52 protein-coding genes, 1 pseudogene and 1 riboswitch (1 of these 54 cut by a window edge) are annotated in these 56535 nt (G+C 73.0%); of the genes and pseudogenes, 26 read left to right on the forward strand and 27 right to left on the reverse strand.

Annotation, left to right across the window (positions count from 1 at the left end; all coding sequences use genetic code 11):
• Positions 1 to 3 precede the first annotated feature (3 nt).
• The 9 genes from cobI to VE614_RS01630 form a co-directional block, all read right to left on the reverse strand.
• Positions 4 to 735 (reverse strand): precorrin-2 C(20)-methyltransferase, encoded by a 732-nt coding sequence (cobI, locus tag VE614_RS01590; RefSeq protein WP_324930649.1) that lies wholly within the window; start codon positions 733 to 735, stop codon positions 4 to 6.
• Complete coding sequence (locus VE614_RS01595) at positions 732 to 2090, reverse strand: cobyrinate a,c-diamide synthase (RefSeq protein WP_414719474.1); 1359 nt, start codon at positions 2088 to 2090, stop codon at positions 732 to 734. The genes cobI and VE614_RS01595 overlap by 4 nt, the downstream gene beginning before the upstream one ends.
• On the reverse strand, positions 2084 to 2683 hold the full coding sequence (gene cobO / locus VE614_RS01600; RefSeq protein WP_324930652.1) for a cob(I)yrinic acid a,c-diamide adenosyltransferase: 600 nt from the start codon (positions 2681 to 2683) through the stop codon (positions 2084 to 2086). The genes VE614_RS01595 and cobO overlap by 7 nt, the downstream gene beginning before the upstream one ends.
• Complete coding sequence (locus VE614_RS01605; protein ID WP_324930655.1) at positions 2683 to 4683, reverse strand: putative cobaltochelatase; 2001 nt, start codon at positions 4681 to 4683, stop codon at positions 2683 to 2685. Before VE614_RS01605 ends, cobO begins: the two co-directional genes overlap by 1 nt.
• Positions 4680 to 8342, reverse strand: coding sequence for a cobaltochelatase subunit CobN (gene cobN / locus VE614_RS01610; protein ID WP_324930658.1), 3663 nt, complete (start codon positions 8340 to 8342; stop codon positions 4680 to 4682). Before cobN ends, VE614_RS01605 begins: the two co-directional genes overlap by 4 nt.
• Positions 8339 to 9847 (reverse strand): cobyric acid synthase, encoded by a 1509-nt coding sequence (locus VE614_RS01615; protein WP_324930661.1) that lies wholly within the window; start codon positions 9845 to 9847, stop codon positions 8339 to 8341. Before VE614_RS01615 ends, cobN begins: the two co-directional genes overlap by 4 nt.
• Positions 9844 to 10785: a cobalamin biosynthesis protein gene (locus tag VE614_RS01620; RefSeq protein ID WP_324930664.1), complete on the reverse strand. Its 942-nt coding sequence runs from the start codon at positions 10783 to 10785 to the stop codon at positions 9844 to 9846. Before VE614_RS01620 ends, VE614_RS01615 begins: the two co-directional genes overlap by 4 nt.
• A gap of 132 nt (positions 10786 to 10917) precedes the next feature.
• A riboswitch (cobalamin riboswitch) is annotated at positions 10918 to 11059 on the reverse strand.
• Positions 11060 to 11193: 134 nt separating this feature from the next.
• A complete protein-coding gene (locus tag VE614_RS01625; RefSeq protein ID WP_324930667.1) occupies positions 11194 to 11415 on the reverse strand; it encodes a hypothetical protein in 222 nt (73 codons plus the stop codon).
• A 31-nt stretch (positions 11416 to 11446) separates the two neighbouring features.
• On the reverse strand, positions 11447 to 12706 hold the full coding sequence (locus tag VE614_RS01630; protein ID WP_324930671.1) for an inorganic phosphate transporter: 1260 nt from the start codon (positions 12704 to 12706) through the stop codon (positions 11447 to 11449).
• 312 nt (positions 12707 to 13018) lie between these two features.
• Between VE614_RS01630 and VE614_RS01635 the strand changes: the two genes are divergently transcribed.
• The 3 genes from VE614_RS01635 to VE614_RS01645 all read left to right on the forward strand — a co-directional run bounded on the left by VE614_RS01635 (position 13019) and on the right by VE614_RS01645 (position 16853).
• Positions 13019 to 13753 carry a class II aldolase/adducin family protein gene (locus VE614_RS01635; protein ID WP_324930674.1) on the forward strand — a complete coding sequence of 245 codons (735 nt, stop codon included), beginning with the start codon at positions 13019 to 13021 and terminating at the stop codon, positions 13751 to 13753.
• 320 nt (positions 13754 to 14073) lie between these two features.
• Positions 14074 to 15201, forward strand: a complete 1128-nt coding sequence (locus VE614_RS01640; RefSeq protein ID WP_324930677.1) for an alpha/beta hydrolase family protein — start codon at positions 14074 to 14076, stop codon at positions 15199 to 15201.
• Between the two features lie 374 nt (positions 15202 to 15575).
• A complete protein-coding gene (locus tag VE614_RS01645) occupies positions 15576 to 16853 on the forward strand; it encodes a hypothetical protein (RefSeq protein ID WP_324930850.1) in 1278 nt (425 codons plus the stop codon).
• Between the two features lie 20 nt (positions 16854 to 16873).
• Here the strand turns inward: VE614_RS01645 and VE614_RS01650 are convergent, their stop codons facing one another.
• A complete protein-coding gene (locus VE614_RS01650; RefSeq protein WP_324930680.1) occupies positions 16874 to 17287 on the reverse strand; it encodes a VOC family protein in 414 nt (137 codons plus the stop codon).
• Between the two features lie 456 nt (positions 17288 to 17743).
• On the opposite strand from VE614_RS01650, the gene VE614_RS01655 reads away from it, so the two are divergent.
• The 4 genes from VE614_RS01655 to VE614_RS01670 all read left to right on the forward strand — a co-directional run bounded on the left by VE614_RS01655 (position 17744) and on the right by VE614_RS01670 (position 21588).
• Complete coding sequence (locus VE614_RS01655; protein ID WP_324930683.1) at positions 17744 to 18340, forward strand: hypothetical protein; 597 nt, start codon at positions 17744 to 17746, stop codon at positions 18338 to 18340.
• A gap of 91 nt (positions 18341 to 18431) precedes the next feature.
• A complete protein-coding gene (locus tag VE614_RS01660; RefSeq protein WP_324930686.1) occupies positions 18432 to 20030 on the forward strand; it encodes an ABC-F family ATP-binding cassette domain-containing protein in 1599 nt (532 codons plus the stop codon).
• A 395-nt stretch (positions 20031 to 20425) separates the two neighbouring features.
• Positions 20426 to 20647, forward strand: coding sequence for a helix-turn-helix domain-containing protein (locus tag VE614_RS01665; protein WP_043499642.1), 222 nt, complete (start codon positions 20426 to 20428; stop codon positions 20645 to 20647).
• Positions 20648 to 20784: 137 nt separating this feature from the next.
• Positions 20785 to 21588 (forward strand): enoyl-CoA hydratase/isomerase family protein, encoded by an 804-nt coding sequence (locus VE614_RS01670; protein WP_324930693.1) that lies wholly within the window; start codon positions 20785 to 20787, stop codon positions 21586 to 21588.
• A 34-nt stretch (positions 21589 to 21622) separates the two neighbouring features.
• Here the strand turns inward: VE614_RS01670 and VE614_RS01675 are convergent, their stop codons facing one another.
• On the reverse strand, positions 21623 to 22345 hold the full coding sequence (locus tag VE614_RS01675; RefSeq protein ID WP_324930696.1) for a nucleopolyhedrovirus P10 family protein: 723 nt from the start codon (positions 22343 to 22345) through the stop codon (positions 21623 to 21625).
• Positions 22346 to 22433: 88 nt separating this feature from the next.
• Between VE614_RS01675 and VE614_RS01680 the strand changes: the two genes are divergently transcribed.
• From VE614_RS01680 to amaP, 5 genes are read left to right on the forward strand one after another with little or no spacing between them, the layout of a single operon-like run.
• Positions 22434 to 22922 carry an Asp23/Gls24 family envelope stress response protein gene (locus VE614_RS01680; protein WP_324930699.1) on the forward strand — a complete coding sequence of 163 codons (489 nt, stop codon included), beginning with the start codon at positions 22434 to 22436 and terminating at the stop codon, positions 22920 to 22922.
• A 19-nt stretch (positions 22923 to 22941) separates the two neighbouring features.
• The gene (locus VE614_RS01685) at positions 22942 to 23127 is read left to right on the forward strand and encodes a hypothetical protein (protein ID WP_324930701.1); all 186 of its coding nucleotides are present in this window, start codon (positions 22942 to 22944) and stop codon (positions 23125 to 23127) included.
• Positions 23124 to 23507, forward strand: coding sequence for an Asp23/Gls24 family envelope stress response protein (locus VE614_RS01690; protein ID WP_414719476.1), 384 nt, complete (start codon positions 23124 to 23126; stop codon positions 23505 to 23507). Before VE614_RS01685 ends, VE614_RS01690 begins: the two co-directional genes overlap by 4 nt.
• The gene (locus tag VE614_RS01695; protein WP_324930707.1) at positions 23504 to 24181 is read left to right on the forward strand and encodes a DUF6286 domain-containing protein; all 678 of its coding nucleotides are present in this window, start codon (positions 23504 to 23506) and stop codon (positions 24179 to 24181) included. The genes VE614_RS01690 and VE614_RS01695 overlap by 4 nt, the downstream gene beginning before the upstream one ends.
• 5 nt (positions 24182 to 24186) lie before the next feature.
• Positions 24187 to 24765: an alkaline shock response membrane anchor protein AmaP gene (amaP, locus tag VE614_RS01700; RefSeq protein ID WP_414719477.1), complete on the forward strand. Its 579-nt coding sequence runs from the start codon at positions 24187 to 24189 to the stop codon at positions 24763 to 24765.
• A 209-nt stretch (positions 24766 to 24974) separates the two neighbouring features.
• Here amaP and VE614_RS01705 read toward each other — a convergent pair whose 3' ends face one another.
• From VE614_RS01705 to VE614_RS01725, 5 genes are all read right to left on the reverse strand, one after another.
• Positions 24975 to 25730, reverse strand: coding sequence for an SDR family oxidoreductase (locus tag VE614_RS01705; RefSeq protein ID WP_324930712.1), 756 nt, complete (start codon positions 25728 to 25730; stop codon positions 24975 to 24977).
• A 4-nt stretch (positions 25731 to 25734) separates the two neighbouring features.
• Complete coding sequence (locus tag VE614_RS01710) at positions 25735 to 27522, reverse strand: glycoside hydrolase family 15 protein (protein WP_324930715.1); 1788 nt, start codon at positions 27520 to 27522, stop codon at positions 25735 to 25737.
• A gap of 83 nt (positions 27523 to 27605) precedes the next feature.
• Positions 27606 to 28427, reverse strand: a complete 822-nt coding sequence (locus VE614_RS01715) for an SURF1 family protein (RefSeq protein ID WP_324930718.1) — start codon at positions 28425 to 28427, stop codon at positions 27606 to 27608.
• A 59-nt stretch (positions 28428 to 28486) separates the two neighbouring features.
• Positions 28487 to 28720: a hypothetical protein gene (locus tag VE614_RS01720; RefSeq protein WP_078957636.1), complete on the reverse strand. Its 234-nt coding sequence runs from the start codon at positions 28718 to 28720 to the stop codon at positions 28487 to 28489.
• Positions 28721 to 28799: 79 nt separating this feature from the next.
• Positions 28800 to 29813 carry a DEDDh family exonuclease gene (locus VE614_RS01725; RefSeq protein ID WP_324930724.1) on the reverse strand — a complete coding sequence of 338 codons (1014 nt, stop codon included), beginning with the start codon at positions 29811 to 29813 and terminating at the stop codon, positions 28800 to 28802.
• A 210-nt stretch (positions 29814 to 30023) separates the two neighbouring features.
• On the opposite strand from VE614_RS01725, the gene VE614_RS01730 reads away from it, so the two are divergent.
• Positions 30024 to 31031, forward strand: a complete 1008-nt coding sequence (locus VE614_RS01730; RefSeq protein ID WP_324930726.1) for a sterol desaturase family protein — start codon at positions 30024 to 30026, stop codon at positions 31029 to 31031.
• Entirely contained in the window at positions 31028 to 31690 is a 663-nt protein-coding gene (locus VE614_RS01735; RefSeq protein ID WP_324930729.1) for a lysoplasmalogenase, read from the forward strand. Before VE614_RS01730 ends, VE614_RS01735 begins: the two co-directional genes overlap by 4 nt.
• 27 nt (positions 31691 to 31717) lie before the next feature.
• Here the strand turns inward: VE614_RS01735 and VE614_RS01740 are convergent, their stop codons facing one another.
• From VE614_RS01740 to VE614_RS01750, 3 genes are all read right to left on the reverse strand, one after another.
• Positions 31718 to 32725: a CopD family protein gene (locus VE614_RS01740; RefSeq protein ID WP_324930732.1), complete on the reverse strand. Its 1008-nt coding sequence runs from the start codon at positions 32723 to 32725 to the stop codon at positions 31718 to 31720.
• 112 nt (positions 32726 to 32837) lie between these two features.
• Positions 32838 to 34211, reverse strand: coding sequence for a CoA transferase (locus VE614_RS01745; protein ID WP_324930735.1), 1374 nt, complete (start codon positions 34209 to 34211; stop codon positions 32838 to 32840).
• Between the two features lie 75 nt (positions 34212 to 34286).
• Positions 34287 to 35816 (reverse strand): S8 family peptidase, encoded by a 1530-nt coding sequence (locus VE614_RS01750; RefSeq protein WP_324930738.1) that lies wholly within the window; start codon positions 35814 to 35816, stop codon positions 34287 to 34289.
• Between the two features lie 307 nt (positions 35817 to 36123).
• On the opposite strand from VE614_RS01750, the gene VE614_RS01755 reads away from it, so the two are divergent.
• The 3 genes from VE614_RS01755 (at position 36124) to moaA (ending at position 39252) form a co-directional block, all read left to right on the forward strand.
• Positions 36124 to 36480: a DUF485 domain-containing protein gene (locus tag VE614_RS01755; RefSeq protein ID WP_324930741.1), complete on the forward strand. Its 357-nt coding sequence runs from the start codon at positions 36124 to 36126 to the stop codon at positions 36478 to 36480.
• The gene (locus VE614_RS01760; protein WP_324930744.1) at positions 36477 to 38099 is read left to right on the forward strand and encodes a cation acetate symporter; all 1623 of its coding nucleotides are present in this window, start codon (positions 36477 to 36479) and stop codon (positions 38097 to 38099) included. Before VE614_RS01755 ends, VE614_RS01760 begins: the two co-directional genes overlap by 4 nt.
• Before the next feature lie 163 nt (positions 38100 to 38262).
• A complete protein-coding gene (gene moaA, locus VE614_RS01765; protein ID WP_324930746.1) occupies positions 38263 to 39252 on the forward strand; it encodes a GTP 3',8-cyclase MoaA in 990 nt (329 codons plus the stop codon).
• Between the two features lie 17 nt (positions 39253 to 39269).
• Here the strand turns inward: moaA and VE614_RS01770 are convergent, their stop codons facing one another.
• Positions 39270 to 39488 carry a hypothetical protein gene (locus VE614_RS01770; RefSeq protein WP_324930749.1) on the reverse strand — a complete coding sequence of 73 codons (219 nt, stop codon included), beginning with the start codon at positions 39486 to 39488 and terminating at the stop codon, positions 39270 to 39272.
• Positions 39489 to 39693: 205 nt separating this feature from the next.
• A complete protein-coding gene (locus VE614_RS01775; protein WP_324930753.1) occupies positions 39694 to 40071 on the reverse strand; it encodes a DUF3099 domain-containing protein in 378 nt (125 codons plus the stop codon).
• A 250-nt stretch (positions 40072 to 40321) separates the two neighbouring features.
• Here VE614_RS01775 and VE614_RS01780 point away from each other — a divergent pair, with 250 nt between their 5' ends.
• Entirely contained in the window at positions 40322 to 40603 is a 282-nt protein-coding gene (locus VE614_RS01780) for a GlsB/YeaQ/YmgE family stress response membrane protein (RefSeq protein ID WP_324930756.1), read from the forward strand.
• 97 nt (positions 40604 to 40700) lie between these two features.
• Here VE614_RS01780 and tyrS read toward each other — a convergent pair whose 3' ends face one another.
• The 3 genes from tyrS to VE614_RS01795 all read right to left on the reverse strand — a co-directional run bounded on the left by tyrS (position 40701) and on the right by VE614_RS01795 (position 44963).
• Positions 40701 to 41969: a tyrosine--tRNA ligase gene (gene tyrS, locus VE614_RS01785; protein ID WP_324930759.1), complete on the reverse strand. Its 1269-nt coding sequence runs from the start codon at positions 41967 to 41969 to the stop codon at positions 40701 to 40703.
• A 79-nt stretch (positions 41970 to 42048) separates the two neighbouring features.
• Positions 42049 to 43443, reverse strand: a complete 1395-nt coding sequence (locus tag VE614_RS01790; protein WP_324930763.1) for a metallopeptidase TldD-related protein — start codon at positions 43441 to 43443, stop codon at positions 42049 to 42051.
• Positions 43440 to 44963 (reverse strand): TldD/PmbA family protein, encoded by a 1524-nt coding sequence (locus tag VE614_RS01795; RefSeq protein WP_324930766.1) that lies wholly within the window; start codon positions 44961 to 44963, stop codon positions 43440 to 43442. Before VE614_RS01795 ends, VE614_RS01790 begins: the two co-directional genes overlap by 4 nt.
• Before the next feature lie 254 nt (positions 44964 to 45217).
• Here VE614_RS01795 and fabG point away from each other — a divergent pair, with 254 nt between their 5' ends.
• The 3 genes from fabG to VE614_RS01810 all read left to right on the forward strand — a co-directional run bounded on the left by fabG (position 45218) and on the right by VE614_RS01810 (position 47224).
• Positions 45218 to 45922, forward strand: coding sequence for a 3-oxoacyl-[acyl-carrier-protein] reductase (fabG, locus tag VE614_RS01800; protein WP_043499599.1), 705 nt, complete (start codon positions 45218 to 45220; stop codon positions 45920 to 45922).
• A gap of 5 nt (positions 45923 to 45927) precedes the next feature.
• Positions 45928 to 46695, forward strand: coding sequence for an enoyl-ACP reductase FabI (fabI, locus tag VE614_RS01805; RefSeq protein ID WP_324930772.1), 768 nt, complete (start codon positions 45928 to 45930; stop codon positions 46693 to 46695).
• Between the two features lie 175 nt (positions 46696 to 46870).
• Entirely contained in the window at positions 46871 to 47224 is a 354-nt protein-coding gene (locus tag VE614_RS01810; RefSeq protein ID WP_324930776.1) for a hypothetical protein, read from the forward strand.
• Here VE614_RS01810 and VE614_RS01815 read toward each other — a convergent pair.
• A complete protein-coding gene (locus VE614_RS01815; protein WP_324930779.1) occupies positions 47199 to 47885 on the reverse strand; it encodes a FadR/GntR family transcriptional regulator in 687 nt (228 codons plus the stop codon). The two genes, VE614_RS01810 and VE614_RS01815, sit on opposite strands and share 26 nt — an antisense overlap.
• Positions 47886 to 47967: 82 nt before the next feature.
• Here VE614_RS01815 and VE614_RS01820 point away from each other — a divergent pair, with 82 nt between their 5' ends.
• The 4 genes from VE614_RS01820 (at position 47968) to VE614_RS01835 (ending at position 50401) form a co-directional block, all read left to right on the forward strand.
• The gene (locus VE614_RS01820; protein WP_414719478.1) at positions 47968 to 49272 is read left to right on the forward strand and encodes a CynX/NimT family MFS transporter; all 1305 of its coding nucleotides are present in this window, start codon (positions 47968 to 47970) and stop codon (positions 49270 to 49272) included.
• Between the two features lie 57 nt (positions 49273 to 49329).
• Positions 49330 to 49446 carry an SGM_5486 family transporter-associated protein gene (locus VE614_RS01825; protein WP_086169366.1) on the forward strand — a complete coding sequence of 39 codons (117 nt, stop codon included), beginning with the start codon at positions 49330 to 49332 and terminating at the stop codon, positions 49444 to 49446.
• Positions 49447 to 49621: 175 nt separating this feature from the next.
• Positions 49622 to 49828 (forward strand): hypothetical protein, encoded by a 207-nt coding sequence (locus VE614_RS01830; protein WP_324930788.1) that lies wholly within the window; start codon positions 49622 to 49624, stop codon positions 49826 to 49828.
• A gap of 54 nt (positions 49829 to 49882) precedes the next feature.
• On the forward strand, positions 49883 to 50401 hold the full coding sequence (locus VE614_RS01835) for a histidine phosphatase family protein (protein ID WP_324930791.1): 519 nt from the start codon (positions 49883 to 49885) through the stop codon (positions 50399 to 50401).
• Positions 50402 to 50542: 141 nt separating this feature from the next.
• Here the strand turns inward: VE614_RS01835 and serB are convergent, their stop codons facing one another.
• Both serB and VE614_RS01845 read right to left on the reverse strand, forming a co-directional pair.
• Positions 50543 to 51751 carry a phosphoserine phosphatase SerB gene (serB, locus tag VE614_RS01840; protein ID WP_324930795.1) on the reverse strand — a complete coding sequence of 403 codons (1209 nt, stop codon included), beginning with the start codon at positions 51749 to 51751 and terminating at the stop codon, positions 50543 to 50545.
• Positions 51752 to 51899: 148 nt separating this feature from the next.
• Positions 51900 to 53786 (reverse strand): annotated as a pseudogene (locus VE614_RS01845) (streptophobe family protein); the annotation flags it as partial.
• Between the two features lie 241 nt (positions 53787 to 54027).
• Between VE614_RS01845 and VE614_RS01850 the strand changes: the two are divergent.
• Positions 54028 to 56535 carry the 5' portion of an FHA domain-containing protein gene (locus VE614_RS01850; protein ID WP_324930798.1) on the forward strand. It continues 30 nt past the right edge of the window, so the window shows 2508 of its 2538 coding nt (coding positions 1-2508); the start codon lies at positions 54028 to 54030; the stop codon falls past the right edge of the window.

The following is a 56535-nucleotide window of genomic DNA, read 5'->3' on the forward strand; positions in this document are numbered from 1 at the left end:
CGGTCACAGCTTCCCGCCCCGCCCGCCGTCCCGGCGCGCGGGCGCGATCAGCGTCGACAGATACGGCAGCGCCGCGCCGTCCAGCTCGGCGGCCGGCCGGATCGACTCCTCCGGCAGCCCCAGCGCGGAGCCCCACACGGCACCGTCGATCCGCCCGCTGTCGCGCAGTGCCTCGGCGACCTCGGCGGCCTGCCGCCCGAACTTGTACGCCACGACCGTGCCCGGCCCGTTCAGCGCGTCCTTCAGCACGGCCGCGCCCGCCGTCACCGGCACCAGCGTCAGGGGCTCGGTGCCCTCCGTCAGCACGGCACCCGAGCGGGCCGCGAGATCCTGCATCGCGGTGATCCCGGGCACCGTCTCGACGACCGTGCCCGGCACCAGCTCGGCGACGGTCTGCGCGAGATAGGTGAACGTCGAGTACACGTTCGGGTCCCCGATGGTCGCGAACGCCACCGAGCCCCGCGCCCGCAGCAGCTCCGCGACCCGCTCGCCGGCCGCGTCCCAGGCCGCCTCGCGCCGCGCCCGGTCCGTCCGCTCGTTCAGCGCGAACACCACCCGGACGACCTTCTCCCCGGGCACGTAGTGCAGCACGGTCGCCTCCGCGCGCCCGCGCTCACCGGTGTCCATGACCGGCACCACGACGACCTCGGCGGCCCGCAGCGCGTTCACGCCCTTCACGGTCACCAGCTCCGGGTCGCCCGGACCGACCCCCACTCCGACCAGCCTGCTGCTCATGACGTCCGGCACCTCTCCACGAACCGACGGGCGACACCGGGCTCGGACGCCCAGTGCGTGTGCAGATAACTCGCGTGCACAGCGCGCTGTACGAAACCTTCGACGCGCCGCTCGGGCGCCCGCACCCCCCACGCCGGGGCCGCCCCCGCGCCGGGCTCGACGACGGTGCGGTGGAACTCGTGCCCCCGCATCCGCGTCCCGGCCGGCGCCAGCACACTGTCGCCCACGGCCACCGCGTCCCGGTAGCCGAGAGTCAGCCGCTCGCTCATCCGCGCGGAGGCGTCCAGCACCCCGCACATCGGCTGCCCGTCCAGCTCCCGGCACAGATACAGCAGCCCCGCGCACTCGGCGGCCACGGGGGCACCGGAGCGCGCCAGTTCGCCGACCGCCCCGCGCAGCGCCTCGTTGGCGGACAGCTCACCGGCGTACACCTCCGGGAAGCCGCCGCCGATCACCAGCCCCGCCGTGCCCTCGGGCAGCGCCTCGTCCCGCAGCGGATCGAAGGTCACCACCTCGGCACCGGCGGCGGTCAGCAGCTCGGTGTGCTCGGCGTAGGAGAACGTGAACGCCGCACCACCGGCCACGGCGACCACGGGGCGCGTCCCGCCGGAGACCACCGGCGGTTCCCACTCCTCGTCCGGCAGCGGGCCCGCGCTCCGCGCCAGCCCCGCCAGCGCCTCCAGATCGCACCCGGCCTCGACCTGCGCGGCCATCGCCGCCACGGCCTCCACCGCCGCGCTCCGCCGCTCGGCGACCGGCACCAGCCCCAGATGCCGCGACGGCGTGTCCACCTGCGGCGCCCGCCGCAGGACCCCGAGGACCGGCACCCCGGACGCGTCCAGCGCCTCCCGCAGCAACGCCTCGTGCCGGTCGGAGCCGACCTTGTTGAGGATCACGCCCCCGATCCGCACCCCGGGATCCCAGGACGCGAACCCGTGCACCAGCGCCGCCACCGACCGCGACTGCGACGAGGCGTCCACCACCAGCACCACCGGCGCCCGCAGCACCTTCGCCACCTGCGCGGTGGACGCCAGCTCGCCCTCCCCGGCCGCCCCGTCGTACAGCCCCATCACACCCTCGACGATCGCGAGGTCGCACCCGCGCGCCCCGTGCAGGAACAGCGGAGCGACCAGCTCCGGCCCGCACAGGTACGCGTCGAGGTTGCGGCCCACGCGCCCGGTCGCGAGCGCGTGGTAGCCGGGGTCGATGTAGTCCGGCCCGACCTTGTGCGGGGACACGGCGAGTCCCCGCGCGGCGAACGCGGCCATCAGCCCCGTGGCGACGGTGGTCTTGCCGCTCCCGGACGAGGGCGCGGCGACGACCAGCCGGGGGACGGACGAGGAGGGGTTCACCACTCGATGCCCCTCTGCCCCTTCTGCCCGACGTCCATGGGGTGCTTCACCTTGGACATGTCGGTCACGAGGTCGGCGAAGCCGACCAGTTTCTCCGGCGCGTTCCGCCCGGTGATGACGACGTGCTGGGTCCCCGGACGGTCCCGCAGCACCCGCACGACCTCGTCCGTGTCCACCCAGCCCCAGTGCATGGGGTACGCGAACTCGTCCAGCACGTACAGCCGGTACGTCTCGTTCGCCAGGTCCCGCTTGACCTGCTCCCAGCCCTCGCGGGCCTTCTCCTCGTTGTCCATCTGCGCGTCGCGCTGCACCCAGGACCAGCCCTCGCCCATCTTGTGCCAGGCGACGGTCCCGCCCTCACCGGAGTCCCCGAGCACCCGCAGCGCCCGCTCCTCGCCGACCTTCCACTTCGCCGACTTGACGAACTGGAACACCCCGATCGGCCACCCCTGGTTCCAGGCGCGCAGCGCCAGCCCGAAGGCGGCGGTCGACTTGCCCTTGCCGACACCGGTGTGCACGACGACGAGCGGCCGGTTACGCCGCTGACGCGTCGTCAGACCATCGTCCGGAACGACACTCGGCTGTCCCTGCGGCATTACGCGGCCCTCCTCTGTACGTCCTTCACCAGACCGGCGATCGCATCGGCCCGCAGCTCGTCCAGCGTCACGGCCGTACCGCCCAGCTCGGCGGCGAGCTGCCCCGCCAGGCCCAGCCGCACCGGCCCCGACTCGCAGTCCACGACCACCGACGCGACTCCCTCGGCCGCGAACAGCCGCGCGGCCCGCCCGGCCAGCGCCACCGGCTCGGGACCGCCCGTCGCCCGCCCGTCGGTCACCACCACGACCAGCGGCCGGCGCGCGGCGTCCCGCAGCCGCTCCACCCGCAGCACGTCGTGCGCCTTCAGCAGCCCCGCCGCGAGCGGCGTACGGCCGCCCGTCGGCAGCGACTCCAGCCGCGCGGCGGCGGCGTCCACGGACGACGTCGGCGGCAGCGCCACCTCGGCCGCCGCCCCCCGGAAAGTCACCAGGCCCACCTTGTCCCGCCGCTGGTAGGCGTCCAGCAGCAGCGACAGCACGGCACCCTTCACCGCGCTCATCCGCTGCCGCGCGGCCATCGAACCCGAGGCGTCGACCACGAACAGCACGAGGTTGCCCTCGCGCCCCTCCCGGGTCGCCTGCCGCAGATCGTCCCGGCGGACCACGAGCCCCGGCCCGGACCGGCCGCGCGCCCGCTGATGCGGGGCCGCGGCCTGCACGGTCGCGGCCAGGTGCAGCTTGGTCAGCGTGCCCCGGGGCCGCCGGGCCCCCGTCGTCCGCCCGTGCTCCGTCCGCGCCCGCGAACGCCGCCCGGCGGCGCCCTCGCCGATGCCCGGCACGCTCAGCACCTTCGCCCGGAACGGCTCCGCCGCCCGCACGGCCGACTGCTCCCCGGCGCCCGACGGCTGCGGCTCGCCACCCTCCCCGGCCTCCGGACGGGCGGCCGTGTCGCCGCCCTGCGGACCGGCGTCGTCGGGAGCCGGCTGCCCGCCGCCCCCGCCGCCCCCGCCGGGACCGTCCGGGTCCGGGTCCGGATCCGAGTCGTCCTCCCCGGAGAACTCCTCCAGGGTCTGGTCCAGCTTGTCCTCGTCGAGGCCGGGCGCGTCGAAGGGGTTCCGGCGCCGACGGTGCGGCAGTGCCAGCAGCGCCGCCTGCCGCACATCCTCGGCGAGCACGTCCGTCCGGCCCGCCCAGGCGGCCAGCGCGGTCGCCGTACGCGCCATCACGATGTCGGCGCGCATGCCGTCCACCTCGAACGCCGCGCAGGTCGCCGCGATCTGCCGCAGCGCCCCGTCGCCGAGCCGCACCTGCGGCAGCAGCCGCCGCGCCGCGACGATCCGCTCCCGTACGGCGGCCTCCTCCTCGGCCCAGCGCGCGGCGAACGCGGCGGGATCGTCGTCGTGGGCCAGGCGCCTGCGCACGACCTCCACCCGCTGGTCCGGCTCCCGCGAGGCGGCGACCTCGACGGTCAGCCCGAACCGGTCGAGCAGCTGCGGACGCAGCTCGCCCTCCTCCGGGTTCATCGTCCCGACCAGCAGGAAACGCGCGGCGTGCCGCACGGACACGCCCTCGCGCTCGACGTACGAGGCGCCCATCGCGGCGGCGTCGAGCAGCAGGTCGACCAGGTGGTCGTGGAGGAGGTTGACCTCGTCGACGTACAGGATCCCCCGGTGCGCGTCGGCGAGCAGGCCAGGCTCGAACGCTTTCACGCCCTCCGCGAGCGCCCGCTCGATGTCCAGCGCGCCGACCAGCCGGTCCTCGGAGGCACCGACGGGCAGCTCGACCATCCGCGCGGGACGCGCCGTCCCCGCACCCGCCTCGTGCGGCCCGTCGGGGCAGCCGGGGTCCGGGGCGGCCGGGTCGCACGAGAACCGGCACCCCGGCACCACGGCGACCTCGGGCAGCAGCGCCGACAGCGCCCGTACGGCCGTGCTCTTCGCGGTGCCCTTCTCGCCGCGCACGAGCACACCGCCGACCGCCGGGGACACGGCGTTCAGCAGCAGCGCGAGCCGCAGATCGTCCTGGCCGACAACGGCCGTGAAGGGGAAGGGAGTGGTCACTGGTCGCCCTCCAAGTCGCCTTCCAGCTCCAGGTATGTGGCGCGCAGCCGCTCCAGCGTGTCCGCGTCCGGCTCGGCCCACAGGCCCCGGTCCGCCGCCTCCAGCAGCCGCTCGGTGATGCCGCGCAGCGCCCACGGGTTGGACTTCTTCATGAAGTCCCGGTTCTCCGGGTCGAAGACGTACTCCGCGCTCAGCTTCTCGTACATCCAGTCGTCCACGACTCCCGCGGTGGCGTCGTAGCCGAACAGGTAGTCCACGGTCGCCGCCATCTCGAAGGCGCCCTTGTACCCGTGCCGGCGCATGGCCGCCATCCAGCGCGGGTTCACCACGCGGGCGCGGAAGACGCGGTGCGTCTCCTCGCCCAGCGTCCGCGTCTTCACCTGGTCCGGCGTCGCCGAATCGCCCACGTACGCCTCGGGGTTGGCACCCGTCAGATGCCGCACCATGGCGACCATGCCGCCGTGGTACTGGAAGTAGTCGTCCGCGTCGACCAGGTCGTGCTCGCGGGTGTCGACGTTCTTCGCCGCCACCGCGATCCGCTTGAACGCCGTCTCCATGTCCCCGCGCGCCGCCCGCCCGTCGAGCCCGCGCCCGTAGGCGTAGCCGCCCCAGACCGCGTACACCTCGGCGAGGTCCGCGTCCGAGCGCCAGTTGCGGGCGTCGATCAGCGGCAGCAGGCCCGCGCCGTACGCCCCCGGCTTGGAGCCGAAGACACGGGCCGTCGCGCGCCGCCGGTCACCGTGCTCGGCGGTGTCCTCGTCCACGTGCGCCCGCACGTAGTTGGACTCGGCGGGCTCGTCCAGCTCGGCCACCGCCCGCACCGCGTCGTCGATCAGCGCGACGACGTGCGGGAACGCGTCCCGGAAGAAGCCGGAGATACGGACCGTGACGTCGATGCGGGGCCGCCCCAGTTCCTCCAGGCCGATGACCTCGAAGCCGGTGACGCGCCGGGACGCCTCGTCCCACACCGGGCGGCAGCCCAGCAGCGCCAGGATCTCGGCGATGTCGTCACCCTGGGTGCGCATCGCGGAGGTACCCCAGACGGTGAGGCCCACGGACTTCGGGTACTCCCCGTTGTCGGCGAGATACCGCTGCACCAGCGAGTCCGCCAGCGACTGCCCGACCTCCCAGCTCAGCCGGGAGGGAATCGCCTTGGGATCGACCGAGTAGAAGTTGCGGCCGGTCGGCAGGACGTTGACCAGGCCGCGCGTCGGGGAGCCCGAGGGGCCCGCCGGGACGTATCCGCCGTCCAGCGCCTTGAGGATGTGCCCGATCTCGTCCGTCGTCCGGGCCAGGCGCGGCACGACCTCGGTGCAGGCGAACTCCAGCACGGCGACGGCGTCGGGCAGTTCGCTGCCCAGCACCTCGCGCACGAGGCCGGGCACCGAGGAGACCGCCCAGTCCCGCGCCTCCATGCCCTCCGCGATCCGCCGGCACAACTGCTCCAGCAGGTCGATCGCGTCGGCCGCGGTCCGTGCCGGGCCCTCCACCAGGTCCGTCAGCTCCACCGGCACCTTCAGCGGCGCGCCCGGTTCGGCCAGCAGCTCCTTCTCGACCAGCCCGAAGTGCGCGGCCAGGGCCGCCCGCAGCCCCGGCAGGGCGTTCGCCCGCCCGCCCCACACCTGCGAGGCGCGCAGCACGGCCAGCACCAGGTTCACCCGCGGCTCGCCGACCGGCCCGCCGCCGAGGATGTGCAGTCCGTCGCGGATCTGCACATCCTTGATCTCGCACAGATAGCCGTCGATGTGCATGACGAACTCGTCGAACTCTTCGTCGTCGGGCTGCTCGTCCACATGCAGGTCGTGGTGCAGCTCGGCCGCCTTGACCAGCGTCCAGATCTGCGCCCGCACGGCCGGCGCCTTCGCCGGGTCCAGGTCGGAGACGAGCGCGTACTCGTCGAGCAGCTGCTCCAGCTTGGCCAGGTCCCCGTAGGTGTCGGCGCGCGCCATCGGCGGCACCAGGTGGTCGACGACCGTGGCGTGCCCGCGCCGCTTGGCCTGGGTGCCCTCGCCGGGGTCGTTGACGATGAACGGGTAGATCAGCGGGAGGTCGCCGAGGACGGCGTCCGGCGCGCAGCCCCCCGACAGCCCGAGCCCCTTGCCCGGCAGCCACTCCATGGTGCCGTGCTTGCCCATGTGCACGATGGCGTCGGCGCCGAAGGTGTCGTCCAGCCAGCGGTAGGCCGCCATGTAGTGGTGGGACGGCGGCATGTCGGGGTCGTGGTAGATCGCGATCGAGTTCTCGCCGAAGCCGCGCGGCGGCTGGATCATGACGACGACGTTCCCGAACTGCAAGGACGCCAGCACGATGTCCTCGCCGTCGACGTAGAGGCTGCCCGGCGGCTCGCCCCACGCCTCGCGCATCGCCTCGCGCAGCTCGGGGTCCAGCTTCTCGAACCACGCCCGGTAGTCGGCGAGCGGCACGCGCGCCGGCGCGGCGGCCAGCTGCTCCTCCGTCAGCCACTCCACGTCGTGGCCGCCGGCCTCGATGAGCCGGTGGATCAGCTCGTCGCCGCCCGCGGGGTACTCGGTGACCCCGTACCCGGCGTCCCGGAGGGCGTCCAGCACGCGCACCGCGGACGCGGGCGTGTCCAGGCCGACCGCGTTGCCGACGCGGGAGTGCTTGGTGGGGTAGGCGGTGAAGACGAGCGCGACCTTCTTCTCCGCGTTCGGCTTGTGCTTCAGCCGCGCGTGCCGTACGGCGATCCCGGCGACGCGGGCGGCCCGCTCCGGGTCGGCCACGTACACGGGTACGTCGTCCGGGCCCTGCTCCTTGAAGGAGAACGGCACGGTGATCAGACGGCCGTCGAACTCGGGGATCGCGACCTGCATCGCCGCGTCCATGGGGGAGAGGGCGGCGTCGGACTCGTCCCAGGCGGCCCGCGAGGAGGTGAGGCACAGTCCTTGCAGCACGGGGACGTTCAGGTCCGCGAGCGCGCCGATGTCCCAGGACTCCTCGTCGCCGCCCGCGGAGGCCTGGGAGGCGTGGGTGCCGCCGGCCGCGAGGACGGTGGCGACCAGGGCGTCGGCGCGCTGGAGGATCTCGTACAGCCCCGGGTCCGCGCCGCGCAGCGAACCGCAGTACACCGGGAGGGCGTTGGCGCCCTGCGCCTCGATCGCCTCGCACAGGGTGTCGACGAAGGCGGTGTTGCCGCTCAGCTCGTGGGCCCGGTAGAAGAGCACGCCGACGGTCGGGCGGCCGTCCTCGACGGCGTGGGAGCCGTGCACCCCGTACTCGGGCATGGGCTGCGGCGCGGTGAACCCCTCGCCGGTCAGCAGCACGGTGTCGGACAGGAACCGGGCGAGTTCGGTGAGGTTGTCCGGCCCGCCCTCGACCAGGTACTTCAGCGCCTCCGCGACCACTCCGGCGGGCACGCTGGACTCCGCCATCAGCTCCGCGTCCGGCACGGCCTCGCCGCCCAGCAGCACGGTGGGCACGCCGGACGCCTTCAGCGCGGCGAGCCCGTCCTCCCAGGCGCGCTTGCCGCCGAGCAGCCGTACGACGGCGATGTCCGCGCCGTCGATCAGGCCCGGCAGCTCCTCCCGGACGTCCACCCGGGTCGGGTTGCCGATCCGGTAGGGCGCGCCGGAGGCACGGGCCGCCAGCAGATCGGTGTCGGCGGTCGACAACAACAACACAGTGCCAATGCCAGTGCTCATGCGGGCGCTCCCGGGGGGATGAAAGGCAGTCCTTGCGGCGCACCGGACTCGATGAGCCGCCACAGCGCGTCCGTGTCCGCGTGCTGTTCGATCAGGTCGCCGAGCCGGTCGAGCTGCTCCTCGCGCAGCGCGGCGAACGAGGTGTCCGGGGCCGGCACGAAGCGGCGGCCCGCGGCGGCGGCCACCTCGCGCAGGAAGGCGCGCCGGAAGCCGTCCGACTCCAGGGAGCCGTGCCAGTGGGTGCCCCAGGTCTGGCCGACCCGGCAGCCGTCCAGGAAGGGTTCCCCGCCCAGGACTTCGGCGACGCCATGGTGGATCTCGTAGCCCTCGACCGGCTCGCCGAGGGCTTCCCCGCTCGGCCGGGTGAGGGTCTTCTCACGGGCGAACCGCACCCGCACGGGCAGGATCCCGAGCCCGTCGACGTGTCCGCGGCGGCTCTCCACGTCGTCCTCGATGTGCTCGCCGAGCACCTGGAAGCCGCCGCAGACGCCGAGCACGGGGCGCCCTTCGGCGGCCCGGCGCGCGAGCGCGCCGGCCAGCCCGCGCTCCCGCAGCCACTCCAGGGCCCGTACGGTGCCGCGCGTGCCCGGGACGACCACGAGGTCGGCGTCGGCCAGTTCCTCGGGCCGGTCCACGAACCGCACGACGACGCCGGGTTCGGCGGCCAGCGCGTCCACGTCCGTGAAGTTGGACATCAGCGGCACCGCGCAGACGGCGACCCGCAGCACGTCCTCGCCGACGGGCGGGGCCACGTTCGACTCCCGCACGGTGCCGCGCAGCGACACCCGCAGTCCGTCCTCCTCGTCGATGCCCAGACCGTGCCGGAACGGCAGCACGCCGTACGAGGGCCGCCCGGTGAGGTCGCGGAGCATGTCGAGCCCGGGCTCCAGCAGGGAGACGTCACCGCGGAACTTGTTGACGAGGAACCCGGCGACCAGCTCCTGGTCCTCGCGCGACAGCAGCGCCACGGTCCCGAAGAAGGACGCGAAGACACCGCCGCGGTCGATGTCGCCGACGACGAGCACGGGCAGCCGCGCACCGCGTGCGATGCCCATGTTCACGATGTCCGTCCGGCGCAGATTGATCTCGGCCGGACTGCCCGCCCCCTCACAGATCACCGCGTCATACGTGCCCCGCAGTTCGGCGAGACAGTCCAGCACGGTGCCGAGCAGCCTCCGCTGGCGCCCGCCGTGGTAGCCGCGCGCGCTCATCTCGCCCACCGGCTTGCCGAGCAGCACCACCTGGCTGCTCTGCTCGCCGCCGGGCTTGAGCAGCACGGGGTTCATCAGCGCGGTCGGCTCGACACGGCAGGCCTGCGCCTGCATGGCCTGCGCCCGCCCGATCTCCGCCCCCTCACGCGTCACGAACGAGTTGAGGGACATGTTCTGCGCCTTGAAAGGCGCGACCTTGACCCCTTGCCGCACCAGCCACCGGCAGATTCCGGCGGTGACGACGCTCTTGCCCGCGTCGGAGGTGGTGCCGGCGACGAGGAGACCACCGTTCATCGCTTACGCCCCTTCCCTATGAGGCGTGCGCCCGCGCACACGCCGAGCGCCAGCCAGCTCACGCGCCGGGAGAGCCGTACGGCCCGCTGGATGTCGGTGACGTGGACGGCACGCCCCGGCGTGTTCAGCACGGGCCGGTGCTCCACGCGCCCCCCGTACGACAACGTCCCGCCCAGCCGCACCCCGAGCGCCCCCGCGAACGAGGCCTCCACGGGCCCGGCGTTGGGGCTCGGATGCTTGCGGGCGTCGGCCCGCCAGGCCCGCACGGCACCGCGCGGATCGTCGCCCGCCACGGCCGCCAGTACGGCGGTCAGCCGCGCCCCCGGCCATCCCGCGAGGTCGTCGAGCCGGGCGGAGGCCCATCCGTAGCGCCGGTAGCGGGGCGACTTGTGCCCGACCATGGCGTCCAGCGTGTTGACGGCCCGGAACCCGAGCAGCCCCGGCACCCCGCCGACGGCCCCCCACACCAGCGCCCCCACCACGGCGTCGGAGGTGTTCTCCGCGACGGACTCGACGACGGCCCGGGCGATCCCGTCCCCGTCGAGCGCCTGCGGATCGCGCCCGCACAGATGCGGCAGCCGCTCCCGCGCGGCCTCGACGTCACCGGCTTCCAGGGCCCGCCCGATGGCGGCCGCCTCGCGTGCCAGCGACGTACCGCCGACGACGGCCCAGGTGGCGGCACCGGTCAGCGCGACGGAGGCGGCGGGGGAGGAGCGTACGACGCGGGAGACGGCCGCCCCCAGCGCCACGGCGCCGCCGGCGCACACCAGGGTGTGCAGCGCGCCCCGGCCCCGGTGGTCGCGGTACAGAAGGTGTTCCACGGCGGCCGCGGCTCGCCCGAACGCGGCGACCGGATGCCCGCGGCGCGGATCGCCGAGGAGCAGATCACCGAGAAGACCGGCGGCGGCGCCGTACGCGAAGACGCGATCGGCACGCATCGGGCTCAGCCGGCCGCGGGAACGGGCAGGGCCCCGGCACCGACGGCGGTACCTGTGGCGCTGAACCTCAACCTCGAACGGCGGCAGCCGAGCATCGCGTTATGTCCTCACTCAGGGTGTCCGCGCCCTGGTTCGACGAGACCGGCGGTGAGAGTTCCTGGCTCCCGGGGTGGTTCTTTCCCGGTCACAGTGGCGGGACCGCGCCGGATTCGCACCGGGCTTCCTCTCCTGCCGCCGTACATGGCTCCGGCAGTCCACCATGGGGCCGGAACACCCGTCAACTTGCCGTTGACCTGCGAGGGGGGAGTGTGCAGAACCCCACACGCCCCCGCGTGAGCGGGCGCGAGAAAGAGGGGCGGGTACGGGATTCACGTCCCGTACCCGCCCCTCGCCCGGGCGGTTCCCCGCTCAGGCCACGATCAGATAGATCCCGTACGCCACCGCCGCCGCACACGCCGCGAAGCAGACGTACGCCCCGGTGACCGCGAGGGGCGCCGAGCCGCCCTGGGCCGCCGCGCGCTCGCGGCGGGACAGGCCGGTGATGCCGAGGGTGAAGAGGGCCACGAGGGCCACGGTGACCACGAGGCTGACGCCGAAGACGGAGCCGAGGGCCGCCCAGTCGATCTTCATGCTGATTCCTTACGTACCTGGTGCGCGGGGCTCAGACCGCTGCCTGCGAGGGCGCCGGGTCCGTGCTGGCGGGGGAGGCCGGGGCCGGGATGGTGGCGGCCAGCTCCTCGGCCGCGGCGGCGGTCGGCGGCGGGGTCACGGCGGCCATGGCGGTGGTCACCACGCCGGGCGACTCCTGCTCCGCGGTGTCGTCGACGTCGTTGACGTTGGTGTGGTCCACGACCTCGCGCCGGGAGACCTTCCAGATCGCGAAGCTGGAGCCGACGAGGAAGACCGCGACGACCGCGGTGCCCCAGTCGCCGAAGTTGGTCACCCACTCGGCGAGCGCGCCGACCAGGCCGGCGGCCGGCAGGGTCAGACCCCAGGCGACGAACATGCGGGTCGCGGTGGACCAGCGCACCACACCGCCCTTGCGGCCGAGGCCCGCGCCCATCACCGCGCCGGAGACCGAGTGCGTGGTGGAGAGGGAGAAGCCGAGGTGGGAGGAGGCCAGGATGACCGTCGCGGCGCTGGTCTGGGCGGCGAAGCCCTGCTGCGGCTGGAGGTCGGTGAGGCCCTTGCCCATGGTGCGGATGATGCGCCAGCCGCCGAGGTAGGTGCCGAGCGCGATGGCGACGCCCGCGGAGAGGATGACCCACATGGGCGGGTCGGAGTCGGGGGCGAGGGTGCCGCCGGCGACCAGGGCGAGGGTGATGATGCCCATCGTCTTCTGGGCGTCGTTGGTGCCGTGGGCGAGGGAGACCAGGCCCGCGGAGGCGATCTGCCCGGCCCGGTAGCCCTTGGCCGCGGCCTTGCCGTCGGCCTTCTTGCCGAGCGTGTAGGTCAGCCGGGTCGCGATCATCGCGGCGGCGCCCGCCACCAGCGGGGCGGCGATCGCCGGGATCAGCACCTTGGTGACCAGCACGTCGCCGTGGACGGCGCCGACGCCGGCCGAGGCGACGGTGGCACCGATCAGACCGCCCATGAGGGCGTGCGAGGAGGAGGACGGCAGTCCGACCAGCCAGGTCAGCAGATTCCACAGGATCGCGCCGACCAGCGCGGCGAAGATGACCTCGGGACGTATGCCGCTCTCGTCGACCAGGCCCTTGGAGATGGTGTTGGCGACTTCCACCGAGAGGAAGGCGCCGACGAGGTTGAGGACGGCGGACATGGCCACCGCGACCTTCGGCTTGAGCGCACCGGTCGAGATGGTGGTGGCCATCGCGTTGGCGGTGTCGTGGAAACCGTTCGTGAAATCGAACGCGAGTGCGGTTATCACCACAATCGCGAGGATCAGCGAGATGCCTTCCATTTACCCAGGCAATCGTTCGAGGTCATTGGCTGGTCGAACGTAGGTAACGCAGATGAACGCAAGGTGAACTGGGAAGGGCATGACGGTGTCGCTCAACGGGAACCGGGCCTTCGCCGTCGATTCCTCGGCGCCCCGCCCGTGACGGGATGCTCTGGTGGGAGGCCCGCGGCCCCCGTGTCGCACCGCCCGGAGCCCTTTTCGAGGCCTTTCGCCCCGTCCGCCGGCCCGCCGGGGAGATCCTGGTCACCCCGCACCGTCCTGCCGCCCGGCCAGGCGGTTCGCGATCACCGCTCCGCCTGGCAGGATCGCGCCATGGCTGAGCAGCGAGGGCACCAGCGGGACGGCCGGGAGCGTGCGCGGGACGGCCGGGATGGCGCGCCGGACGGGGCGGAGCCGCGCGGGAGCGAGGCGGCGGCCCGGGCCTGGGAGGCCCTGGTCGCGACCGCCCGGCGCACCGTCGCCGACGGGCTGGTCGTCGGCACCTCCGGCAATGTCTCCGTACGGCTCGGCGACACCGTCCTGGTCACACCGTCGGGCGTACCCTACGACCGGCTGACGCCCGCCGATCTCACCGCGGTCGACCTCGCCGGCCGCCAGGTGCGCGGCTCCCTCGTCCCGACGAGCGAGCTGCCCATGCATCTCGCCGTCTACCGCCACACGGACGCCCGCGCCGTCGTCCACACCCACGCGGTGCACGCGACGGCCGTCTCGACGCTCGTCCCCGAGCTACCGGTGATCCACTACATGACCGCAGCCCTCGGCGGGCCCGTACGGGTCGCCCCCTACGCGACCTACGGCACCGAGGCGCTGGCCGAGAACATGCTCCGCGCCCTCGACGGCCGTTCCGGCTGCCTCCTCCAGAACCACGGCACGATCACCTACGGCGCCACCCTCGACCAGGCCTACGACCGCACGGCCCAGCTGGAATGGATGTGCCGCCTGTGGCTGACGGCCTCCTCCGTGCCCGGCTCCACCCCGTCCCTCCTGTCGGCGGACCAGCTGGCGGAGACCGCGGAACGGCTCAAGGGGTACGGGCAGCACGGCTGACGCCGGGCCGCACGCTGGAGCGCGCCCCGCCCTGCCCGCCCGACGGCCCCGCCCTGCCCGGCCCACGGCCGCTCGCGACCCGGACACCGCCGCCCCGCCCGGCGGAGGCTCGGGTTGCCCTGCTTGGTGGTGGGGCCGGCCGCGTGCTGCCCCGTCCGGTGGCGGGGGACCGGCCGCACGGCGACCCGCCCGGCGCCAGCGGGGAAAGCGGTGGCACCCCACCCCGCCCGGCGGGCGGCGCCCGGCGCACCCGGAGGAACCCTCACCCCGAACACGTCCTCCCACTGGCCGCCCGCCGTCTCCGCCCGGACACTGGACCCGTGCGCCCTGTCAAAGCGACGGCCGCTGCCGTCACCGCCATGACAGTCGCCGGTGCCGCCGCGGTGGCCGCCGGCCGGTTCGCCAGCGACGCCGCGCTCAGGACGCCGCCGGGCCGCCCGTTGCCGACCGAACCCCGGCTCACCGTGCACGGCACGGCCGCGGGCCGGATCACCCTCACCCGGGACCTCGCCTCCCTGCGCCCCGGCACCTACGGCCTGGCCGGCGACGGGATGCACGCGGTCGTCGGCCCCGTCCTGGACACCGCCCCGCACCCCGCCGACACCGTCGTCCGCCGGCTGCACCGCGTCACCCACGGCACCCTGGAACCCGGCGACAAGGTCTGGCTGACCCCGAACGCGTACATCGGCGACCCGCGCTCCGCGCTCGGCCTCGACCACGCCGACGTGGACGTCCCCGGCGAACTCGGCACCCTGCCCGCCTGGTTCGTGCCCGGCGCCCGGGACACCTGGGTCATCACGGTGCACGGCCTCGGCGCCACCCGGGAACACCCCATGAACCTCATGGAGTTCCTGCACCGCCACCGCTTCCCCGTCCTCGACCTCGCCTACCGCGGCGACCTCGGCGCTCCCCGCCCCGCGGACGGCCTGAACCACCTCGGCGAGAGCGAGTGGCGCGATCTGGACGCCGCCATCCGCTACGCCACCCGCTACGGCGCCGAACGCGTCGTCCTGTACGGCTGGTCCACCGGCGCCACCATGGCCCTGCGCGCCGCCACCCACTCCGCCGTCCGCGACCGGATCGCCGCGCTGGTGCTGGACTCCCCGGTGCTGCACTGGGAGTCCACCCTGCGCGCCCTGGCCGCCGCGCGCCGCACCCCGAGCGCCCTGCTGCCGCTCGCGGTCCGCGCCGCCCAGGGCCGCACCGGACTGCTCGGCGACCGTGGCGGCGAGGCCACGTACGCCGGGGACCTCAAGGTGCCGGTGCTGATCTTCCACGGTCCCGGCGACACGGTGGCGCCCTGGGAGCACTCCCGGCGTTTCGCCGCGCGCCGCCCCGGCCTGGTCGCCCTCCGCCCGGTCCCGCAGGCCCCGCACGGCGCCATGTGGAACGCCGACCCCGAGGCGTACGAGGAAGTCCTGCGGCGTTTCCTGACCCCCTTCATGTGAGCCTTCGCCCGAGCCCGCCGACCGGCACCGGTGTGTCTCTTCGGCCGTTCCCCCGAAGCCTCCCGACCCCCGCCTCGCCCGGTCGTGGTGATTCCGTTTAACGCCGTACCACTGTCCGGTTCACGCCCTTCGGCCCCCTACGGACCTCAGCCCCTTGGCCAGTCCCGTCGCCCCCCGTGACATTCCGTTTGGGTTTTCGGACCGTCAACCGGAAGACTGCACCCGTGACGTCCCGTATCCCGCGCGACTCCAGGCTTCGACTCGTCCGCCCGCGACCCCTGGCCGCCGCCCCCCGAGCGATGAACCAGCGGCGCGCCCGCCGCCCCGCCCCGCGCCCGCCGGAGGGCACCCCGGCCCCCTCGGAGCTGGCCGGAATGGCACGCTCCAGGCTGGCCGGCGCCGCCCGTGTCGCCCGCTGGGCCGACACCGCCCTGCGACCCGGCCGAACCGGCGGGACCTCCGACGGCAAGGCCACCCTCGCCGACGCGACCGCCGAACGCGCCGCCCGCGAGCTGGGGCTGACCCCGGCCCAGGTCCGCGCCGACTGGGACACCGCCCGGCTGGCCGGCCTCGTCGAGGTGCACGGCGACAGCGCCCGCCCCGGCTGGCGGCTTCGCGCCTGGGACCGCGACGACAGCGCCGTGCTGCGCGGCTGGGTCGCCCTGTTCGACGCCTGGTCGCTCGCCCACCCGGAACCCGCCGGTCACGAGCCCGCCGCGGTGGCCGAGGTCGTCTCGGCCATGCCGCAGGTGCTCTCCTTCCTCCAGCTGTCCGCCGGACCCGTTCCCGTCGAGCAGCTGCTCGACCTGCTCCAGCAGCGGGTGCGGGAACTGCGCACCGAGCGCTGCGAAGTGCCGTACGGCCCCCAGCGCGAGCCCGCGCGCCCCACCACCGGCACCAGGCCCGCCCAGCCCGCCGAACCGGCCGACGCCGAACTCGCCCCGCTGCTCGACTGGGCCCTGCACGCCCTCTCCTGCGTCGGCGCCCTCACCTGCGGTGACGGCCAGGCCACCCTCACCCCGCTGGGCAACTGGGCGGTCTGGGTCAAGCTGGAGCAGATCTGCGTCGCCGCGCAGAGCCCCGCGGGCAACATCGAGGCCGCCGCCGAGGACATGCTGCGCGGCTGCGCCCAGCTGCGCCCCAACGCGGCCCGCGCCGAATACCGGGCCTGGCTCGCCGCCCGTCCTGTCGGCAGCGCCGTCACCGAGCTGCTGGGCGCCGCCCGAGGCGACGACGCCCTGCTGCGCGGCCTCGCCTTCGAGGCGCTGCGGGTGGTCGGCGCCCCCGCCGAGCCCGATGTGCGCGCCGTGCTGGACGAGCCGACGCTGCGGCCCTACGCGCTGCTGTGGCTCGCCGAGCACGAGGGCACCGATCCCGAGGACGCCCACGAGGTGCTGACCCGGGAGGAGGCCACCTGGCTCTGGGTCGACACGGCCGCCGCGGTCGCCGACCACGGCGAGGCGCCGATGCTGGTGCGGCATCTGGAGTCCGCGGTGCAGCCGACCGTGCCCGCGCTGCTCGACGAGGTGCGCGCCGTCGGCCACCCCCGCACCGTGCAGGTGCTGGTCGCCCTCGCCGCGGCCCACCCCGACCCGGCCCTGGCCAAGGCGGTGCGGCGGGCGGCCTTCCAGGTGCACACCGGGGGCAGCTGAGGACAGCCGAGGGAGCGGGCTCAGCCCGTCGTCTGCGGCGCGTAGGTGCCGAAGCTCCAGATGTTGCCCTCGGCGTCCCGGGCCAGGTAGTCCCGCGAGCCGTAGTCCTGGTCCGTCGGGGGCATCAGGATCTCCACGCCGTGGTCCACGGCCCGCCGGTGGTGTGCGTCCACGTCGTCGACCACGACGTACACCCCGGCCGGGCCCGCGTTTCTCATCGCGGTGTCGAAGACGCCGCCGCGGCCCTTCGAGCCGATCATCACCGCGCCGTTGCCCTGCACCAGCTCGGCGTGCAGCACCGCGCCGTCCTCGCCCTCGTACACCGACAGCTCGGTGAAGCCCAGCGCCTCCGTGAGCTGCCGGATCGCCGCCTTCGCGTCCGCGTAGAGCAGGGTCGGGAAGATGCTCGGACGTCCCTCGGCCGTGCCTGTCATATCGATCACTCCCTCGTGCCCGACACCGAGTGCACCGGCGATCGCCACCGTGCGCCGGGATCGCCATGTCCCTCAGTCTCGCAGCCACCACCGACAACGGCCCGGTGCCGCGGCCCCCGCGTCCCGCCCGCCCACCCGCCCGTCCCGCCCCGGCCGAACGGGCGACGCACTCCCGCCCGTCCCGCGTGTCCGTCCCCGCCCGCCCGCTCGCCCAGGCCCCGGCTGGCTACTCTCTGCGCCTGTCAGGGCGGTCTCCCAGGGCCCGAAGGGGGCGTGGTGGTCCTCGAGCGCGGCCATGGAGCGCGGAGTCGGAGCAGGGGGCGCGAGGGCGCCCGGAGACGCGGTCTCCCACGCGGCGCCGGGCTGCTCCCCGCCCTCCTCGGCCTCCTCCTCGCCGTCCCCCTCCTGGCCGCGGCTCACGAGGCCCGCCGCGCCCCCTTCGGGGACCGGCTCGGCGTGCACACGCGCGTGGCGGACGGACACCCGGTTCGCGCCCGCGTCCACGGGGCCGCCGTGGAGGCCCGCGACCCCCGCACCGGCGCTCTCCACTGGCGGCACACCCGCGACGGCCGGCGCCCGCTGGCCGTGCTCCCCGCGCGCGGGGAGGCGATCGCGCTGTGGGACGACGGGCTCGTGACGGACACCGACGGCCGCGCTGTGCGCTGGCACCGCGCCCTCCCGGCCGCCGACGGCTGGCTCCGCGCGCAGGGCGGCACCGGTGTACTGCGCCCCCTCGGCCGGGGCATGCTCGCGGTCGTCACCCCCCGCCGCGTCACCGCGTACCGCCTCGCCGACGGCGATCTGCGCTGGGTGCTGCCGGCTCGCCAGGGCTGCGCCTTCGCACCCGAACGTGCCGTCCGTCACAGCGGGGCACTGCTGCTCGCCCAGCCCTGCGCGCCGTCCGCCCCCTGGACGGCGCAGCTCATCGCCGTGGACGACCTGGGCCGGATCGCCCCCCGCCGCCGCCCCCTGGACAACGCCCTCCCGCCGGGCCACCACGACGGCCGCACCGAACACCCGAGCGCAGAAAAAGTGGTTGCACCACCCCGTTAGACTGGCCCCATGGCCATTCTCCTCGCGCACTAGACGGCGGGAACCCCTCGAAGCCCCCCGTCCCGCCCACCATCCGCCCTGGAGTCTGTCCGTGATCTCCGCCTCCGGTATCGAGCTTCGCGCCGGTGCCCGCGTCCTCATCGAGTCCGCCACTTTCCGTGTCGCCAAGGGCGACCGCATCGGCCTGGTCGGCCGCAACGGCGCCGGAAAGACCACGCTGACCAAGTGCCTGGCCGGCGAGGGCATCCCCGCCGCCGGCACCATCACCCGCTCCGGCGAGGTCGGCTACCTGCCGCAGGATCCCCGCACCGGCGACCTCGACGTCCTCGCCCGCGACCGCATCCTCTCCGCGCGCGGCCTCGACGTCCTGATCCGCAAGATGCGCGACAACGAGCAGCGCATCGCCAGCGGCAAGGGCGCCACCCGCGAGAAGGCGATGAGGCAGTACGAGCGCCAGGAGACGGAGTTCCTCACCAAGGGCGGGTACGCCGCCGAGGCCGAGGCCGCCACCATCGCCGCCGCGCTCAACCTGCCGGACCGGGTGCTCGGCCAGCCGCTGCACACCCTCTCCGGCGGTCAGCGCCGCCGCGTGGAACTGGCCCGCATCCTCTTCTCGGACGCGGACACGCTGCTCCTGGACGAGCCGACCAACCACCTCGACGCCGACTCGATCGTCTGGCTGCGCGACTACCTCAAGACCTACCGCGGCGGCTTCATCGTCATCTCGCACGACGTCGACCTGGTGGACACGGTCGTCAACAAGGTGTTCTACCTGGACGCCAACCGCGCCCAGATCGACGTCTACAACATGGGCTGGAAGCTCTACCAGCAGCAGCGCGAGGCCGACGAGAAGCGCCGCAAGCGGGAGCGCGCCAACGCCGAGAAGAAGGCCGCCGCCCTGCACTCGCAGGCCGACAAGATGCGTGCCAAGGCCACCAAGACGGTCGCCGCGCAGAACATGGCCCGCCGCGCGGACAAGCTGCTGGCCGGCCTGGAGGCGGTGCGGCAGTCCGACAAGGTCGCCAAGCTGCGCTTCCCCGAGCCCGCGCCCTGCGGCAAGACCCCGCTGACCGCCGAGGGCCTGTCCAAGTCGTACGGCTCGCTGGAGATCTTCACCGACGTCGACCTGGCCATCGACAAGGGCTCCCGCGTGGTCATCCTCGGCCTCAACGGCGCCGGAAAGACCACCCTGCTGCGCCTTCTGGCCGGCGTGGAGAAGCCCGACACCGGCGAGGTGATCGAGGGCCACGGCCTCAAGCTCGGGTACTACGCGCAGGAGCACGAGACCCTGGACCCGGATCGCACGGTCCTGGAGAACATGCGCTCGGCCGCGCCCGACATGGACCTGGTCGAGGTCCGCAAGGTGCTCGGCTCGTTCCTGTTCTCCGGCGACGACGTCGACAAGCCGGCCGGGGTGCTCTCCGGCGGTGAGAAGACCCGTCTCGCGCTGGCCACCCTGGTGGTCTCCTCGGCGAACGTGCTGCTGCTCGACGAGCCCACCAACAACCTCGACCCGGCCAGCCGCGAGGAGATCCTGGGCGCGCTGCGCACCTACAAGGGCGCGGTCGTGCTGGTCACCCACGACGAGGGCGCGGTGGAGGCGCTCCAGCCGGAGCGGATCATTTTGCTGCCGGACGGCGTCGAGGACCTGTGGGGCCAGGGCTACGCCGATCTGGTGGCCCTGGCCTGACCCGGTTTCCGGCGCCCGGCCCCCCGGGGGTCCGGCCCGGACCGCCTCAGTCCGGCGTGATCGAAGGGGCGATCCACGGCGTATGGATCATTCGGACGATCCGTGATCCATCATCTGTGTGAGATCTCCTCATCCCAGGGTGTGTCCTACATCGATTTCACGGCCGATCCCTTTGTCGACAAGGGGTCGGCCGTGTGGTGTCTCTGACCTGCCGCTTCGCGGAACAACCCGTTCGGACGTATGCGGTCGAGCGAGAGGAATTCCGGGTTCCGCTTGTGGGGACGCGCTCCTGTCGTCACAACCCTCATCCACGGACCTTGCCGAATGGGTGGCCATGAAGCCCCGGAGGGGTGATCATGAGGAGACCAGAGCGCACTTCCCATGAGGAGGCACGGGTGGCCGAGACTCTGAAGAAGGGCAGCCGGGTGACCGGCGCCGCGCGCGACAAGCTCGCGGCAGACCTGAAGAAGAAGTACGACGCCGGTGCGAGCATCCGGGCGTTGGCCGAGGAGACCGGCCGCTCGTATGGCTTTGTGCACCGCATGCTGAGCGAATCGGGCGTCACGCTCCGTGGGCGTGGCGGGGCGACTCGGGGCAAGAAGGCCCAGTCGGCCTGACCCCGGGTGGCCCAGCGTCTTCGCTGGTGGCCACCCGGTCGGTCTGCCGACCGGTCGGGTGGTTACTGTGCAGTCACTCAGGAGTGCCCGCCGCGCGGCACGGCACTCACGATGACCGCACCCATCGGAGGCGCCCCATGGCTTCGCTCGACCCGGTAATCGATCCGGTACTCGACAAGGACGGCGTACGGCTCACCGTCGAGGACGCGATCGCCACGGTGACGCTGACCAACCCGGCCAAGCGCAACGCGCAGAGCCCCGCTCTGTGGCGGGCGCTGGCCGAGGCCGGCCGGCTGTTGCCGGGCAGCGTCCGCGTGGTCGTGCTGCGCGCCGAGGGCAAGTCGTTCTCGGCCGGGCTCGACCGGCAGGCGTTCACGCCCGAGGGCTTCGACGGCGAGCCGTCGTTCCTCGACCTGGCACGTGGTTCGGACGCCGAGCTGGACGCCACCATCGCCGAGTACCAGGAGGCGTTCACCTGGTGGCGGCGCAGCGACCTCGTGTCCATCGCCGCCGTCCAGGGGCATGCCATCGGCGCCGGGTTCCAACTCGCACTCGCCTGCGATCTGCGCGTCGTCGCCGATGACGTGCAGTTCGCCATGCGCGAGACCAGCCTCGGGCTGGTGCCCGATCTCACCGGCACCCATCCGCTGGTGGGCCTGGTCGGGTACGCCCGCGCGCTGGAGATCTGCGCCACCGGGCGGTTCGTCCTGGCCGAGGAGGCCGTGGCCACCGGACTGGCGAACATCGCCGTGCCCATGGACCAGCTCGACGCCGCCGTCCGCGACCTGGCCACCGCACTGCTGGCCGCGCCCCGTGACGCCGTGATCGAGACCAAGGCCCTGCTGCGCGGTGCCCAGGACCGCGCCTACGAGGAGCAGCGCGCCGCCGAACGGCAGGCCCAGGCCCGCCGCCTGCGCGACCTGGCGGGAATCGGCGACTGACCCCTGCCCGCGCAGCCCGGCGATCACCCGAGGGTCACCCCACCGAGGTGACCAGCACCGCCACCGTCGGGTGGTCCCGCAGCGCCTCGCTCACCCGCGCGCGGACCTCGCGGGCCACCTCCACGGCCCGGTGGTCCGCGCGCAGGGCGAGTTCCAGCCGGACATGCCGGCGCGCCGGCGCCGCATCCGGGCCGGGCCGTTCCTCGATGCGCACGCCCCGGCCCAGCCCGCCCAGCACGCCGGTCAGCCGGGCCACCCCCGGCACCGTGAGCGCCACGTCCGCGGCGCGTGCCTCGTCGCCCTCCGCGGCCTCCCGCGCGTCCGGCGGCTCCGGCGGCCGTACGGTCACCCGTTCGGGCTCCTCGTCCAGCAGGTCCGTCACCCGCAGGTCGACCTCCGCGACCCGCAGCCCCAGCCGCCGCGCCGAGGCCGTCGCCAGCGCCGCCCGCAGCCGTGCCGCGGACTCCGGCAGGGGCCGCGCCGCCGCGGCCGCGAACTCCGCCGTCAGCCGCAGCGGGCCCGGCGGCAACGCGCTCGGCGGGGCCGGCACGGCCGGGTCGTAGGTGTGCTCCGGGTCGGCCAGGGCGATCCGCAGCGTCCCCAGCCGTACGCCCGCCACGTCGTCCGCCGCGTCCCGCAGCACCGTCCGCGCCGCGCCCTCCGCAATCCACGCGCCGTCTCGCGCGTCACCCAGGGGCAGGATCCTGCCCAGCCCCAGTTGTTCCCGCACCGCCCGTGTCCACCGGTCCGCCGTCATTCCTCCAGACTGCCGCATTCCTGGCGCGCTTCCGAGCAACCGCGCTTACGGTGGACAAAGAGAGACGAACCGAGAGGAACGGACGGCGATGACCGATATGGCGGACCGGAACCGGACGCAGTCTCCGGAGGGCGAGAGCGAGTCGCCCGTACAGACGCGGAAGAACCCTCGGCGCGGCGGCGGTGACCCCGGCTCCCGGGGACGGACCACCATCGCCGACGGCGTGGTGGAGAAGATCGCCGGCCTCGCCGCCCGGGACGTCGTGGGAGTGCACGCCATGGGCAGCGGCATCAGCCGCACCTTCGGCGCCGTACGCGACCGGGTGCCCGGCGGGTCGAAATCGGTGACCCGCGGGGTGAAGGCCGAGGTCGGCGAGCGGCAGACCGCGCTCGACCTGGAGATCGTCGTCGAGTACGGCTTCGCCATCGCCGACGTCGCGCGCGATGTGCGCGAGAACGTGATCGGCGCCGTGGAGCGGATGACCGGCCTCGAAGTCGTCGAGGTCAACATCGCGGTCAGCGACGTCAAGCTGCCGGACGAAGAGGACGAGGAGCAGCCGGAGCCCCGGATCCAGTGACACACCGTAGGAGCGCAGCATGAGCATGGCCGTGGTCGGCATGATCGCCGGAATGGCGCTGGGCTTCGCCGGATACTTCGGCGGTTTCGGTGCCTTCGTGCTGGTGGCAGCCTTGGGCGCCATCGGGTTCGTCGTCGGCAGGGTCCTGGAGGGGGACCTGGACCTCGGCGACTTCTTCCGTCCGCGTGACGACCGGCGGCGGTGACCGGGGTGAGCGAGGGGGCCGGTGCGTTCTCCCGTCCCCCGACGGCGGTACCGCCGGGGGAGCGCGGCGCCACCCGGATCGCCGACCGCGTCGTCGCGAAGATCGCCGCCCAGGCGGCCAGGGAGGCGGTCGGTCCGCTGCCCGCCGCGGCGTCGCCGCCGCACGCCACCGTGGCCGTCCACCACGAGGCCGCCCGGATCCGCGTCCACCTGGAGCTGGAGTACCCCACCGACGTCGGCTCCCGGTGCCGGGCGGTGCGCCGCCAAGTCCTGGACAGAGTAAGCGGGCTGGTGGGGTTCGAGGTGCCGGAGGTCGCCGTCCAGGTGGAACGGCTGCATCCGCCGGTGGCATTCGGCGCGGCACAGGGGAGGACGCGATGAGCGAGCCGCACGGCTCCCACGACTCCGAGCGCACCACACGGCCCATGCCGGTCCTGGAGAAGGACGGTCCGGCCGGCTCCGGCGCGCCCACCGGCCACGATCCGCTGACCGCGCCCGACGGCGGGCACCGCGGCGGGCACCGCTTCTGGTCGGCGCGCCGCGTCCCCGCGGCCGTCGTCACCGTGCTCCTGCTCGCCCTGGCGGGCCTCTTCCTCTACGACATCGCCGCGGTCCGCGTCGGCCGGCCGGTCATGCGCTGGCGCCGCGAACTGGCCCGGCAGCTCGCCGAACGGCCCCTGGACGACATCTGGGTCCTCATCGGCGCCGGGGTCGCCACGGCCCTCGGCCTCTGGCTCGTCCTCCTGGCCGTCACACCGGGCCTGCGCGGCCTGCTGCCGATGCGGCGCACCCATCCCGACGTCCGCGCCGCCCTGGACCGGCCGGCCGCCGCGACGGTGCTGCGGGACCGGGCCATGGAGGTCTCCGGGGTGCAGTCGGCGCGGGTGACCGTGGGCCGCCGCAGGGCGGACGTCCGCGCGGTCTCCCACTTCCGCGACCTGGACGACGTACGCGCCGAACTCGACGCGGTGCTCGCCGAGGCGATCGCGGGACTGGGCCTGGCCCGGCCGCTCCGGCTGTCCGCGCGCGTCCGGCGGCCGGGACGAAAGGGGTGAGGACGATGGCAAGAACCGTCAACCGCGTACTGCTCGGCCTCGTCGGGCTGGTCCTCCTCGTCCTCGGCGGCTCCGTCCTCGCCGTCGGCCTGGGCGCCCCCGCGCCGTCCTGGTGGATCCACCACGGCCGCCAGGACGTCCTGCTCGACCACGCCGAACGCACCCGCTGGCGCGACGCCGGCTGGTGGTGGCCCGTCGTGCTCGCCGTCCTCGCCGTGCTGGTGCTGCTCGCCCTGTGGTGGCTCACCGCGGTCCTGCGCCGGCGCCGGCTGACCGAGGTCCTGGTCGACACCGGCGACGGCGAGGGCGCGCAGGTACGGGGCCGGGCCCTGGAGAACGTCATCGAGGCGGAGGCGGGCGGCCTGGACGGTGTCACCCGCGCCCATGTCCAGCTCACCGGCCGCCGCACCGCCCCCCGGGCCCGCGTACGGCTGCTGCTGGAGCCGCACGTGGACCCGGGAACGACCCTCCAGCACCTCGCGGCCCACGCCCTGACCCACGCCCGCGACTCGGCGGGCCTGGCCGCACTGCCCGCGGAGGTCCGCCTACGGGCCGTCAGACACCGCGCCGAACGCGTGAGCTGAGCCCACCCGCGCCCGACGCACGCCGTGCCGAGCCCCGCCGATCCGGCGTGTGCCGCGCGCTTGCCGGTCGGAGCGCCGCGCTGCGCGCGCGCCGATCGGGCGGATGCCGTGCTCCCGTGCGGTGCCGCGGCCCTGCCGACGGGGGCGCGTGCTGCGCCCCCGTCGGCAGGGACCGGTGCGGCGCCCGTCGTGTGCCGCGCTCCCGCCCGTCAGAAGCCGTGGCGCGCGCCGCCGTCCACCGGGACCATGACCCCGGTGAGGTAGGACGCGGCCGGGGACAGCAGGAACGCCGCCGTGCGGCCGAACTCCTCCGGCTTGCCGTACCGCCGCAGCGGGATCCGCGACTCGGACGCGACGCGGGTCGCCTCCGGGTCCGCGGACAGCGAGTCCAGTTCGCGCACCCGGTCGGTGTCGATACGGCCCGGCAGCACTCCCACGACCCGGATGCCGCGCGGCCCCAGCTCGTCCGAGAGCGACTTGGCGAAGCCCGCGAGGCCGGGCCGCAGCCCGTTGGAGATGGTCAGTCCGGGGATCGGCTCGTACACCGACCCGGACAGCACGAAGCCGATGACGCCGCCCTCGTCCAGCTCCGCCGCCGCGGCCCGCGCCAGCCGCACCGCGCCCAGGAACACCGACTCGAACGCCGTCTGCCACTGCTCGTCGGAGTTGTCGGCCACGAACCCGGCGGGGGGTCCGCCGACGCTGATGAGGATGCCGTCGAACCGCCCGAACCGCTCCCGCGCGGTGCCGACCAGCCGGGCCGGCGCCTCCGGATCGGCGTTGTCCACGGCCACGCCCACCACGTCCGGCCCCAGCGCCGCCGCCGCGTCGGCGACGGTCTGCTCGTCCCGCCCGGTGATGACCACCTTCGCCCCGTCGGCGACCAGTTCGCGCGCGGAGGCGTTGCCGAGGCCGCGCGTGGCCCCGGTCACGACGTACACCCGGTCCTTCAGTCCAAGATCCATGCCCCTATCCTGCCCGCTCCCCGCCGAACAGGGCGAAGGCGGTGTTCACCAGCCCGATGTGGCTGAACGCCTGCGGGAAGTTGCCGAGCCGGCGGCCGGTCGAGGGGTCGTACTCCTCGGACAGCAGCCCCACGTCGTTGGCGAGCCCCACCAGCCGTTCGAACAGCTTTTGGGCCTCGTCCGTACGGCCCGTCATGTGCAGGGCGTCGGCCAGCCAGAACGAGCACACCAGGAAGGTGCCCTCGTCGCCCGGCAGCCCGTCCACTCCCGCCCGGTCGGTGGAGTAGCGGCGCAGGAAACCGTCGTGGCTCAGTTCCGCGCGGACCGCCTCGATGGTGCCCAGCACCCGCGGATCGTCCGGCGGCAGAAAGCCGACGCGCGGGATCAGCAGCAGGGCGGCGTCCAGTTCCCGGGATCCGTACGACTGCGTGAAGGTGTTCCGCGCGGGATCGAAGCCGCGCTCGCACACCTCGCGGTGCACCTCGTCACGCAGCGCCTCCCAGGCCTCGCGGTCGCCGTTCAGCTGGGGGTAGCGCTCCAGCGCCCGCACCGCGCGGTCGGCGGCCACCCACACCATCACCTTGGAGTGCACGAAGTGCCGACGGCCGCCGCGCACCTCCCACAGCCCCTCGTCCGGCTGGCGCCAGGCGTGGCACAGGAAGTCCAGCAGGGCCCGCTGGATCTCCCACGCCTCCGGCAGCAGCGGCAGGCCGGCGCTGCGGGCCAGCGACAGCGTGTCCATCACCTCGCCGTACACGTCCAGCTGCACCTGCTTGACGGCCGCGTTCCCGATCCGCACCGGCCGCGAGTCGGCGAACCCCGGCAGCCACGGCAACTCCATCTCGGGCAGCCGCCGCTCGCCCGCCAGGCCGTACATGATCTGCAGATCCGCCGGGTCGCCCGCGACCGCGCGCAGCAGCCACTCACGCCACGCCTCGGCCTCCTCCCGGTAGCCCGCCGCGAGCAGCGCGCCGAGGGTGAGGGTCGAGTCGCGCAGCCAGCAGTAGCGGTAGTCCCAGTTGCGCACCCCGCCGATCTCCTCGGGCAGGGAGGTGGTGGGGGCGGCGACGATGCCGCCGGTGGGGGCGTAGGTGAGCGCCTTGAGGGTGATCAGGGAGCGCAGCACCTCGTCCCGGTACGGCCCGTCGTAGCGGCAGCGGGACGACCAGGCCCGCCAGTCGGCGACGCTCGACTCCAGCGCCGCGAACGGGTCGACCAGCGGCGGGCGGGGCTCGTGCGAGGGGTGCCAGGTGAGCACGAACGCGACCCGCTCGCCCTCCCGCACGGTGAACTCGGACCGGGTGCAGTTGTCCTCGCCCCAGGTGTGCACCGCGCCGACGCTGCGCAGCCACACCGAGTCCGGGCCCGCGACGGCCACCCGGTGGCCGTCGGAGCGGCGCACCCACGGCACGATCGAGCCGTAGTCGAAGCGCAGCCGCAGTGTGCCGCGCATGGTCACGCTGCCGCGCAGGCCCTCCACCACGCGGACGAGGTCGGGGGCGCGGTCGCGCTGCGGCATCAGGTCGGTGACCCGGACCGCCCCCTCGGGGGTCTCCCACTCGGTGTCCAGCACCAGGGTGCCGGGGCGGTAGGCGCGGCGGGTGCAGGGGCCGTCGGCGTCTGCGGGGGCCAGCCGCCAGTGACCGTTCTCCTCGCCGCCGAGCAGCTTGGCGAAGCAGGCGGCGGAATCGAAGCGGGGAAGGCAGAGCCAGTCGACGGAGCCGTCGCGGCCGACGAGAGCGGCGGTCTGTTCGTCGCCGATGAGCGCGTAGTCCTCGATACGGGGAAGCACGGGGTGCGGGTTCCCGGCGGACCTGGGGGCCAATCGGGGCAGCGGCCGGGTGAGTGAGGCGGGACGAGGGCGGGGAGCCGGGGCTACACCGAAGCCGGTTCGGGCTCCGGTGTCTCGTCGTCCGTCGCGCCGTCCGCCTCGTCTTCCTTCTTCTCGGCCTCCGCCCGGTCGCGGGCCTCGCGGCGGGCCAGGACCACCCAGCCGACCGGGACGGCACCGGCGAACAGCCACCACTGGACGGCGTACGCCATGTGCGGGCCGATGTCGTCGTGGTCGGGGGCCGCGATCAGCTGAGGGGTGCCGCCCTGAGGGCGCGGCTCGGTCAGCTCGACGTATCCGCCGAGCACCTGCTTGCCGAGCCGCTTCGCCTCCAGCTCGCTGTTGATCAGCATGACCTGGCGGTCCGGCAGCCCCTCGACGTTCTTGATGCCGCTCTCGGCGGTCGTCTGGTCGGGCATCAGCCGGCCGGTGACGGCGACCTCACCGCGCGGCGGCGCCGGGATCTTCGGGAACGCGGTCTGGCTCGGCCCGTCCGCGGGGATCCAGCCCCGGTTGACCAGCAGGACCGTGCCGTCGGTGAGCACGAACGGGGTCAGCACGTGGAAGCCGATCTGGTCGTCCGCGTTGGTGCGGCGCCGTACGACGACCTCGTGGGCGGTGTCGAAGTGGCCCTTCGCCGTCACCCGCCGGTACAGGTCCGCGTCCTTCACCTCGGCACCGGGCGCGGTCAGCGACTCGGCCGGCACGGGCTTCGCCGCCAGCGAGTCGGCGATCACCTTGTTCAGCGCGACCTTGTGCTCATGCCGGTGCAGCTGCCAGAAGCCCAGCTCGATCATCGTCGGGATGAGCGCGAGGGCGACAAGGGTGAGGATCACCCACTGCCGGGACAACAGGAAGCGGTACACCCCACGACGGTACATCTTGGGTCGTGGGGTGCCGTCGGCAGGGGTGCCCGGGGCCGGGCTCAGACGCGGTCGACGATGCCTGCCTTCCCCTCCGCGCGGGCGCAGTGGGCGCCGCAGTACCAGTGGCCCTCGACCTCGACGCCCTGGCCGATGATCTGCACCCGGCAGTGCTCGCAGATCGGGGCCATGCGGTGGATCGCGCAGGAGAAGCAGTCGAAGACGTGCACCGCGCCCTGCGCGTGCACCTCGAAGGTCATTCCGTAGTTATTGCCGCAAACTTCGCATGTCGCCATGCGCCACAGGGTGAGCCGTCGCCGCCGCCCGAGCGAGCGGGCGGCGGGCGAGTCGCACGGCAATCACCCGTCCGTACGGTCACCGCTCCGCCGGTTCCACATCTCCCAGCAACTGGCCGAACGCGGCCTCGTCGACCACCGGCGTGCCGTACTGCCGCGCCTTGAGCACCTTGGACGTGCCCGAGTCCGGGTCGTTGGTGACGAGCAGGCTGGTCAGCCGGGACAGGCTGGTCGCGACATGCAGCCCCGCCTCGACCGCCCGGTCCTCCAGCAGCTCCCGCTCCACCGAGGTGTCCCCGGAGAAGGCGACCCGCATGCCCTGCTTGAGCCTTTTGCCCTCTTCGTACCGGCCGGGGTTGGGGTAGGGGCACGCGGGCCGCTTCCGGGACGGACGCCAACTCGTCGCCCGGTAGCCGCCGTAGCCGCTGCCGCCGTGACCACCCTGGCCGCCCGCCTGCCGTCCGATGCGCGGCACGGGCCGGTCCGCCCACTCGGTCAGCGGCCGGCACTCGTGCAACGGCAGCCGTACACCCCCCTGGGCGGCGGCGTGCAGACTCGGCCGGAACGCCTCCGCCAGCACGCGCGCGTCGTCCAGCGCGTGGTGCGCCCGGCGCTGGACCACTCCGAAGTGCGCGGCCAGCGACTCCAGCTTGTGGTTGGGCAGCGGCAGATCGAGCGCCTTGGACAGCGCGATGGTGCACAGCCGCTGCCTGACCGGCGCCTCGCCGCGCGCCCGCGCGTACTCCCGGGCGATCATCTGCCAGTCGAAGACGGCGTTGTGCGCGACCAGCACCCGGTCCGCCAGCCGGGCCGCGAACTCCTCGGCGATGTCCGTGAAGAGGGGCGCGCCCTCCAGCGTCTCGCTCGTCAGGCCGTGGATCCACACCGGTCCCGGGTCGCGCTCCGGATTGACCAGCGTGTACCAGTGGTCCTCGACCTCGCCGCGCGCGTCCAGCCGGTAGACGGCCGCGGAGATTATCCGGTCGTCCCGGGCCAGGCCGGTGGTCTCCACGTCAACGACCGCGTATCCGTTCGGATACGCGGCCGGCCACATCGTGGCGGAGGACACTGCGGGCGTGTGGTCTTCGAGCATGGTCCCTGAGGATACGGGCCGGGACTGACAGCGCCGTTCCCCAGGTGGCGGCCTGGTGAAAGACCCTCACCCGTCACGGATCCCGCCGTCGTTGCTCCACGCGCGGGTGCGCGATTGGCGGAGATCACCAACGAACAAGCGCTTACCGCCGGTAATACTTGTCGGTAACAACCTCTGGACCGGGCCGTACAGCGGTCCTACGGTGCAGGAATGCCGAACCTCCCCGATGTCGTGGTCTGGTCGATCCCCGCCTTCGCGCTGCTCACCATCCTCGAAATGATCAGCGTCCGGCTCCATCCCGACGAGGAACAGGCCGGATACGAGACGAAGGACGCCGCGACGAGCCTGACCATGGGGCTCGGCAGTCTCCTCTTCGACTTCCTCTGGAAGTTCCCGATCGTCGCCATCTACACGGCCGTCTACGAACTCACCCCGGTGCGCGTGCCCGTACTGTGGTGGACCGTGGCCCTGATGCTCCTCGCGCAGGACTTCTTCTACTACTGGTCGCACCGCGGTCACCACGTCATCCGCATCCTGTGGGCCTGCCACGTGGTCCACCACTCCAGCCGGAAGTTCAACCTCACCACCGCGCTGCGCCAGCCCTGGACCTCGCTGACCGTCTGGCCGTTCTACGTCCCCCTGATCGCCGCCGGCGTGCACCCGGCCGCGCTCGCCTTCTGCTCCTCCGCCAACCTCGTCTACCAGTTCTGGATCCACACCGAGCGGATCGACAAGATGCCCCGCTGGTTCGAGTTCGTCTTCAACACGCCGTCCCATCACCGGGTCCACCACGCCTCGCAGGGCGGCTACCTCGACCGCAACTTCGGCGGCATCCTCATCGTCTGGGACCGGCTCTTCGGCTCCTTCACCCCCGAGACCGAGCGGCCCGTCTACGGGCTGACGAAGAACATCGACACCTACAACCCGCTGAAGGTCGCCACCCACGAGTACGTCTCCATCGCCAAGGACCTGAAGGCCGCCGCCGGTTGGCGCGAGCGGGCGGGCCGCGTGTTCCGCGGTCCGGGCTGGCAGCCCGCCGTGCCGAGCGCGGAGACGGAGGCACAGAGCGGGAGCGAGGCGGAGACAAAGGCGGAGCGGGTGGTCGCGAAGGAGGGGACGGAGACAGAGGAAGAGCGGGCGGTCGCGAAGACGGAGACGGTCGCGAAGGAGGAGACGGTCGCGAAGGCCGAGGCCGCCGACGAGACCGTGGTGGCATGAGACTCCACCACCCCCTGCTGGTCGCCTTCTTCCTCACGGCCCTCGTCGACCTCGGCTGTCTCGCGGCCGGCTACGACCCCGGGCACATGGTCGCCAAACCCCTCCTGATGCCTCTGCTGGCCGCCCACGCCGCGCTGCGCGGAGCACCCCGGCTGCTGCTCGCGGCGCTGCTGTGCGGCTGGGGCGGCGACGTGCTGCTGCTGTCCGGCGCGGAGCCCGCCTTCCTCGCCGGGATGGCCTCCTTCGCCGCCGGGCACGTCTGCTACCTGGTGCTCTTCACGACGTACGGCCGTCCGCACGGCCACCGCGCCTTCCTCCTCGCCTGCTACGCCGTCCTCCTGGTCAACACCGTCGCCGTGCTCTGGCCCGGCCTGCCCGCCGGACTGCGCGTCCCCGTCGCCGGCTACAGCCTGCTGCTCACGGTCATGGCGTACCGCGCGGGGACCCGGTTCGGCCGCACCGCGGGGACCGGCGGCGCGCTCTTCATGCTCTCCGACACCCTCATCGCCACCGGGGTCGCCGACTGGCCGCAGCCGCCGCGCCCCGACCTGTGGGTCATGCTCACCTATATCGCCGCCCAGTTCCTGCTCGTCAGTGGCACGCTCAAGGCGCTCGACGCGCGCCCCCCGGTCGCACGGACGTACGGTGAGGCGCGCTGACAGACGTTCCGGTGAGGGTCCGGCCCGTCACCAGCGGATCGGCACCGGCACCGCGGTGAGCAGCCCGGACACCGCGACCACCACCGCCAGTACCGCCGCCTCCGCACGCGCGGGCGCGCAGGCGGTCAGCGGGTCGGCCGCGCGGGACAGCCGGATCCGCGCCCACAGCGCCAGCGCGGCGACGGCGGCGACGAGGACCACCTTGGCCAGCAGGGTGCGCCCGTACGCCGTCGTCGTCAGCTGCTCCAGCACCGTCTCCGGCGGCATCCGGCGCAGGGTGCTGACCAGGCCCGTCGCGGTGAGCACGGCGAGCAGGACGACCGCCACGCGCGCGTAGAGCCCCAGCAGGGCCGCGCCCGCCCGCCTCGCGGCCCACCGGCGGAGCGTGCGCAGCGTGTACAGCAGACCGCCCGCCCACAGTGACGCGCACACCACATGAACCAGTGTCAGACCCGAGCCGGCCAGCGGGGCGTGCTCGGTCGCCGGGTGCGCGCGCAGCGCCTCCGCGACGACCACGGCGGCCAGCGGCCACACCTGTGTGCCCGGTCGGCGCGACAGGGCACACAGGCCCGCCAGCGCGAACGCGTTGACCTCCAGCAGGGCGAGCTTGCCGTCCCGGGAGGCGTACAGGCCGCCCACGTCGATCTGGCCGGGGGAGTGCGGCACCAGGTTCCCGGTCGCCACCACCGAGGCCAGCCCCAGCGCGGCCAGGAACCCGGCGCCGGCCGCCCACGCCGCCCAGCTGCGCGGCCGCTCGGCCGGGGCACCGGGCACGGCCCGGGCCAGCCGGTCCACGAACAGCTCACCCAGCGGGACGCACAGCGCCGCGAAGAGAACCGTGCGCAGCAGGCCGACGCCGCCGACGCCGGGCGCGGCGGACTCGCCGGTGCCGCGCAGCGCGGCGGACGGCCCGAGCAGCGGGATCAGCGCGCCCAGGGCCACCAGGACCAGCACGGCGACGGTCCTGCCGCGGCCGGCGCGCCGCGTGGGGCCGCCCGTCCCGGGGGCCTCGGTGGTCGGTCGTATCGGGGTCACCTCGTGATCTTCACCTTGCGTCACAGAACCACCGCGCTCACGCCCACCGCGCTCACACCCAACGCGCTCCCGCCCAACGCGCTCCCGCCCACCGCGCTCCCGCCCACCGCGCTCACGCCCAACGCGCCGGGTCCGCCCCCCACGGCCCCGGTGGCCGGGCCCAGTCGCCCGGTCCGCCCGCGAAGGCGACCGGCGGCAGGGCGTACCGGAGCCGGCCGAGCCGGCTGTCCCGTTCGGCGAGCCAGGGACCCGCGTCGTCGTACCCGCCCTCGGCGGCGCCGGTGTCCGCGGCGACCTCCTGCGTCAGCCACCGCGCCGTCCGGGCCAGCGCCACCCGGACGACCCGTCCGTACCCGTCGTACGACCGCTCCGTCAGCGCCCGCAGCACCCCCGCCGCCAGCAGGTGGCCGGAGCCGTGGTCGAGCGCCTGGGCGGGCAGCGCTCCGGGGCGTTCCGGTGTGCCTTCGGTGACCGCGATACCGGTGGCGGCCTGCACCAGGCTGTCGAAGCCGCGCCGTCCGCCCCACGGCCCGTACGCCCCCCACGCCGACAACTGGGCCACCACCAGCCCGGGCCGCCGCTCGGCCAGCGCCTCCGCGGAGAGCCCGAACCGGTCCAGGGCGCCCGGCCGGTAGCCGGTGACGACGACGTCCGCCGCGGCGAGCAGCTCCTCGAAGTCGCGCCGGCCGGCGGCCAGATCCAGCACCGCCGAGCGTTTCCCGAAACCCGTGTCGGTGTGCTGGTCGGGCAGTTCGGGCATCCCCGGCGGGTCCACCCGCAGCACGTCCGCGCCGAGCAGGGCGAGCGTGCGGGTGGCCACCGGCCCGGCGATGACCCGTGACAGGTCCAGCACCCGCAGCCCGGCGGCGGGCAGCAGGGGAGTGCCGGCGGGCAGGGGGACGAGCACGCGCGCGCGTGCGGTGCCGAGACGCTCGCGCTCCACCAGCGGCCGGCCCGCCACGGCCGCCGCCTGCGGGTGCCTGGCCCACTCCTCGGGGGTCCGTACGGCGACGGCGAGGCCGCCCGCGGCGTACACGGCCTCCTCGGCCTCCACCGCCGACCGCTCCGCCAGCGCCGCCTCGACCTCGCTCTCCTCGGCCGCCCCGGCCCCGAGCGCGGACAGCAAGCGCTCCCGGTGGTGCGGATAGTTGGCATGGGTCCGCACCCAGCCGTCCGCCGTGCGCCAGAACCGGGACAACGGCGCGAAGGCGACGGGCGCGCGCCCGTCGACCAGCAGCTGCCGCTCACTGGTGAACGAGGTGGCCACGGCCCCGTCGTCCACCCGGACCCCGGGCACCCGCGCGAGCCCGGCCCGCCGCGCCGCCAGCTCGGCGGCGGCCAGCGCGCACACGGCGACGCAGGCCCGCGCCGCCTCCCGGACGGGCAGCCGGGCGTCGAGCACGCCCCGCCGTGCCGTCACCGTGACCCGGTCGGCCAGCGCGGGATCTCCGCCGACGGCGGACCACGCGTAAGCGATGTTCTTCATGGAGGAACTATGCCGGGCCGCGCGGGGGACACCCCCGCGCGGCCCGGCATCAGTACGGGGCTCTCAACCGGACCGTCAGTCCACCGCGTCCAGCGCGTCGACGATCCCGAAGCCGTAGAACCCGTTGACGCGCTTGCCGCCCTCGCACACCGCGTCCTGCGTGCCGTCGCCGTTCTGGTCGTACGACTCGGGGCAGCCCGGGTTGTCCGCCTGCGCCTTCAGCAGCGCCTGGAGCTGCGCCGGAGTGGCGTACGGGTACTCCGACTTCAGCAGCGCGGCGACGCCCGCCGCGTGCGGCGAGGCCATCGACGTGCCCTGGAGGAAGCCGTACTGGTTGTTCGGCATCGTGGACAGGATGCGGCCGTTCTTCGACGGCGTGTCCGGGATCTGGTAGAGCCGGTCGCCGCCCGGCGCGGCCACGTCCACCACGCCGTTGCCGTACGACGAGTAGTACGACTTCAGGTGGTTCACGCCCGTCGCGCTGACCGTGACGATGCCCGGCAGCTGGGTCGGCACGTCGTAGCACTCGTGCGGGTCGATGGTGCGCTCGACCGGCGTGGTGTCGTTCGGGCTGGAGTCGTCGAGGATCGCGTCCGCGTCGAGGTCGTGGTTGGAGTTGCCCGCGGACGCCAGGTGCAGCGTGCCCTTCTTCTGCGCGTACAGCTGGGCCCGGTTCACCGCGTCGACGATGGCCCGCTGGTCGGGGTCGTCCATGCAGTTGTACAGCCACGGGTCCACGTAGTAGCTGTTGTTCGTGATCTCGACGCCGTGGTCGGCGGCGAACACGAACGCGCAGACGACGCTCTCCGCGTAGAAGAGGCCGTTCTTCGGGTCGGTCACCTGGATGCCGGCCACCTTCACGCCGGGCGCGACACCGGCCACGCCGACGCCGTTGCGGGCGGCGGCGATCTCACCGGCCACGTGCGTGCCGTGGTAGTCCGCCTCGGTGTACGGCCGCCAGGCGCCCTCGCTGGTGTCCGCGACACCGCCCGCGCAGTTCGCGGACTGCGACTTGGAGAAGTTCGGGGCGAGGTCCGGGTGGGTGTCGTCCACGCCGGTGTCGATGACGGCGACGGTCACCTTCTCGCTGCCCGGGTTGATCTGGGCGGCCTTGTCGGCGCCGATGGCCCGCAGGTCCCACTGGTCGGCCTCGAGGGGCTCCGCGCCCGGGGTGGCCGCCGAGGCGGCCTCCACCTTCGCGGCCTCCGCGGCCGTCAGGTAGTCGACGGCGCCCTCGTCGGTCGTGCCCGCGGGGGTGAGCGGCGCGGTGCGCGTGGCACCCGCCGACTGCACCCCGCGGACGGTGCGTATCTGCTTGGCGAAGTCGGGGTTCGCCGAGTGCGCGACGATCACACCGATCTTCTCGTACGTCGTGACGATGGTGCCGCCGGCCGCGGTGACCGCCTTCTTCACCGCCGCGATCGTGCCCTTGTTCACCTTCGTGTTCACGACGTACGCCAGCTCGGGCGCGTCCGCCGCCTGCGTCGCGGCGTCCAGCTGCGGCGCGGCCGAGGCGGTCGCGGGCAGGAAGCCGAGCGAGGCGGTCAGCGACAGCACGACCGGCACCGCGAGGGCGAGTCGGCGTCTGGAGCGCAGATGAGCCATGGGGTCTCCACATCATCCGGAAAACGAAACCGGCCCGAGACACAAGGTGGTGCTCGGGCAGGTGCATGACGATGGTGCAGGGGGACGCTATCTCCCGGAGTCGCTGACCAGCAATGAGTTACCGCGATGACTTCTGAGATTTACGCCCGGCATGGTTGAACCGGTTCCTCGGACGCGCCGTGACGTTGAGCAGAGGGCCGGGCACGGTCGAGCCCCCTGTCGGATCACGCCGGGGGCCCCTAGCATCGCCGCCCGGCTGGCGTGATCCATATCACTCATGTCACCACCCGCACCGCGAGGAGACTCCGTGGCCACCGACGCACCGCCCCCTTCGAAGACCGAACACCGGCTCCCGTCCACCGAGGAGTTCGCCCGGGTGCAGGAGAGCGCGGAGTTCGGTGAACTGCGCCGTTCCTACCGCTCCTTCGCCTTTCCGCTGACCGTCGGCTTCATCGCCTGGTACCTGCTGTACGTGCTGCTCTCCAACTACGCGGGCGGCTTCATGGGCACCAAGCTGTTCGGCAACATCAACGTGGCCCTCGCCCTCGGCCTCGCCCAGTTCCTCACCACGTTCCTCATCGCCTGGTGGTACGCGCGGCACGCCGCCGCCAAGCTCGACCCCAAGGCCGAGGCCATCAAGTCCCGTATGGAGGCCGCCGAATGAACACCGCAGCCATCACCCTGGCCGCCGGCGAGGCCAGCGAGCACCGCGGGCTGATCATCAGCCTCTTCGGTGTCTTCGTGGTCGCCACCCTGGTCATCACCATCTGGGCCGGCCGGCAGACCAAGGACGCCGCCGACTTCTACGCCGGCGGACGCCAGTTCACCGGCTTCCAGAACGGCCTCGCCGTCTCCGGCGACTACATGTCCGCCGCGTCCTTCCTCGGCATCGCGGGCGCCATCGCCCTCTTCGGCTACGACGGCTTCCTGTACTCCATCGGCTTCCTGGTCGCCTGGCTCGTCGCCCTGCTGCTGGTCGCCGAACCGCTGCGCAACTCCGGCCGCTACACCATGGGCGACGTCCTCGCCTACCGGATGCGCCAGCGCCCCGTGCGCACCGCGGCCGGCACCTCCACCATCGTCGTGTCGATCTTCTACCTGCTGGCCCAGATGGCGGGCGCGGGCGTCCTGGTCTCGCTGCTGCTCGGCATCACCAGCGACGGCGGCAAGGTCGCCATCGTCGCCCTGGTCGGCATCCTGATGATCGTCTACGTCAGCATCGGCGGCATGAAGGGCACCACCTGGGTGCAGATGGTCAAGGCCGTGCTGCTCATCGCGGGCGCCCTGCTGCTGACCTTCCTGGTGCTGCTGAAGTTCGACTTCAACATCTCCGAGCTGCTCGGCAGCGCCGCCGACAAGAGCGGCCACGGCGCGGCCTTCCTGGAGCCCGGCCTCAAGTACGGCGCCACCGGCACCAGCAAGCTGGACTTCATCTCCCTCGGCATCGCCCTCGTCCTGGGCACCGCCGGCCTGCCGCACATCCTGATCCGCTTCTACACCGTCCCCACCGCCCAGGCCGCCCGCAAGTCCGTGATCTGGGCGATCGGCCTGATCGGCGCCTTCTACCTGATGACCCTCGCGCTCGGCTTCGGCGCCGCCGCGCTGATCAGCCCCGAGGAGATCACCAGCTCCAACAAGGCGGGCAACACCGCCGCCCCGCTGCTCGCCCTGCACCTGGGCGGCGTCGACTCCACCTGGGGCGCCATCCTGCTCGCCACCATCTCGGCGGTCGCCTTCGCCACCATCCTCGCGGTCGTCGCCGGCCTCACCCTGGCCTCCTCGTCGTCGTTCGCGCACGACATCTACGCCAACGTCATCAAGAAGGGCCAGGCCTCCGAGAAGCAGGAGATCCGCGCGGCCCGCTGGGCCACCGTCGGCATCGGGGCGGTCTCCATCGTGCTCGGCGCCCTCGCCCGCGACCTGAACGTGGCCGGCCTGGTCGCCCTCGCCTTCGCGGTCGCCGCCTCCGCCAACCTGCCGACGATCCTCTACAGCCTGTTCTGGAAGCGCTTCACCACCCAGGGCGCCCTGTGGTCGATCTACGGCGGTCTGGTCACGGCGGTCGGCCTGGTGCTGTTCTCGCCGGTCGTCTCCGGCAAGCCCAGCTCGATGTTCCCCGACGCCGACTTCCACTGGTTCCCACTGGAGAACCCCGGCATCATCTCGATCCCGGTCGGCTTCCTGCTGGGCGTCATCGGCACCCTGATGTCGAAGGAAGAGCCGGACAAGGGCAAGTACGCCGAGCTGGAGGTCCGCTCCCTCACCGGCACCGGCGCTCACTGAGCCCACCCCGCACGGCCGCGTCGTAGGTCCCTACGACGCGGCCGTGTCTTACGTCGTGGGATCGGGCACTGTCGTTGTCAGTGCGGTCACGTAGGCTCATTGGTGGCGGACAGCGCGTCCTCGGCGTGCTCCGCCGTGCTCCGCGACGAGGGAGGGGGCCCACGTGCTCATCGACACCTACGGCCGGGTGGCCACCGACCTGCGGGTCTCGCTGACCGACCGGTGCAATCTGCGCTGCACCTACTGCATGCCCGAAGAAGGCCTGCAGTGGCTGGCCAAGCCCGACCTGCTCACGGACGACGAGATCGTCCGTCTCATCGACATCGCGGTCACCTCCCTCGGTATCCGGGAAGTCCGTTTCACCGGCGGCGAACCCTTGCTGCGCCCCGGCCTGGTCGGCATCGTCGAGCGCGTCGCGGCCCTCGGACCCCGCCCCCAGATGTCACTGACGACGAACGGCATCGGCCTCAGGCGCACCGCGACCGCCCTGAAGTCCGCCGGCCTGGACCGGGTCAACGTCTCCTTGGACACCCTGCGCCCCGACGTCTTCAAGACCCTCACCCGCCGCGACCGGCACAAGGACGTCCTGGAAGGCCTGGAAGCCGCCCGTGCGGCCGGCCTCACCCCGGTCAAGGTCAACTCCGTCCTGATGCCGGGGCTCAACGAGGACGAGGCCCCCGACCTCCTCGCCTGGGCCGTCGAGCACGACTACGAACTGCGGTTCATCGAGCAGATGCCCCTGGACGCCCAGCACGGCTGGAAGCGCGAGGGCATGATCACGGCAGGCGACATCCTGACGTCCCTCCGCACCCGTTTCGACCTCACCGCCGAGGGCGACGAGGCCCGCGGCTCCGCCCCGGCCGAGCGCTGGCTGGTCGACGGCGGCCCGCACCGCGTGGGCGTCATCGCCTCTGTCACCCGCCCGTTCTGCTCCGCCTGCGACCGCACCCGTCTCACCGCCGACGGCCAGGTCCGCACCTGCCTCTTCGCCACCGAGGAGACCGACCTGCGGGCCGCCCTGCGCTCCGGCGCCCCCGACGAGGAGATCGCCCGCATCTGGCGCCTCGCGATGTGGGGCAAGAAGGCGGGCGCGGGCCTGGACGACCCGGGCTTCGTCCAGCCGGACCGCCCGATGTCGGCGATCGGCGGCTGACCAGGAGGCGACGCAGCTCAGCCCTCCTGCCGCTCCCACTCCTCGAGCGGCACGACGTCCTTCAGGAACCCCCGCACGCCCAGGAACTGCGACAGATGCTCGCGATGCTCCTCGCAGGCCAGCCACGTCTTGCGCCGGTCCGGGGTGTGGATCTTCGGGTTGTTCCAGGCCAGCACCCACACGGCCGCGGCCCGGCAGCCCTTGGCGGAACAGATGACAGAGTTCTCGTCGCTCACGCTTCGTCTCACAACCGCACAGAGAAAACGGCACAGAAAAAACGACGCCGAGCAGCCACGGGGGGAGCTGCCCGGCGTCGGTCCATCGCTCCGACGGGGGATGCGGAGCGCGTACGCAGTATGTCACGGGTAACCGGTTGCCAGGCACTGGAACTACAGGATTGATCTGAGCTTTTCTTGAGCTTTAACCGGACCCGCAGGGCGATCAGTCCCGCGGCTCGCCCCCCGGCTTCGCCCCGGAGCCGTCCACCGCGTCCTCCGCACCGGATTCCGCCCTCGGCGGCGCGATCATCGGCGGCGGAGCCACCGACACGAACGTCGAGGGCAGCGACGGCGCGTTCTCCCGCCCCGCGTTGGCGATCACCACCGCGATGTACGGCAGCACGGCGCCGAGCACCAGCGCCACCACCGCGACATGCCGTTCCACGTTCCAGAGCACCGCGGCAAGGATCACCGCGACCGTGCGGACGCTCATCGAGATGACATACCGGCGCTGCCGTCCGCGGACATCCTCCTGGAGGCTCTGCCGGGCTCCGGTGATCCGGAACACCTGGGCGTTGCCGCCGTCCCGCTGCTTCCGCATCACATTCCACCATCCGCCCGCATCGGACTCTCCCAGGCCCGTCCCGACGTCCACCGCACCGGTCGGACGCCCGGCCGGGACAGCCTCCACGTTACGCCGCGCCTGCGCCGCCCACGAGACCGGGGCGTCCCTCCGGCCTGCGCGAAGACATCACCCGTCCCGCGTACGGCCGCACCCGACATGCGCCGTACGGCGTACGGGCCGAGACTGGGCGAGTACTGCTCACGTCGAGCCGGACGAGGAGGCAACCATGGGCTGGTTGTGGGCGATCATCGTGGGGTTGGTGCTGGGTCTGCTCGCGAAGGCGATCATCCCGGGGAAACAGCACAGTCCCCTGTGGCTGGTCACCATCTTCGGCATGCTCGGTGCCATCGCGGGCAACGCCGTAGCGCGCGGTTTCGGCGTCGACGAGACGCCGGGCATCGACTGGAGCCGGCACATCTTCCAGCTCATCGCCGCCATCATCATCGTCGCCGTGGGCGACATGCTGTACATGGCGACGCTCGGCAAGCGCAAGCGGGAACGGGCGTAGAAACGCCGGGCCCGAGACGCCCTGAAGGGGCGCGGGGAACTGCGCGAGAACCACGACGAAAGCCGCGGCCGCACCAAGTCCCCACGCCCCCCGGCGCCTAGGCGCCCACAACCTCCACAGCGGCAAGATTCTTCTTGCCGCGCCGCAGCACCAGCCACCGCCCGTGCAGCAGATCCTCCTTCGCGGGCACGGCGTCCTCGCCGGCGACCTTCGCGTTGTTCACGTAGGCGCCGCCCTCCTTCACCGTGCGCCGCGCGGCGGACTTGCTGGCCACCAGGCCGACCTCGGCGAACAGGTCGACGACCGGACCCAGCTCGGTGACCTGGATGTGCGGCACCTCGGACAACGCCGCGGACAGCGTCCGCTCGTCCAGGCCGGTCAGCTCACCCTGGCCGAAGAGCGCCTTGGACGCCGCGATCACCGCGGCGGTCTGGTCGGCGCCGTGCACCAGCGTGGTCAGCTCCTCGGCGAGCGCGCGCTGCGCGGCCCGGGCCTGCGGCCGCTCCTCGGTCTGCCGCTCCAGCTCCTCCAGCTCCGCGCGGGACTTGAAGGACAGGATGCGCAGGTACCGGGTGATGTCCCGGTCGTCCACGTTCAGCCAGAACTGGTAGAACGCGTACGGCGTGGTCATCTCCGGGTCGAGCCAGACGGCGCCGCCCTCGGTCTTGCCGAACTTGGTGCCGTCCGCCTTGGTCATCAGCGGGGTCGCCAGCGCGTGCACCTCGGCGCCCGGCTCCAGCCTGTGGATCAGGTCCAGGCCGGCCGTGAGGTTGCCCCACTGGTCGCTGCCGCCCTGCTGGAGCGTGCAGCCGTACCGCCGGTAGAGCTGGAGGAAGTCCATGCCCTGGAGGATCTGGTAGCTGAATTCCGTGTAGCTGATGCCCTGGTCGGACTCCAGGCGGCGGGCGACCGAGTCCTTGGTCAGCATCTTGTTGACGCGGAAGTGCTTGCCGATGTCCCGCAGGAACTCGATCGCGGACAGGCCCGCGGTCCAGTCCAGGTTGTTGACCATCACGGCCGCGTTCTCGCCCTCGAAGGACAGGAACGGCTCGATCTGGGCGCGCAGCCTGCCGACCCAGCCGGCGACCGTCTCCGGGTCGTTCAGCGTGCGCTCGGCGGTCGGGCGGGGGTCGCCGATCAGACCCGTGGCGCCGCCCACCAGCGCCAGCGGCCGGTGCCCGGCCTGCTGGAGCCGGCGCACGGTGAGCACCTGGACCAGATGCCCCACGTGCAGGGACGGCGCGGTCGGGTCGAAACCGCAATAGAACGTGACGGGACCGTCCGCGAGCGCCTTGCGCAAAGCGTCCTCGTCAGTGGACTGGGCGAACAGCCCACGCCACTTCAGCTCGTCGACGATGTCCGTCACGGTCGCATGTCTCCTTGAACGGTGAAAAAGGGTTCCCCCAGTCTATGGGGGGCCACCGACAGTCATGGGGGTCGGCTGCTCAGACGCCGCGACTGACCGAGCTCATGTTGAAGTCGGGCACCCGCAGCGGCGGCATCGCAGCCCTGGTGAACCAGTCGCTCCACTCCCGCGGCAGCGTCTTTTCCGTACGTCCGGCCTCGACGGCCCGGCCCAGCAGGCCGACCGGCGACTCGTTGAACCGGAAGTTGTTCACCTCGCCGGTCACCTCGCCGTTCTCGACCAGGTACACCCCGTCCCGGGTCAGGCCGGTGAGCAGCAGCGTCGCCGGGTCGACCTCGCGGATGTACCACAGGCAGGTCAGCAGCAGCCCGCGCTCGGTGCCCGCCACCATCTGGTCCAGGGAACGGTCGTCCCCGCCGTCGAGAATCAGGTTGTCGATGGCCGGCGCCACCGGCAGCCCGGTGAGGTCCGCGCTGTGCCGGCTGGTGATCAGATGCCTCAGCTCGCCCTGGCCGATCCACTCGGTCGCCGCGAGCGGCAGCCCGTTGTCGAACACCGAGGAGTCGCCGCCGGAGGAGTGCGCGAGGACGAACGGCGCGGCCTCCAGACCCGGCTCGTGCGGGTCGCTGCGCAGGGTCAGCGGCAGCTCGCTCAGCTTTTCGCCGACCCGGTTGCCGCCGCCGGGCTTGGAGAACACCGTCCGGCCCTCGTTGGCGTCCCGGCCCGAGGACGACCACATCTGGTAGATCAGCAGGTCCGCGACGGCGGTCGGCGGCAGCAGCGTCTCGTACCGTCCGGCGGGCAGCTCGATCCGGCGCTCGGCCCAGCCGAGGCGTACGGCCAGTTCCGCGTCCAGTGCCGCCGGGTCGACGTCCCGGAAGTCCCGGGTGGAGCGGCCGGCCCACGCCGAGCGGGTGCGGTCCGGCGACTTCGCGTTCAGCTCCAGGGTCCCGTTGGGCTGGTCGTGCCGCAGCCGCAGCCCCGTGGACGTACCGAGGTAGCTGCTGGTCAGCTCGTGGTTGGCGAAGCCGTACAGCTCCCGGCCGCCCGCCCGCGCGCGGGCGAACGCCTCGCCCAGGGCGGGCGCGAAGCCGGCGAAGACGGCCGAGGAGGTCTCCGCGGGGCCCGCCGTGAAGTCCGGCGACGCGGGCACGTCCGTGACCAGGGGCCGGGCGTCCTCGGCGGGCGCGGCACCGCGCGCGGCGGCCTCCGCGGCCCGCACCAGCGGCTCCAGGTCGTCCCTGGTCACCGCCGAGCGGGACACGACGCCCGAGGCGGTGCCTTCCTTGCCGTCGACGGTCGCGATCACGGTGAGCGTGCGCCCGCGAGTGACACCGTTCGTGGTGAGCGCGTTGCCCGCCCAGCGCAGATTGGCGGTCGACTGCTCGTCGGCGATCACGACACAGCCGTCCGCCTCGGACAGCTCCAGGGCTCGCTCGACGATCTCGTGCGGCTTGTTCGTCGCGGCGCTCATCGACCGGCCTCCTGGGTGGTGTTCAGAATGTTGACGCCCCGGAAGAGGGCGGAGGGGCAGCCGTGGGAGACGGCGGCGACCTGCCCCGGCTGGGCCTTGCCGCAGTTGAAGGCGCCACCCAGGACATACGTCTGGGGGCCGCCGACCGCGGCCATCGACCCCCAGAAGTCGGTGGTCGTCGCCTGGTAGGCGACATCGCGCAGCTGTCCGGTGATCCGCCCGTTCTCGATCCTGAAGAAGCGCTGCCCGGTGAACTGGAAGTTGTAGCGCTGCATGTCGATGGACCAGGACCGGTCCCCGACGACGTAGATGCCCCGGTCGACGCCGCCGATCAGATCCTCGGTCGACATCCCGGCGGGGTCCGGCCGCAGCGACACGTTGGCCATCCGCTGCACCGGGACGTGCGCGGGGGAGTCGGCGAAGGCGCACCCGTTGGACCGGCCGAGCCCGGTCAGCCGCGCGATCCTGCGGTCCAGCTGGTAGCCGACGAGCGTGCCCTCCCTCACCAGGTCCCAGGACTGCGCCTCGACGCCCTCGTCGTCGTAGCCGATGGTCGCCAGGCCGTGCTCGGCGGTGCGGTCACCGGTGACGTTCATCAGCTCCGAGCCGTAGCGCAGCTTGCCGAGCTGGTCGAAGGTGGCGAAGGAGGTGCCGGCGTACGCGGCCTCGTAGCCGAGCGCGCGGTCCAGCTCGGTGGCGTGCCCGATGGACTCGTGGATGGTCAGCCACAGGTTGGACGGGTCCACCACGAGGTCGTACAGCCCCGGCTCCACGCTCGGCGCGCGCATCTTCTGCGCGAGCAGCTCCGGAATCTCGGCCAGCTCCGCGTCCCAGTCCCAGCCGGTGCCGGTCAGATACTCCCAGCCGCGGCCCGCCGGCGGCGCGAGGGTGCGCATCGAGTCGAACTCGCCGCTCGACTCGTCCACCGACACCGCGGTGAGCTGCGGATGCAGCCGCACCCGCTGCTGGGTGGTCGCGGTCCCCGCCGTATCGGCGTAGAACTTGTTCTCGTGCACGGTGAGCAGCGAGGCGTCGACATGGTCCACGCCGTCCGCCGCCAGCAGCCGCCGGCTCCATTCCGCGAGCAGCCCCGCCTTCTCCTCGTCGGGCACGGTGAACGGATCGATCTCGTACGACGAGATCCACGTCCGGTCCGCGTGCACGGGCTCGTCGGCCAGCTCCACCCGCTCGTCCGACCCCGCGGCCTTGATCACCTGCGCGGAGAGCCTCGCCATCGCCACGGCCTGGCTGGCCACCTTCGCGGCGGCGTCCATGGTCAGATCCACGCCGGACGCGAACCCCCACGTCCCGCCGTGCACCACGCGCACCGCGTATCCCAGATCCGTGGTGTCCGACGACCCGGACGGCTTGCCGTCCCGCAGCCGCCAGGACGCGCTGCGCACCCGCTCCAGCCGGAAGTCGGCGTGCTCCGCGCCGAGCGCACGCGCGCGTGCGAGCGCGGCGTCCGCCAGGGCACGTAGCGGAAGCGCCGTGAAGGCTTCGTCGATGGTATGAGGCACCCGAGGTCTCCCTGCTGTCGTCGCCTGTCGGCTCCGATCATGTCGCGCCCGCGGGCCCGCGGACCACATGTTTGCCTCCCGCGACCGGGGCTTTCTGTAGGGATTCGACAGTGTGCCCCCTGAGCCACTGTCGGTGCCCGAATGTCCGGCGCGGGGAGCCGACCGATAGGTTTTCCGGGAAGCCGCCTGTCATCGCCGCCTGTCGTCCAGGTGCCCGGGCGGGGGAATCAGACCGCTATGGAAAGGGTGATCCGTTGAGCCGCTCGGTTCTCGTCACCGGAGGCAACCGGGGCATCGGCCTCGCCATCGCCCGCGCTTTCGCCGACGCCGGCGACAAGGTCGCGATCACGTACCGCTCGGGGGAGCCGCCCGCCGGTTTCCTGGCGGTCAAGTGCGACATCACCGACTCCGAGCAGGTGGAGCAGGCCTACAAGGAGATCGAGGCCGAGCACGGCCCGGTCGAGGTGCTGGTGGCCAACGCCGGCATCACCAAGGACCAGCTGCTCATGCGGATGTCCGAGGAGGACTTCACCTCGGTCCTCGACACCAACCTCACCGGCACCTTCCGGGTCGTCAAGCGCGCCAACCGCGGCATGCTGCGCGCCAAGAAGGGCCGCGTCGTCCTCGTCTCGTCCGTCGTCGGCCTGCTCGGCTCGGCGGGCCAGGCGAACTACGCCGCCTCCAAGGCCGCCCTGGTCGGCTTCGCGCGCTCCCTCGCCCGTGAGCTGGGCTCGCGCAACATCACCTTCAACGTCGTCGCGCCCGGCTTCGTCGACACCGACATGACCAAGGTGCTCACCGACGAGCAGCGTCAGGGCATCGTCGCGCAGGTGCCGCTCGGCCGGTACGCGCAGCCGGAGGAGGTCGCCGCGGCGGTGCGGTTCCTCGCCTCGGACGACGCCTCGTACATCACTGGAGCCGTCATTCCCGTTGACGGCGGACTGGGAATGGGTCACTGATCACCATGAGCGGAATTCTCGAGGGCAAGCGCGTCCTGATCACCGGTGTGCTGATGGAGTCCTCCATCGCGTTCCACGCCGCCAAGCTGGCCCAGGAGCAGGGCGCCGAGATCATCCTGACCGCCTTCCCGCGGCCCACGCTGACCGAGCGCATCGCCAGGAAGCTCCCGAAGCCCACCAAGGTCATCGAGCTGGACGTGACCAACGAGGAGCACCTCGGGCGTCTGGCCGACGTCGTCGGCGAGGAGCTGGGCGGCCTCGACGGCGTCGTCCACTCCATCGGCTTCGCCCCGCAGGACGCGCTCGGCGGCAACTTCCTGAACACGCCGTTCGAGTCGGTCGCCACCGCCATGCACGTCTCGGCGTTCTCCCTGAAGTCCCTGACGATGGCCTGCCTGCCGCTGATGCAGAACGGCGGGTCCGTCGTCGGCCTCACCTTCGACGCGCAGTACGCCTGGCCGCAGTACGACTGGATGGGTCCGGCCAAGGCCGCCCTGGAGGCCACCAGCCGCTACATGGCGCGTGACCTGGGCAAGCAGAACATCCGCTGCAACCTCATCTCCGCGGGCCCCATCGGCTCCATGGCCGCCAAGTCCATCCCGGGCTTCAGCGACCTGGCCTCCGTGTGGGACACCCGTTCCCCGCTGGAGTGGGACCTGAAGGACCCGGAGCCGGCCGGCCGCGGCATCGTCGCCCTGCTGAGCGACTGGTTCCCGAAGACCACCGGCGAGATCATCCACGTCGACGGCGGGCTGCACGCCATCGGCGCCTGACCTTCCCGGACGGCTTCCGCGTACGTCGCCAGACGCCCCGTTCCCCGCAGCGCGCGGGGAGCGGGGCGTCCCCCGTTCGGCCCAGTCGGCCGGGCGGAGCACCGGGGCGGCTGGGCACTCTGGAGGAAGCGTTCACCGACGCGACCCTCCCCCGTACGGCCGAGGAGGTCCCCTTGTGCGCCTGTTCCGCAGCCTGGCCTCAGTGACCGTAGCCGTAGCCCTGGTGCTGTCCCTGTCGTACGAAGCGATGCCCCACGCGCGCGTGGCGGCACCCGCCACCGACGTCCCGAAGCCGTTCGGTGCCGAGTGCCGCACCCGCGTGCACGGCTCCGAGGTGACCGCCCACTGCCACAACCCCTATGTCGACACCGACCGCGTGCGGCTGCACATCGAGTGCGACCGCTGGTGGGACCTCGACACCGACAGCGCCCCGGCCGACGCCGGGCCCGCGGAGACCGTACGGCTGACCGGCCGGTGCTGGAAGGAGGTCCGCTCGGTGTGGGTCAGCCACCAGAACCGGGGGAGCTGAACCGGCACAGGAACGGGTAGCCCGCCGCCTCGGCCGCCGCGGTCTCCGCGTCGCCCGCGCGGATGGCGTCCACCAGTCGCCCGTGGTCCATGTGGGTCTCGGGGGTCAGCTCCTCACCCACGTCCTCGCGCAGCCAGTCCCGCAGCACCTCGCCCAGGTCCGCGTACATCGCCGTCATGACGTCGTTGTGGGAGGCGGCCACCACCGCCAGGTGGAAGGTGGCGTCCGCGGTCACGAACAACTCCTTGTCGCCCGTCTCCCAGGCCTCCTCGCGCCGCGCCAGGAGCGCGTCCAGCTGCCTCAGGTCCTTCTCGGTGCGCCGCTCGGCGGCCAGCTTCGCGGCGGCCGACTCCAGCGTGGAGCGCAGCTCGGCGATGTGCCGGGGGTCGGCACCGGCGAAACGGCGGTGCATCACGCCCGCCAGCTCGCTGGTCGCCACGACGTACGTGCCCGAGCCCTGACGGATGTCCAGCAGGCCGTTGTGGGCCAGCGCCCGGACGGCCTCGCGGACCGTGTTGCGGGCGACCCCGAGCTGTTCGACCAGCTCCGGCTCGGTCGGGATGCGCGAGCCGACCGGCCATTCGCCCGAGGCGATCTGGTTGCGCAGCGCGGCGATGACCTGCTCGGACAGCGCCGAACGACGGGGGTGGCTCAAGGGCATGGCACACCTTCGCACGGGACGGGCGGCAGCGGACGCCCGGGGAATGGACAGCCAATCATCCCATGATTCTATGATGGGTCACATGGCCAGCGAGGAAACCCAGACGAGGAATCACCCGGACGTACGCGACCCCGCGGCGAGCGGCGGCGAAGCGACGCGCACAAGCTCCACGCGCGCGTGGACCACACGCCTGGTCGTCGTCGGCATCATGCTGTCCGCCCTCAACCTCCGGCCCGCCATCACCAGCCTCGGGGCCCTGCTGGAGGAGGTCCGGGACGGCCTCGGCATGAGCGGCAGCGTCGCCGGACTGCTCACCTCCGTACCGCCGCTCTGCTTCGCCGTCTTCGGCGTCATGGCACCCCGCCTGGCCCGCCGCTTCGGCCCCGCCGCCGTGGTGTGCGCCGGCATGGCCGCCATCGCCGCCGGCCTGATCATCCGGCCGTACGCGGGCGGCACGCCCGGCTTCCTGGCCGCCAGCGCGCTCGCTCTCATGGGCATCGCCGTCAGCAACGTCCTGATGCCGGTCATCGTCAAGCGCTGGTTCCCCGACCGGGTCGGGTCCATGACCGGCGCCTACTCCATGGCCCTCGCCCTCGGCACCTCCACCGCCGCCGCCGTGACCGTGCCGGTGACCGACGCGCTGGGCGGCCACTGGCAGTCCGGGCTCGCCGTGTGGGCCGCGGTCGCGGCGGCGGCCGTCCTGCCGTGGCTGCCCGTCCTGCGCAACCGGAGCGCTTCCCCCGACGCCGTGCAGGGGGACCCAGGGGCGGCGCCCCGGGGGGAGGCGCAGACGCCCGCGCTGCGGATCACCCGAAGCCGCACTGCGTGGGCGCTCGCCGTGTTCTTCGGTCTCCAGGCCACCGCCGCCTACATCACCATGGGCTGGATGGCCCAGATCTTCCGCGACGCCGGGGTCTCCGCCGGCACCGCCGGTCTGCTCCTGGCCGTCACCATGGTGATGGGGGTGCCGCTGGCCTTCGTCATCCCGCGCCTGGCCACCCGGCTGCCCCAGCAGGGACCCATCGTGCTCGCCCTCGGCGTCTGCGGCCTCATCGGCTACGCCGGTCTGTACGCCGCCCCGGCCGGCGGCGCCTGGGTCTGGGCCCTCCTGCTCGGCGTCTCCAACTGCGCCTTCCCGCTCGCCCTGACCATGGTCGGCATGCGCGCGCGGTCCGGCCCGGGGGTGGCCCAGCTGTCGGCGTTCGCGCAGAGCACCGGCTACCTGATCTCCATCCCCGGCCCGCTCCTGGTGGGCGTGCTCTACCAGCACAGCGGCGGCTGGGGACAGCCGATCGTGCTCATGATCGCCCTGATGATCCCGCAGATGGCGATGGGCTGGCTCGCGGGCCGCGACCGCACGGTGGAGGACGAGGCCGCCGCGCGCTGAGCCCGGCGCCCCGACCCCGGCCGCGCGGGTGCGGGCGGTGGGTGCGAGACTTGGCGCATGCCCGTGCTCGACCCGAACCCGCAGAACGGCCAGAAGAAGATGCTCATCGTCTTCGGCTCGTTCTTCGCCATCTTCGTGATCATCGCCGTCATCGCTTCGATCGCCGCGCCCTGAAGACCCGGCCGCCCGCCGACGGAGGGTGGGGTCAGCCCCCCATCCCCTAGGGGGTGAGGCTCAGGGTCAAGTGGGTGGATCACCGGATGGGCCGGCGGCTCTCCGTTCCGTAGCGTCGAAGTGTGGCCGCGGGAGGCGGACCACACCCAGTCGAGGACGGATCCCCGGAGGCATCATGTCGGCCCGCACCCAGCCCCGCCCCCGCCCGGCGAGCAACCGGGCCGTCGACACCCGGCTGCCCTGGTGGGCCCTCGCCCTCCCGGCGCTCGCCTTCGTCGTCCTGCTGGCGCTGATCCTCAACCCTTCGGACGCCCACGCGGCGGCCGGTGATCCCGCCATAACCCGGCTCCTGGAGCACATGCGACAGCTGCTGAGCCGCTGAGCCGCCCGTCAACTCCCTGCGCCCCATGGCCTGTTTCATGCGAAGCTGGGAGTCATGAGCGTCGCAGAACCCCGTAGGATCGTCCTCTTCCGGCATGCGAAGGCCGACTGGCCCCAGGTGAACGACCATGAGCGGCCGCTCGCCGAGCGGGGCCGCAAGGACGCCGCCGAAGCCGGACGCAGGCTGGCCGACACCGGCATCCCCTTCGATCTGGCCCTCTGCTCCACCGCGACCCGGACCCGCGAGACCTGGAAGCTCGCCGTCCACGAGTTCTCGCACCGGCCGAAAACGGTCTACGAGGAGCGGATCTACGAGGCCTCGCCCGGCGAGCTGATCGCCGTGCTCAACGAAATCCCCGACGACGCCCAGAACCTCCTCCTCATCGGCCACAACCCCGGCGTGCACGGGCTCGCCGAGGTGCTGGCCGGGGCGGCGGAGGCCGAGCCCCGCGAGCGGATGAACCGCCGCGGCTTCCCGGCCGCCGCCTTCGCCGTACTGTCCTTCTCGGGCTCCTGGAAGACCCTGGAACCGGGCGTGGCCACCCTGCTCGACTACTGGGCGCCGACCGACTGAGCCGCCCCGGCGCGGCTCGGCACGGCTCCGCACGGCTCGGAACCAGCCCGGCGGAGCCGAAGGGGCCGGCGCCGCGACACGGCACCGGCCCCGCACACCTTTCCGCTTTCCCGGGGTGGCCCGGGTCCCCGGGCGGCCCGGTCAGCTCTCCTCGTGCGCGTCCGCCGCCTCGACCTCTTCCCGGGTGACGCCGAGCAGATAGAGCACGGTGTCCAGGAACGGCACGTTCACCGCCGTGTGCGCAGCCTCCCGCACCACCGGCTTGGCGTTGAAGGCGACCCCGAGCCCCGCCGCGTTCAGCATGTCCAGGTCATTGGCGCCGTCACCGACGGCCACCGTCTGCGACAGCGGTACGCCCGCCTCCGCGGCGAACCGGCGCAGCAGCCGCGCCTTGCCCGCGCGGTCCACGATCTCGCCGGTGACCTTCCCGGTCAGCTTGCCGTCGACGATCTCCAGGGTGTTGGCCTGGGCGAAGTCCAGCCCCAGCCGTTCCTTCAGATCGTCCGTGACCTGGGTGAACCCTCCGGACACCACACCGACTTGGTAGCCGAGCCGCTTCAGCGTACGAATCAGGGTGCGGGCGCCCGGTGTCAGCCGGACCTCGCTGCGCACCTTGTCCACCACCGAGGCGTCCAGGCCCTTCAGCAGCGCCACCCGCGCGTGCAGCGACTGTTCGAAGTCCAGCTCCCCGCGCATCGCGGCGGCGGTCACCTCGGCGACCTTGTCCTCGCACCCGGCGTGTGCCGCGAAGAGCTCGATCACCTCGTCCTGGATGAGGGTGGAATCCACGTCCATCACGACCAGCCGCTGGGCCCGCCGGTGCAGCCCCGCCGCCACGACCGCCACATCGACACCGAGTGCCGCCGCGTCGGTGACCAGAGTGGTGCGCAGCGGTTCCGTCTCCACGCCGGAGACCGCGAACTCCACGGCGGTCACCGGGTACTTGGCGAGCCGGAAGATCCGGTCGATGTTGCCGCCCGCCTTGGTGATCTTGGCGGCGATGGCGGCGGTGGCCTCCGCGGTGAGCGGGTGGCCGAGCACGGTCACCAGGGAGCGGCCGAGGCCACGCGGGCGGTTGTCGCCGAGACCGGAGATGATCTCGGCCTGCATCCTCATCGACTCCGCCCAGCTGTGGACGGTGGCGCGCAGGTCGCCCTCCAGCCCGTGCGGCGGCTCGGTCACGAGCGCGCACAGCACGATCCGGCCCCGCGTGACGACCTGCTCGATGTCGACCACGTCGACGGAGTAGGCGGCGAGGGTGTCGAAGAGTCCGGCCGTGATGCCCGGCCTGTCCTTGCCAAAGATCTTGACCAGGAGAGTGGGGACGTCAGAGGTCTGCGTAGCGCTCATGGTGCTCCCACGGTAACCGGCACCCAGTGCCGCCCGCGCCCGAGGTCCGACTAGCGGACAGCGAACACTGGGCGCCGCCGAGGCGACGCCCACCTGACATGACGATCAACCACCGGGTACCGCCCTCGCCGCCGAAGCCCTGCTCGTCCCTGCCGGGCGGCGGCGCTGGGAGAGGAGGAGCCGGCGGAGGCCCGGCAGGCCGCGGGCCCGGAAGACGCCGGGGGGGGGGAGCGCAGGCGGCTCCACGGGGTGTGCCACGGTCGGGGCCCCGTGCAGATCCCGCCCGGAGAACGGCTGATCCCCGTACGGCAGACCGGCAGGCGTTCCGGGAGCAGCACCACCGGGCCGCCGGTCCTCGGGCGCCGGGTGAGGGGGACCGGTGGGCCGCCGGTCCTCGGGCGCGTCACCCGCCGGGCCCTCTTCTCCCGGCATCCGCTCCCCGGGCCCGTCACCCCCCCGCCCGCAGTACCTCCGTCTCCCGGTCGCCCCACCGCTGGGCAGCCGCAGGTACGGATTGGTCGCGGGGTCCGGCGGCCGGCAGGACGGACCCGGCAGGTACGGCCCGGGCTCCCGCCCGAAGTCCGCGCGCCCTCGTGTCACCTCTTCACGTGCCGGTGCGGCCACACGGCGCCCCGCGGCCCCGCTCGCCCACGCCAGCAGCGCCCCGCCGGCCGGACCCGGCGCCCCACACCGCGCCCAGGAGCAGGGCCGTGCCGAGGTGCGCGCGCAGTTCCAGCCCGGTCCCGAAGGCGTCGATCCCCGGCACCGGCAAGGAGGCGTACAGCGAGACCCCCGTCAGCGGACCCAGCAACGGCAGGGCGAGCGCCGTCGCCACGCCCAGCCGCAGCGCGCACCGCCCCGTGAAGCCCACGGCTCCCGGACGCCGTGGCCCACCGGAGGGCGCGTCCACCGGCGTACGCGCCGCCTGCACCACCCCCCGCGAGCAGCATCCCCAGCGCCGCCGCCACCGCCGGCAGCCACACCCGCCCGTCCAGCTCCGCGAGCCGTCCCGGGGTGACCGGCTGGTCCGAGTCGACGAGGAGGTCGTCGAGCGGGTCGGGGAGGAAACGCGTGAGGACGCCGGTGGCCTCGCCGTGCCACGGCACGCACAGACCGATCGTCATCCCGAGCCACACACCGTTCGGTGCCCCGAGCAGTGCGGCCCCCGCGATCCGCCGGGGGGTGGTCGTCACCGATCGCCGCGTACGCCGCCGCAGCGCATCCCGCCGCCACGGCGACCAGCAGCACCGCGACGAGCGCCGACGCGGCGGGCCGGACCACCCGGTGCACGGCATCCCAGCCGCGCGGCAGGGGAGTGCGGCGCGAGGCGAGCAGGGCGACGATCAGCACCCCCGTCACCCAGGCCGCGCCCCCCAGCAGCGTCGGCCCGGTGTCGACGCTGGACCCGACCGCCGCCTCGGCGTCGACGAGGTCACCGAGCCGGTCCGGCAGGAGTCTCCCGAGGCCGCCCGGATCCCCGAGATCCCCGGAATCCCCGAGCCCCGGGATCTCGGTGCCGTCCGAGCCGGGCCCGGAGCCGGAGTCAAAGCCGCCGGGCAGGTCGCCGGGTCCCAGCGCGCCCCCGTCCAGGGTGATGACGTCGTGCCCCGCCCAGGCCGGCCCGCCCAGCGCCGCCACGAACAGCGCGCCCACCGCCCCCGCGCGGGCGGCGAGTTCGGCGGGGGAGACGACAACTCCGGCGGCCCGCAACGACCGTGGGAAGAACCACGACAAAAGGAGCGCCGACCAGGCTCACGCCCCATGGCGCGATCTCGATGGCGGTCGTGGCCTCCGCGCCCTCCAGGCCGAGCACGGACACATCACCGGACGGCGTGACCGCACCACCCGCCCCGAGCGCCACCACCGACGCGGTCATCGGCCCCAGCGCACCCGCCGCATCGGCCTCCAGCAGTCGCAGCCCGAGTGCGGCCGTCCCCGCCATCCCGATCAATGCCCAGCTCACGGCGGCGATCGGGGACATCAGCACATCCACCCAGGGCACCCACGTGCCGTACCGCGCGGCCTCGGCGCTCATGGCGGCCCCCCGATCCGCGGCGCGGCGCGACCGCCGCGCCTGTCCCCCTCGCGAGGGATTACCACTCTCCGGGCCGGTTTCGACCCCGTCAACGAGAGTGCTTGCGTGCGCCCGCAGCCGGTCTTCACAAGGCCCGACTTTCGGTCAGGGCGCCCCTCCTGAAATAGTTCCCCCCGATGTTCGACATCCCTAGACTCCCCGCGACGGGGGTAACTCGGGGGACAACTCAGTGGGGCATGGAGTGCCGGAACTCGTACTGGAATCAAACGGACGGACCTTGACGCTCGACGCGTCCCGGTCCTACACACTCGGACGCGATCCTCAAGGGGATTTCGTGTTCGACGACGCCAGGGTCTCCTGGCGGCACGCCACGGTCAGCTTCAACGGACGCAGTTGGGTCATCGAGGACCACGGCAGCACCAACGGCACGTTCGTGCAGGGCCAGCGGATCCATCACATGGAGATCGGTGCCGGCTCGGCGGTGCACCTGGGCAACGCGACCGACGGACCGCTCGTGACGCTCGCCGGCGCCGCGCAGGCCGCCGTGACGCCGCAGGCCCAGCCCCAGCAGCAGCCGTACGCCGCGCAGGGCGCCGGCGCCGGATGGGCCCAGCAGCCGCAGACCGCGCAGCCGCAGGCCGGCTGGCAGCAGCCGCAGCAGCCCGCCGCGCACATCCCGCCGCAGCAGGCCCCGGCGGACCATTTCGCGCAGAAGGTTCCCGGTGGTGCCGCGGGGGCGCCGCCGGTCTACGGCGGCGACCGCAGCCCCACCACGTTCCACCAGTTCTCGCTCGGCCGGGTCATGCGCATCGGCCGTGCCCTGGAGAACGACCTGGTCGTCTCCGACCTCCAGGTCTCCCGGCACCACGCGGAGTTCCACGCGACGCCCGACGGCCGCATGGAGATCCGCGACCTGGGCTCGCACAACGGCACGTACGTCAACGGCCAGCCGATCGCCAAGGGCGGCTCGCAGCTGCTCGGCCCGGCCGACATCGTGGGCGTCGGCCACTCGACGTTCCGGATCGTCGGCGACCGCCTCGAGGAGTTCGTCGACACCGGCGAGGTGTCCTTCTCCGCCCGCCACCTGACCGTCACGGTCGACGGCGGCAAGCAGATCCTCAAGGACGTCTCGTTCGGCGTCCCGGAGAAGTCGCTGATCGCGGTCATCGGCCCGTCCGGCTCCGGCAAGTCGACCCTGCTCAAGGCGCTCACCGGTTACCGCCCCGCCAACCAGGGCGAGGTGCTGTACGACAACCGGAACCTCTACAAGCAGTTCGCCGAACTGCGCCAGCGCATCGGTCTGGTCCCGCAGGACGACATCCTGCACAAGGAGCTGACCGTCAAGAAGGCCCTCAAGTACGCGGCCAAGCTCCGCTTCCCCGCCGACACCACGGCGGCCGAGCGTGAGGCCCGGATCGACGAGGTGCTGCGCGAGCTGAAGCTCGACATCCACAAGGACAAGAAGGTCACCTCGCTCTCCGGCGGCCAGCGCAAGCGCGTCTCGGTCGCCCTGGAGCTGCTGACCAAGCCGTCGCTGATCTTCCTGGACGAGCCGACCTCCGGTCTCGACCCGGGCATGGACCGCGACGTCATGCAGCTGCTGCGCGGCCTCGCCGACGACGGCCGCACGGTCCTCGTCGTCACCCACTCGGTGGCCGAGCTGGCCCTGTGCGACAAGCTCCTGGTGATGGCGCCGGGCGGTTCCGTCGCCTACTTCGGCCCGCCCGAGGAGGCGCTGAACTTCTTCGGCTACGACACCTGGGCCGATGTCTTCTCCGCCTTCGAGAACTACCGCGACTACGACTGGGCGGGCCGCTGGAAGGGCTCGCAGCACTACCAGATGTACGCCGCGGACATCGACGCCGTCGCCCCGCAGGCCGTGCAGATGCCGCAGATGCAGGCGATCAAGCCGCCCAAGCCGCAGGGCTGGATGTCGCAGTGGGTCACGCTGGTCCGCCGCTATGTCTCCGTGATCGTCTCCGACAAGGGCTTCCTCGCCCTGATGGTGATCCTGCCGGCCGTCCTCGGCGCGGTCAGCCTGCTCATCGACCCCGACCGCGGCCTGCTGCCCAACCCGCCGAACCCGCAGAGCGGCCGGACCATCCCGAACGGCACGGCCACCACCGTGCTGCTGATCCTCGCCGTCGGCGCCTGCTTCGCCGGCGCGGCCAACTCCGTCCGTGAGCTGATCAAGGAACGGGTCATCTACGAGCGGGAGCGCGCCACCGGCCTGTCCCGCTCGGCGTACCTGATGTCCAAGGTGTTCGTGCTCGGCATGATCACCGTCCTCCAGGGCCTGCTGGTCGGCGTGATCGGCTTCGCCACCCGGGAGATCCCCGAGGAGGGCCTGCTCCTCGGCGGCGCCACCCTCGTCGAGCTGTCCCTGCCGATCATGGCGCTGGGCTTCACCTCGATGATGTTCGGCCTGATCATCTCCTCGCTGGTGAAGACCGCCGAGAAGACCATGCCGCTGCTGGTGATGTTCGCGATCATCCAGGTCGTGTTCACCGGCTGCCTCTTCGCCCTGAACGGCACGGTCGGCGTGAACCAGTTCTCGTACCTGATGCCGTCGCGCTGGGCGGTCGCCGCCGCGGGCGCCACGCTGGACTTCAACAAGATCAGCCCGCCCGAGGAGGGTGCCGACACCGACCCGCTGTGGGAGCACAGCCTGGGCACCTGGGGCCTGGACATGGCGGCCCTGATCGCGCTCGGCGTGGTCTGCGGCTTCTTCGTGGCCCGCTTCCTGCGC

Origin of the sequence: Streptomyces sp. (assembly GCF_035645055.1) — a bacterium.
Taxonomy (GTDB): Bacteria; Actinomycetota; Actinomycetes; order Streptomycetales; family Streptomycetaceae; genus Streptomyces.

What these genes read in the sequence shown, in the direction of transcription:
- cobI (WP_324930649.1), bottom strand. Translation starts at nt 735, where the DNA reads ATGAGCAGCAGGCTGGTCGGAGTGGGGGTCGGTCCGGGCGACCCGGAG.
- VE614_RS01775 (WP_324930753.1), bottom strand. Translation starts at nt 40,071, where the DNA reads ATGCGGAAGCAGCGGGACGGCGGCAACGCCCAGGTGTTCCGGATCACC.
- VE614_RS01815 (WP_324930779.1), bottom strand. Translation starts at nt 47,885, where the DNA reads ATGCCCTTGAGCCACCCCCGTCGTTCGGCGCTGTCCGAGCAGGTCATC.
- VE614_RS01745 (WP_324930735.1), bottom strand. Translation starts at nt 34,211, where the DNA reads ATGAAGAACATCGCTTACGCGTGGTCCGCCGTCGGCGGAGATCCCGCG.
- cobN (WP_324930658.1), bottom strand. Translation starts at nt 8,342, where the DNA reads ATGAGCACTGGCATTGGCACTGTGTTGTTGTTGTCGACCGCCGACACC.
- VE614_RS01625 (WP_324930667.1), bottom strand. Translation starts at nt 11,415, where the DNA reads ATGAAGATCGACTGGGCGGCCCTCGGCTCCGTCTTCGGCGTCAGCCTC.
- VE614_RS01650 (WP_324930680.1), bottom strand. Translation starts at nt 17,287, where the DNA reads ATGACAGGCACGGCCGAGGGACGTCCGAGCATCTTCCCGACCCTGCTC.
- VE614_RS01620 (WP_324930664.1), bottom strand. Translation starts at nt 10,785, where the DNA reads ATGCGTGCCGATCGCGTCTTCGCGTACGGCGCCGCCGCCGGTCTTCTC.
- VE614_RS01695 (WP_324930707.1), top strand. Translation starts at nt 23,504, where the DNA reads ATGAGCGAGCCGCACGGCTCCCACGACTCCGAGCGCACCACACGGCCC.
- VE614_RS01680 (WP_324930699.1), top strand. Translation starts at nt 22,434, where the DNA reads ATGACCGATATGGCGGACCGGAACCGGACGCAGTCTCCGGAGGGCGAG.
- VE614_RS01735 (WP_324930729.1), top strand. Translation starts at nt 31,028, where the DNA reads ATGAGACTCCACCACCCCCTGCTGGTCGCCTTCTTCCTCACGGCCCTC.
- VE614_RS01645 (WP_324930850.1), top strand. Translation starts at nt 15,576, where the DNA reads ATGGCACGCTCCAGGCTGGCCGGCGCCGCCCGTGTCGCCCGCTGGGCC.
- VE614_RS01730 (WP_324930726.1), top strand. Translation starts at nt 30,024, where the DNA reads ATGCCGAACCTCCCCGATGTCGTGGTCTGGTCGATCCCCGCCTTCGCG.
- amaP (WP_414719477.1), top strand. Translation starts at nt 24,187, where the DNA reads ATGGCAAGAACCGTCAACCGCGTACTGCTCGGCCTCGTCGGGCTGGTC.
- VE614_RS01725 (WP_324930724.1), bottom strand. Translation starts at nt 29,813, where the DNA reads ATGCTCGAAGACCACACGCCCGCAGTGTCCTCCGCCACGATGTGGCCG.
- VE614_RS01820 (WP_414719478.1), top strand. Translation starts at nt 47,968, where the DNA reads ATGGCCAGCGAGGAAACCCAGACGAGGAATCACCCGGACGTACGCGAC.
- VE614_RS01685 (WP_324930701.1), top strand. Translation starts at nt 22,942, where the DNA reads ATGAGCATGGCCGTGGTCGGCATGATCGCCGGAATGGCGCTGGGCTTC.
- VE614_RS01630 (WP_324930671.1), bottom strand. Translation starts at nt 12,706, where the DNA reads ATGGAAGGCATCTCGCTGATCCTCGCGATTGTGGTGATAACCGCACTC.
- VE614_RS01760 (WP_324930744.1), top strand. Translation starts at nt 36,477, where the DNA reads ATGAACACCGCAGCCATCACCCTGGCCGCCGGCGAGGCCAGCGAGCAC.
- fabI (WP_324930772.1), top strand. Translation starts at nt 45,928, where the DNA reads ATGAGCGGAATTCTCGAGGGCAAGCGCGTCCTGATCACCGGTGTGCTG.
- VE614_RS01720 (WP_078957636.1), bottom strand. Translation starts at nt 28,720, where the DNA reads ATGGCGACATGCGAAGTTTGCGGCAATAACTACGGAATGACCTTCGAG.
- VE614_RS01780 (WP_324930756.1), top strand. Translation starts at nt 40,322, where the DNA reads ATGGGCTGGTTGTGGGCGATCATCGTGGGGTTGGTGCTGGGTCTGCTC.
- VE614_RS01675 (WP_324930696.1), bottom strand. Translation starts at nt 22,345, where the DNA reads ATGACGGCGGACCGGTGGACACGGGCGGTGCGGGAACAACTGGGGCTG.
- VE614_RS01830 (WP_324930788.1), top strand. Translation starts at nt 49,622, where the DNA reads ATGTCGGCCCGCACCCAGCCCCGCCCCCGCCCGGCGAGCAACCGGGCC.
- VE614_RS01790 (WP_324930763.1), bottom strand. Translation starts at nt 43,443, where the DNA reads ATGAGCGCCGCGACGAACAAGCCGCACGAGATCGTCGAGCGAGCCCTG.
- VE614_RS01615 (WP_324930661.1), bottom strand. Translation starts at nt 9,847, where the DNA reads ATGAACGGTGGTCTCCTCGTCGCCGGCACCACCTCCGACGCGGGCAAG.
- VE614_RS01750 (WP_324930738.1), bottom strand. Translation starts at nt 35,816, where the DNA reads ATGGCTCATCTGCGCTCCAGACGCCGACTCGCCCTCGCGGTGCCGGTC.
- VE614_RS01635 (WP_324930674.1), top strand. Translation starts at nt 13,019, where the DNA reads ATGGCTGAGCAGCGAGGGCACCAGCGGGACGGCCGGGAGCGTGCGCGG.
- VE614_RS01825 (WP_086169366.1), top strand. Translation starts at nt 49,330, where the DNA reads ATGCCCGTGCTCGACCCGAACCCGCAGAACGGCCAGAAGAAGATGCTC.
- VE614_RS01705 (WP_324930712.1), bottom strand. Translation starts at nt 25,730, where the DNA reads ATGGATCTTGGACTGAAGGACCGGGTGTACGTCGTGACCGGGGCCACG.
- VE614_RS01670 (WP_324930693.1), top strand. Translation starts at nt 20,785, where the DNA reads ATGGCTTCGCTCGACCCGGTAATCGATCCGGTACTCGACAAGGACGGC.
- VE614_RS01835 (WP_324930791.1), top strand. Translation starts at nt 49,883, where the DNA reads ATGAGCGTCGCAGAACCCCGTAGGATCGTCCTCTTCCGGCATGCGAAG.
- serB (WP_324930795.1), bottom strand. Translation starts at nt 51,751, where the DNA reads ATGAGCGCTACGCAGACCTCTGACGTCCCCACTCTCCTGGTCAAGATC.
- cobO (WP_324930652.1), bottom strand. Translation starts at nt 2,683, where the DNA reads ATGCCGCAGGGACAGCCGAGTGTCGTTCCGGACGATGGTCTGACGACG.